Annotated in this window: 58 protein-coding genes and 1 pseudogene (2 of these 59 cut by a window edge); 32 read left to right on the plus strand and 27 right to left on the minus strand. The window is 42.8% G+C overall.

All coding sequences use genetic code 11. From position 1 onward, the window contains the following. Window positions 1–49: the final stretch of a hypothetical protein gene (locus V7K15_RS14600; protein WP_334906198.1), read on the plus strand. Its footprint begins 314 nt before the window's first position; only the last 49 of its 363 coding nucleotides appear in the window; its start codon lies off the left edge, out of view; it ends in the stop codon at window positions 47–49. A 201-nt stretch (window positions 50–250) separates the two neighbouring features. Here V7K15_RS14600 and gltB read toward each other — a convergent pair whose 3' ends face one another. Beyond that, entirely contained in the window at window positions 251–5,014 is a 4,764-nt protein-coding gene (gene gltB, locus V7K15_RS14605; RefSeq protein WP_334906199.1) for a glutamate synthase large subunit, read from the minus strand. Window positions 5,015–5,788: 774 nt separating this feature from the next. Here gltB and V7K15_RS14610 point away from each other — a divergent pair. The 9 genes from V7K15_RS14610 (at window position 5,789) to V7K15_RS14650 (ending at window position 15,500) form a co-directional block, all read left to right on the plus strand. Next, the gene (locus V7K15_RS14610; RefSeq protein WP_442949676.1) at window positions 5,789–7,849 is read left to right on the plus strand and encodes a phosphodiester glycosidase family protein; all 2,061 of its coding nucleotides are present in this window, start codon (window positions 5,789–5,791) and stop codon (window positions 7,847–7,849) included. Between the two features lie 290 nt (window positions 7,850–8,139). Beyond that, window positions 8,140–8,559, plus strand: coding sequence for a cupin domain-containing protein (locus tag V7K15_RS14615; RefSeq protein WP_292796943.1), 420 nt, complete (start codon window positions 8,140–8,142; stop codon window positions 8,557–8,559). Window positions 8,560–8,813: 254 nt separating this feature from the next. Beyond that, window positions 8,814–9,140 carry a HesB/IscA family protein gene (locus tag V7K15_RS14620; protein WP_292796981.1) on the plus strand — a complete coding sequence of 109 codons (327 nt, stop codon included), beginning with the start codon at window positions 8,814–8,816 and terminating at the stop codon, window positions 9,138–9,140. A gap of 125 nt (window positions 9,141–9,265) precedes the next feature. Next, complete coding sequence (gene rpsL / locus V7K15_RS14625; protein WP_292796945.1) at window positions 9,266–9,649, plus strand: 30S ribosomal protein S12; 384 nt, start codon at window positions 9,266–9,268, stop codon at window positions 9,647–9,649. Between the two features lie 567 nt (window positions 9,650–10,216). Further along, the gene (rpsG, locus tag V7K15_RS14630; RefSeq protein ID WP_334906201.1) at window positions 10,217–10,687 is read left to right on the plus strand and encodes a 30S ribosomal protein S7; all 471 of its coding nucleotides are present in this window, start codon (window positions 10,217–10,219) and stop codon (window positions 10,685–10,687) included. Window positions 10,688–10,822: 135 nt separating this feature from the next. Continuing rightward, complete coding sequence (gene fusA, locus V7K15_RS14635; RefSeq protein WP_334906202.1) at window positions 10,823–12,901, plus strand: elongation factor G; 2,079 nt, start codon at window positions 10,823–10,825, stop codon at window positions 12,899–12,901. A gap of 23 nt (window positions 12,902–12,924) precedes the next feature. Then, window positions 12,925–14,154 (plus strand): elongation factor Tu, encoded by a 1,230-nt coding sequence (gene tuf / locus V7K15_RS14640; protein WP_334906203.1) that lies wholly within the window; start codon window positions 12,925–12,927, stop codon window positions 14,152–14,154. Window positions 14,155–14,337: 183 nt separating this feature from the next. Next, a complete protein-coding gene (gene rpsJ, locus V7K15_RS14645) occupies window positions 14,338–14,655 on the plus strand; it encodes a 30S ribosomal protein S10 (RefSeq protein ID WP_008232935.1) in 318 nt (105 codons plus the stop codon). 197 nt (window positions 14,656–14,852) lie between these two features. Next, on the plus strand, window positions 14,853–15,500 hold the full coding sequence (locus V7K15_RS14650) for an LON peptidase substrate-binding domain-containing protein (protein WP_334906204.1): 648 nt from the start codon (window positions 14,853–14,855) through the stop codon (window positions 15,498–15,500). 113 nt (window positions 15,501–15,613) lie between these two features. Here the strand turns inward: V7K15_RS14650 and pheA are convergent, their stop codons facing one another. Then, window positions 15,614–16,489, minus strand: coding sequence for a prephenate dehydratase (gene pheA / locus V7K15_RS14655; protein WP_334906205.1), 876 nt, complete (start codon window positions 16,487–16,489; stop codon window positions 15,614–15,616). Window positions 16,490–16,714: 225 nt separating this feature from the next. On the opposite strand from pheA, the gene V7K15_RS14660 reads away from it, so the two are divergent. Continuing rightward, the gene (locus V7K15_RS14660) at window positions 16,715–17,101 is read left to right on the plus strand and encodes a VOC family protein (protein WP_334906206.1); all 387 of its coding nucleotides are present in this window, start codon (window positions 16,715–16,717) and stop codon (window positions 17,099–17,101) included. Window positions 17,102–17,172: 71 nt separating this feature from the next. Further along, entirely contained in the window at window positions 17,173–17,760 is a 588-nt protein-coding gene (locus V7K15_RS14665; RefSeq protein ID WP_334906207.1) for a DUF1997 domain-containing protein, read from the plus strand. Window positions 17,761–17,769: 9 nt separating this feature from the next. On the opposite strand, the gene V7K15_RS14670 is transcribed toward V7K15_RS14665, so the two are convergent. The 4 genes from V7K15_RS14670 to V7K15_RS14685 form a co-directional block, all read right to left on the minus strand. After that, entirely contained in the window at window positions 17,770–18,426 is a 657-nt protein-coding gene (locus V7K15_RS14670) for a ribonuclease HII (protein ID WP_334906208.1), read from the minus strand. 8 nt (window positions 18,427–18,434) lie between these two features. Further along, window positions 18,435–20,585 carry an Rne/Rng family ribonuclease gene (locus tag V7K15_RS14675; RefSeq protein WP_334906209.1) on the minus strand — a complete coding sequence of 717 codons (2,151 nt, stop codon included), beginning with the start codon at window positions 20,583–20,585 and terminating at the stop codon, window positions 18,435–18,437. Window positions 20,586–21,415: 830 nt separating this feature from the next. Further along, window positions 21,416–24,118 carry a TIGR03960 family B12-binding radical SAM protein gene (locus tag V7K15_RS14680; protein ID WP_334906210.1) on the minus strand — a complete coding sequence of 901 codons (2,703 nt, stop codon included), beginning with the start codon at window positions 24,116–24,118 and terminating at the stop codon, window positions 21,416–21,418. A gap of 429 nt (window positions 24,119–24,547) precedes the next feature. Next, complete coding sequence (locus V7K15_RS14685) at window positions 24,548–24,877, minus strand: STAS domain-containing protein (RefSeq protein WP_334906211.1); 330 nt, start codon at window positions 24,875–24,877, stop codon at window positions 24,548–24,550. A 469-nt stretch (window positions 24,878–25,346) separates the two neighbouring features. On the opposite strand from V7K15_RS14685, the gene V7K15_RS14690 reads away from it, so the two are divergent. Then, a complete protein-coding gene (locus V7K15_RS14690) occupies window positions 25,347–25,550 on the plus strand; it encodes a hypothetical protein (RefSeq protein ID WP_334906212.1) in 204 nt (67 codons plus the stop codon). A gap of 287 nt (window positions 25,551–25,837) precedes the next feature. Here the strand turns inward: V7K15_RS14690 and V7K15_RS14695 are convergent, their stop codons facing one another. Next, window positions 25,838–26,182, minus strand: coding sequence for a hypothetical protein (locus V7K15_RS14695; protein ID WP_334906252.1), 345 nt, complete (start codon window positions 26,180–26,182; stop codon window positions 25,838–25,840). Window positions 26,183–26,484: 302 nt separating this feature from the next. Between V7K15_RS14695 and clpS the strand changes: the two genes are divergently transcribed. From clpS to V7K15_RS14715, 4 genes are all read left to right on the plus strand, one after another. Further along, complete coding sequence (gene clpS / locus V7K15_RS14700; RefSeq protein WP_334906213.1) at window positions 26,485–26,766, plus strand: ATP-dependent Clp protease adapter ClpS; 282 nt, start codon at window positions 26,485–26,487, stop codon at window positions 26,764–26,766. A gap of 78 nt (window positions 26,767–26,844) precedes the next feature. Beyond that, window positions 26,845–27,669 carry a CPBP family intramembrane glutamic endopeptidase gene (locus V7K15_RS14705; protein WP_334906214.1) on the plus strand — a complete coding sequence of 275 codons (825 nt, stop codon included), beginning with the start codon at window positions 26,845–26,847 and terminating at the stop codon, window positions 27,667–27,669. A gap of 74 nt (window positions 27,670–27,743) precedes the next feature. After that, window positions 27,744–28,280 carry a hypothetical protein gene (locus tag V7K15_RS14710; protein WP_334906215.1) on the plus strand — a complete coding sequence of 179 codons (537 nt, stop codon included), beginning with the start codon at window positions 27,744–27,746 and terminating at the stop codon, window positions 28,278–28,280. Window positions 28,281–28,283: 3 nt separating this feature from the next. Beyond that, window positions 28,284–28,517, plus strand: a complete 234-nt coding sequence (locus tag V7K15_RS14715) for a hypothetical protein (RefSeq protein ID WP_334906216.1) — start codon at window positions 28,284–28,286, stop codon at window positions 28,515–28,517. Between the two features lie 96 nt (window positions 28,518–28,613). Here the strand turns inward: V7K15_RS14715 and V7K15_RS14720 are convergent, their stop codons facing one another. The 4 genes from V7K15_RS14720 to V7K15_RS14735 form a co-directional block, all read right to left on the minus strand. Next, on the minus strand, window positions 28,614–28,790 hold the full coding sequence (locus V7K15_RS14720; RefSeq protein WP_334906217.1) for a hypothetical protein: 177 nt from the start codon (window positions 28,788–28,790) through the stop codon (window positions 28,614–28,616). Window positions 28,791–28,847: 57 nt separating this feature from the next. Next, on the minus strand, window positions 28,848–29,486 hold the full coding sequence (locus tag V7K15_RS14725; RefSeq protein WP_334906218.1) for a pentapeptide repeat-containing protein: 639 nt from the start codon (window positions 29,484–29,486) through the stop codon (window positions 28,848–28,850). Further along, the gene (locus tag V7K15_RS14730; RefSeq protein WP_334906219.1) at window positions 29,483–30,880 is read right to left on the minus strand and encodes a DICT sensory domain-containing protein; all 1,398 of its coding nucleotides are present in this window, start codon (window positions 30,878–30,880) and stop codon (window positions 29,483–29,485) included. The genes V7K15_RS14725 and V7K15_RS14730 overlap by 4 nt, the downstream gene beginning before the upstream one ends. 76 nt (window positions 30,881–30,956) lie before the next feature. After that, the gene (locus tag V7K15_RS14735) at window positions 30,957–32,549 is read right to left on the minus strand and encodes a photosystem II high light acclimation radical SAM protein (RefSeq protein ID WP_334906253.1); all 1,593 of its coding nucleotides are present in this window, start codon (window positions 32,547–32,549) and stop codon (window positions 30,957–30,959) included. A gap of 588 nt (window positions 32,550–33,137) precedes the next feature. Between V7K15_RS14735 and V7K15_RS14740 the strand changes: the two genes are divergently transcribed. The 4 genes from V7K15_RS14740 to V7K15_RS14755 all read left to right on the plus strand — a co-directional run bounded on the left by V7K15_RS14740 (window position 33,138) and on the right by V7K15_RS14755 (window position 35,621). Beyond that, the gene (locus V7K15_RS14740; protein ID WP_334906220.1) at window positions 33,138–33,533 is read left to right on the plus strand and encodes a DUF1830 domain-containing protein; all 396 of its coding nucleotides are present in this window, start codon (window positions 33,138–33,140) and stop codon (window positions 33,531–33,533) included. A gap of 144 nt (window positions 33,534–33,677) precedes the next feature. Next, on the plus strand, window positions 33,678–34,139 hold the full coding sequence (locus V7K15_RS14745; protein ID WP_334906221.1) for a DUF4079 domain-containing protein: 462 nt from the start codon (window positions 33,678–33,680) through the stop codon (window positions 34,137–34,139). Window positions 34,140–34,238: 99 nt separating this feature from the next. Further along, entirely contained in the window at window positions 34,239–34,805 is a 567-nt protein-coding gene (locus tag V7K15_RS14750) for a hypothetical protein (RefSeq protein WP_334906222.1), read from the plus strand. Window positions 34,806–34,814: 9 nt separating this feature from the next. Beyond that, on the plus strand, window positions 34,815–35,621 hold the full coding sequence (locus V7K15_RS14755; protein ID WP_334906223.1) for an ABC transporter ATP-binding protein: 807 nt from the start codon (window positions 34,815–34,817) through the stop codon (window positions 35,619–35,621). Between the two features lie 90 nt (window positions 35,622–35,711). Here V7K15_RS14755 and V7K15_RS14760 read toward each other — a convergent pair whose 3' ends face one another. Next, the gene (locus V7K15_RS14760; protein ID WP_334906224.1) at window positions 35,712–36,485 is read right to left on the minus strand and encodes a response regulator transcription factor; all 774 of its coding nucleotides are present in this window, start codon (window positions 36,483–36,485) and stop codon (window positions 35,712–35,714) included. A gap of 583 nt (window positions 36,486–37,068) precedes the next feature. Here V7K15_RS14760 and V7K15_RS14765 point away from each other — a divergent pair. After that, entirely contained in the window at window positions 37,069–37,317 is a 249-nt protein-coding gene (locus tag V7K15_RS14765) for a DUF6761 family protein (RefSeq protein WP_292837705.1), read from the plus strand. A gap of 287 nt (window positions 37,318–37,604) precedes the next feature. Here the strand turns inward: V7K15_RS14765 and grxD are convergent, their stop codons facing one another. The 7 genes from grxD to V7K15_RS14800 all read right to left on the minus strand — a co-directional run bounded on the left by grxD (window position 37,605) and on the right by V7K15_RS14800 (window position 41,732). Next, the gene (grxD, locus tag V7K15_RS14770; protein WP_334906225.1) at window positions 37,605–37,928 is read right to left on the minus strand and encodes a Grx4 family monothiol glutaredoxin; all 324 of its coding nucleotides are present in this window, start codon (window positions 37,926–37,928) and stop codon (window positions 37,605–37,607) included. A 75-nt stretch (window positions 37,929–38,003) separates the two neighbouring features. Then, on the minus strand, window positions 38,004–38,261 hold the full coding sequence (locus tag V7K15_RS14775) for a BolA family protein (RefSeq protein ID WP_292791149.1): 258 nt from the start codon (window positions 38,259–38,261) through the stop codon (window positions 38,004–38,006). 234 nt (window positions 38,262–38,495) lie between these two features. Then, window positions 38,496–39,104, minus strand: a complete 609-nt coding sequence (locus tag V7K15_RS14780; RefSeq protein WP_334906226.1) for a hypothetical protein — start codon at window positions 39,102–39,104, stop codon at window positions 38,496–38,498. Window positions 39,105–39,301: 197 nt separating this feature from the next. Continuing rightward, a complete protein-coding gene (locus tag V7K15_RS14785) occupies window positions 39,302–40,060 on the minus strand; it encodes a lysophospholipid acyltransferase family protein (RefSeq protein WP_334906227.1) in 759 nt (252 codons plus the stop codon). Between the two features lie 112 nt (window positions 40,061–40,172). After that, a complete protein-coding gene (gene tadA, locus V7K15_RS14790; RefSeq protein ID WP_334906228.1) occupies window positions 40,173–40,658 on the minus strand; it encodes a tRNA adenosine(34) deaminase TadA in 486 nt (161 codons plus the stop codon). A 139-nt stretch (window positions 40,659–40,797) separates the two neighbouring features. After that, window positions 40,798–41,112: a glutaredoxin 3 gene (gene grxC, locus V7K15_RS14795; protein ID WP_334906229.1), complete on the minus strand. Its 315-nt coding sequence runs from the start codon at window positions 41,110–41,112 to the stop codon at window positions 40,798–40,800. Between the two features lie 47 nt (window positions 41,113–41,159). Then, window positions 41,160–41,732 carry a DUF981 family protein gene (locus V7K15_RS14800; protein WP_334906230.1) on the minus strand — a complete coding sequence of 191 codons (573 nt, stop codon included), beginning with the start codon at window positions 41,730–41,732 and terminating at the stop codon, window positions 41,160–41,162. Window positions 41,733–42,099: 367 nt separating this feature from the next. Between V7K15_RS14800 and glpX the strand changes: the two genes are divergently transcribed. Then, entirely contained in the window at window positions 42,100–43,137 is a 1,038-nt protein-coding gene (gene glpX / locus V7K15_RS14805; RefSeq protein ID WP_334906231.1) for a class II fructose-bisphosphatase, read from the plus strand. 240 nt (window positions 43,138–43,377) lie between these two features. Continuing rightward, window positions 43,378–44,664, plus strand: coding sequence for a glutamyl-tRNA reductase (locus V7K15_RS14810; RefSeq protein ID WP_334906232.1), 1,287 nt, complete (start codon window positions 43,378–43,380; stop codon window positions 44,662–44,664). A gap of 58 nt (window positions 44,665–44,722) precedes the next feature. On the opposite strand, the gene V7K15_RS14815 is transcribed toward V7K15_RS14810, so the two are convergent. Continuing rightward, window positions 44,723–45,415, minus strand: coding sequence for a Uma2 family endonuclease (locus V7K15_RS14815; protein ID WP_334906233.1), 693 nt, complete (start codon window positions 45,413–45,415; stop codon window positions 44,723–44,725). 142 nt (window positions 45,416–45,557) lie between these two features. Next, a complete protein-coding gene (locus V7K15_RS14820; protein WP_334906234.1) occupies window positions 45,558–46,136 on the minus strand; it encodes a Uma2 family endonuclease in 579 nt (192 codons plus the stop codon). Between the two features lie 203 nt (window positions 46,137–46,339). On the opposite strand from V7K15_RS14820, the gene V7K15_RS14825 reads away from it, so the two are divergent. Continuing rightward, entirely contained in the window at window positions 46,340–46,942 is a 603-nt protein-coding gene (locus V7K15_RS14825; RefSeq protein WP_334906235.1) for a Uma2 family endonuclease, read from the plus strand. Window positions 46,943–47,151: 209 nt separating this feature from the next. On the opposite strand, the gene V7K15_RS14830 is transcribed toward V7K15_RS14825, so the two are convergent. From V7K15_RS14830 to V7K15_RS14840, 3 genes are read right to left on the minus strand one after another with little or no spacing between them, the layout of a single operon-like run. Then, window positions 47,152–47,934, minus strand: a complete 783-nt coding sequence (locus V7K15_RS14830; RefSeq protein ID WP_334906236.1) for an ABC transporter ATP-binding protein — start codon at window positions 47,932–47,934, stop codon at window positions 47,152–47,154. Continuing rightward, entirely contained in the window at window positions 47,924–49,057 is a 1,134-nt protein-coding gene (locus tag V7K15_RS14835) for a branched-chain amino acid ABC transporter permease (protein ID WP_334906237.1), read from the minus strand. Before V7K15_RS14835 ends, V7K15_RS14830 begins: the two co-directional genes overlap by 11 nt. Next, window positions 49,050–49,373, minus strand: a complete 324-nt coding sequence (locus tag V7K15_RS14840) for a hypothetical protein (protein ID WP_334906238.1) — start codon at window positions 49,371–49,373, stop codon at window positions 49,050–49,052. Before V7K15_RS14840 ends, V7K15_RS14835 begins: the two co-directional genes overlap by 8 nt. Window positions 49,374–49,883: 510 nt before the next feature. Here V7K15_RS14840 and V7K15_RS14845 point away from each other — a divergent pair. The 7 genes and pseudogenes from V7K15_RS14845 to V7K15_RS14875 all read left to right on the plus strand — a co-directional run bounded on the left by V7K15_RS14845 (window position 49,884) and on the right by V7K15_RS14875 (window position 53,787). Next, a complete protein-coding gene (locus tag V7K15_RS14845; protein WP_334906239.1) occupies window positions 49,884–50,081 on the plus strand; it encodes a hypothetical protein in 198 nt (65 codons plus the stop codon). 73 nt (window positions 50,082–50,154) lie between these two features. Continuing rightward, window positions 50,155–50,400 carry a cytotoxic translational repressor of toxin-antitoxin stability system gene (locus V7K15_RS14850; RefSeq protein ID WP_176727132.1) on the plus strand — a complete coding sequence of 82 codons (246 nt, stop codon included), beginning with the start codon at window positions 50,155–50,157 and terminating at the stop codon, window positions 50,398–50,400. Between the two features lie 113 nt (window positions 50,401–50,513). Then, on the plus strand, window positions 50,514–52,100 hold the full coding sequence (locus V7K15_RS14855; RefSeq protein ID WP_334906240.1) for a glucose-6-phosphate isomerase: 1,587 nt from the start codon (window positions 50,514–50,516) through the stop codon (window positions 52,098–52,100). Between the two features lie 207 nt (window positions 52,101–52,307). Next, on the plus strand, window positions 52,308–52,625 hold the full coding sequence (locus V7K15_RS14860) for a hypothetical protein (RefSeq protein ID WP_334906241.1): 318 nt from the start codon (window positions 52,308–52,310) through the stop codon (window positions 52,623–52,625). Further along, window positions 52,622–52,984, plus strand: a pseudogene (locus tag V7K15_RS14865) (aspartyl protease). The gene V7K15_RS14860 and the pseudogene V7K15_RS14865 overlap by 4 nt, the downstream one beginning before the upstream one ends. Window positions 52,985–53,221: 237 nt before the next feature. Continuing rightward, the gene (locus V7K15_RS14870) at window positions 53,222–53,488 is read left to right on the plus strand and encodes a ribbon-helix-helix domain-containing protein (protein ID WP_334906242.1); all 267 of its coding nucleotides are present in this window, start codon (window positions 53,222–53,224) and stop codon (window positions 53,486–53,488) included. Next, window positions 53,485–53,787, plus strand: a complete 303-nt coding sequence (locus tag V7K15_RS14875) for a type II toxin-antitoxin system RelE/ParE family toxin (RefSeq protein ID WP_334906243.1) — start codon at window positions 53,485–53,487, stop codon at window positions 53,785–53,787. The genes V7K15_RS14870 and V7K15_RS14875 overlap by 4 nt, the downstream gene beginning before the upstream one ends. A 38-nt stretch (window positions 53,788–53,825) precedes the next feature. Here the strand turns inward: V7K15_RS14875 and V7K15_RS14880 are convergent, their stop codons facing one another. The 3 genes from V7K15_RS14880 to V7K15_RS14890 all read right to left on the minus strand — a co-directional run. Beyond that, the gene (locus tag V7K15_RS14880; protein WP_334906244.1) at window positions 53,826–55,346 is read right to left on the minus strand and encodes a DUF1802 family protein; all 1,521 of its coding nucleotides are present in this window, start codon (window positions 55,344–55,346) and stop codon (window positions 53,826–53,828) included. Next, a complete protein-coding gene (locus V7K15_RS14885; RefSeq protein ID WP_334906245.1) occupies window positions 55,346–57,217 on the minus strand; it encodes a hypothetical protein in 1,872 nt (623 codons plus the stop codon). Before V7K15_RS14885 ends, V7K15_RS14880 begins: the two co-directional genes overlap by 1 nt. Before the next feature lie 64 nt (window positions 57,218–57,281). Then, window positions 57,282–57,671 carry the 3' portion of a hypothetical protein gene (locus V7K15_RS14890; protein WP_334906246.1) on the minus strand. 264 nt of this gene lie beyond the right edge of the window, so 390 of the gene's 654 nt are visible here — the last part of the coding sequence; the start codon falls outside the window, past its right edge; it ends in the stop codon at window positions 57,282–57,284.

The following is a 57,671-nucleotide window of genomic DNA, read 5'->3' on the forward strand; positions in this document are numbered from 1 at the left end:
AAGTATAGCTATATTTATGATGAGAAAGGTATTTCGCTGGCGTTCATAAATTCCTAAACTATAATACAATAAATACAGTGTAAGTTAAGCATTTCTTTCTTCTCTTTCTTCTCTTCCTTCGCGTCCTTTGCGTCCTTCGCGGTTCGTTAAAAAAATTAATTTTGCAAGTTGAATGAGGTAGAAAAACCCCACCCCCAACCCCCTGCCCGCAAGCGAGGAGGGGACTATGATGTACCTCATCTGATTCTGTCTAATGACTAGTTACTAAACTGAACTCAGTTGTTTTTTTTTCAGGATCAGCTTCTGGACTATCAGCTTCAGAAGGCGGAACTAACTGCCAGAATTTCGGCAAGAATTCTTGCCAGTTTTGCAGAATTTTCTTCGCCTTTGGTGAACCAGTGCGTTCCGCATGAATTTGGATTAACTCTTGCAACTGCTTTGCACCTACTTCTGTAATCACTCGCTGCATTTTGACAATTTCCGGGTTGACTAACTCACGAAATAAGTCGTCTTCATCTAAGAAGTATGCTAGTCCACCAGTCATTCCGGCTGCTACGTTACGCCCTACTTTGCCCAGGACGACAATTACACCACCAGTCATATATTCGCAGCAGTGATCCCCAGCGCCTTCAATTACTGCTATGCCTTTGGAATTTCTCACAGCAAAGCGTTCTCCTGCTAGTCCGTTGGCAAATAATATGCCACCAGTCGCACCATAGAGGCACGTATTGCCAACTATCACGTTTTGTGATGCGTTATAAGTAGCATCAGTTGGAGGTTTGATGATGATTTCACCACCATGCATACCTTTACCTACGTAGTCGTTTGCCTCTCCTTGTAGGGTCAGAATTATACCAGGAAGGTTGAACGCACCAAAGCTTTGCCCAACACTGCCTGTAAAGTTGAGATTAATTTTTCCTTCAAAGCCTCTGTCACCATATTGAGAAGCGATCGCACCCGCTAATCTTGTACCTACTGTTCTGTCAGTATTGACAATAGGATAAGTCTTGGTGACAGTAGATTGGTTGCGAATGGCAGCTTGAATGTCGGGATCAGCAAGAAATTTGTCATCTAAAACTACGCCGTTGCTGTGGACTTCTTCATGCAGCAACCAGCTACGATTTTCTCTGGTATCTGGTAGCTGAAGTAAACAGTCCAGGTTTAATGATTGCGTTTTGGTGAGTTTTGCCTCTGGGCGCAGTTTCAACAAATCTGCACGTCCAATGATTTCTGATAAAGAACGGTAGCCAAGTCGGGCTAACAAACTACGCACTTCTTCGGCGATGAAGTAGAAGAAGTTGACAACTTGTTCCGGCATACCTGTAAACCGCTTGCGGAGTTCTTCTTTCTGAGTAGCAACACCTACAGGGCAGGTGTTCATGTGGCAAACTCGCGCCATAATACAACCTTCAGCAATCATGGCGATGGAACCGAAACCGAATTCTTCACCGCCCATCAATGCACCTATTACCACATCCCAGCCACTCTTCAGACCGCCATCTACGCGTAAAATCACGCGATCGCGCAGGCTATTTTCCATCAAGACGCGATGCACTTCACTTAAACCCAATTCCCACGGTGAACCAGCGTGTTTAATCGAACTTAGTGGTGATGCACCTGTACCACCATCATGACCAGAAATCTGGATGATATCAGCGTTTGCCTTAGCTACACCAGCCGCGATCGTGCCAATGCCAACTTCGGCAACTAGCTTCACCGATACCTTTGCTTTGGGGTTAATTTGGTGGAGATCAAAAATCAGTTGTGCTAGGTCTTCAATAGAATAAATATCGTGGTGCGGTGGCGGCGAAATCAGCGTTACACCTGGCTTTGAGCGCCTTAACATCGCAATGTATTGGCTCACCTTCGGACCTGGTAGTTGTCCACCTTCCCCAGGCTTGGCACCTTGGGCAATTTTGATTTCAATTTGTTTGGCGTTGACTAGATACTCTGGCGTGACTCCAAAGCGTCCCGATGCAATTTGCTTGATGGCACTATAAGCTTTATCACCATTTCGCAATCCTTTTAAATGAGGTAGGGTTGGCGAGTGACCAGACTCGTCTACATCATCTAAAACTGTATACCGCACTGGGTCTTCGCCACCTTCTCCAGAATTTGATTTACCGCCAATCCGGTTCATGGCGATCGCTAAAGTTTCATGGGCTTCTCTTGACAAAGCGCCTAAAGACATCCCACCTGTACAGAAGCGTTTGACAATTTCAGCTACTGACTCCACTTCTTCTAGAGGAATTGGTGTGGAATCACCTTGGAAGTCCAGCAAGTCCCGCAAAGCTGTTACTGGTCTACCTTGGAGATGCTTTTTATAAACTTCGTAGTGGTCGTAGTTTTTGCCATCTAGAGCCTTATGCAGCGCCTTGACCATTTCGGGGCTATTCATGTGGTACTCGCCGCCGGGACGGTACTGCACAAAGCCCAGGTTTTCTAACTTATTGGTCGTGAGTTCTGGGAAAGCCTTGCTGTGGAAAGAAAGTACTTCATCAGCAAGTTCAGTAACACTCAAACCCCCGATGCGGGAAGTCGTACCACGAAATCCTAGTTCTATTAAATCCCCACCGATGCCAATAGCTTCAAATATTTGGGCTGCTTGATAGCTGGAGAGCAGAGAAATTCCCATTTTGGAGAGAATTTTTAGTAAACCTGACTCTACTGCTTGGCGATAGTTTCCTAAAGCTTTTTCTAGGGTGAGGGCTGGAATTTTTTTCACACCCATTAACTTTTGAGTTTTGGGATCAGACCACCAATCGCGCACCGTATCTAAAGCCATATACGGGCAAACTGCACCAGCACCGTAGCCAATCAGACAAGCAAAGTGATGAGTACTCCAGCATTGGGCAGTATTGACGATCAGGGATGTTTTCATTCGCAACCCTTCACGAATCAGGTGGTGATGCACGGCACCCACTGCTAACAGAGGAGGAATGTAGGTGTATTCTGTACTGATACTGTCATTCACCTGTTGGCGTAACCCACCGTAGGCATCGCTTAATATTAAAATCTTTGCACCTGCGCGTACAGATTCGGCTGCTTGTGCTTGTAAAGACTCGACTGCGGCTTTCAATCCTTTTGGGCCAGTAGCGATCGCAAATAGGGTTGACAACTGGGCTGTGGCAAATCCTGACAGCTTAATTGCCTCTAACTCTACCTCTGTCAACAGTGGCGACTCAAGTTTCAATCTCCGCGCATATTCTGGCTTTGGTTCTAATAAGTTACCCCGTTCACCCAGTTCGACTTTCAGAGACATCACTAGCTTTTCCCGGAGGGGATCGATCGCTGGGTTTGTCACTTGAGCAAAGCGCTGTTTGAAATAGTCATAAAGCAGGTGGGGCTTTTGTGACAGAACTGCTAAAGGAATATCATCCCCCATGCAGAAAGTCGGCTCTGAACCTGCGATCGCCATTGGATGAATCACCATTTCTACATCTTCTGTGGTGTAGCCAAAGGCAGTTTGCAGCTGAAGCAAGGTTTGTTTGTCAATTTTCTCAGTTATACTATGCCCGTTACCATTTTCAGCAGGCAGATGACCATTTCCATTAACATCTGAGGGCTGACTACTGATAATTTGTTTGAGTTCTTGACGGTACTCTTGCAGCCATTCACCATAAGGGTGCTGCTTGGCAATGCGCTGTTTAATTTCCCAATTCTTCAGCACTTCATGATTTTCTAAATCCACGGCAATCATTTGCCCTGGGCCAAGTCTACCTTTCTCGACAATATTGGCTTCTGGAAAGTCTACTACACCAGCTTCCGAAGCTACAACAATGTAATCATCTTTGGTGATCAGGTAACGAGCTGGTCTTAAACCATTACGATCTAGTGTTGCGCCAACTTTTTTGCCATCACTGAATACTAAAAGTGCTGGTCCATCCCACGCTTCTTGCAAACCACTGTAATATTCGTAGAAATCAACAATTTCTGGGAAATCACGTAAAGAAGGCTGATTTTGATAAGCCTCTGGAACCATAATCATTAAAGCTTCCAAGGGGCTACGTCCAGAACACACCAGCAATTCCAGTACGTTGTCTAGGGTAGCTGAGTCGCTGTTATCAATATGAACTAATGGCTTAAGTTCGTTGATGCGAGTCTCCTGCACAGAGGCTGCGCCGTTTTCATGCACGGAGGGCTGTACGCCCCATACAGGATGATTCAGGCTAGCTTCTCGTGCCATCATCCAGTTGATGTTACCCAATAAAGTATTAATTTCGCCGTTGTGGCCTAAAAACCGCATTGGTTGAGCTAGAGGCCACTTGGGCATCGTGTTGGTACTAAAGCGGCGGTGATAGACAGCAAAGGCGCTTTTGTAAGCTGGATTTTTTAAATCGTGATAAAAGTTCCCCAAGACGGCAGAACGCACCATGCCTTTATAGACAATTGTGCGATTTGACAAGGAGCAGATATAAAATTCTTCTGAGATGTTGGTTGCAACTTTACTAATTCGGCGGCGGGTAATGTACAACTGTCGTTCCAATTCATCGCCGCTTTTGTCAACAGAAGCTAACAAAACTTGTTCAATCTGGGGTTGATTTTCTTTTGCTTGTACCCCCAGTAAATCAGGTTGCACTGGCACTACTCGCCAACCCAGTACAATCAATTTTTCTTCGACAGCTATTTGCTCAACTATCGTCCTAGTTTTTTGTGCTGCTTCCTGGTTTTGTGGTAGAAAGATCATCCCCACAGCGATCTTATTGGTGGATGGAAATTCCTTCCCCCTTTCGGCAAAGTCTTGTTGGAACAATTCCCAAGGGATAGCTGTCAATACTCCAGCACCATCACCAGAGTCTTGATCAGCGCTACAACCTCCTCGGTGTTCTAAGCAGGTTAAAGCAGCTAAGGCTTTTTCGACAATTTCATGGCTGGTATGATTTTGGCGATGAGCAATAAAACCGACACCACAGGCATCTCGTTCCTCTACTAACCACTTTTGCCCCTGATAGGTATCTCTTGAGTTGATCTTGGCTGTGATATTCTGGTCTTGATTCATCGGTTTATTATTCATACCCTGTTCCTGAAGTATTGAGTTACCAATTTTGCCACTACTTATCGGAAAAAATTTCTACATTTAGCGATGGAGAAATGTATAAGCACCGAAATTTAGGGAAAAAAATTTTAACTTCGGTTTTACTTTATTAGTTCACCCATGTTAAAATACTTACTTATTTCTTCTGTCTTTATGCGGTGTTAGAAAAATTAAATCAGCCAAGACATTATTTTTGCCCTGACAGTTTTCTTTTTATATTGTGAAGCTAAGTATTTTCTCAATCCCCTGTTTCCAGATGCACGCTAGCTACTCATAGAGCCTATTTCGGCTCACCTGAAACAAAATTAAAACTGAATGCTCCACTATGTTTCAAAGCCAATATCATCCTGATCCGGCAATAAAATCAGCGTATTACAATATATACCCATTTGACAATTCCCAAATATTTTTGTTGTTGTCTAAAGTTTTGCTGCTTACCAGTTGCCACCTGTCTTACTATTAACTAGACCTGACTGAAGTAGCAACAATAGCAACCTTGAGTCAGGATTGAATATCTTAATCCAGTTTTGACAACCAAGACTACCGTATATAGTGTGCTGAGAATGAGTGCCAGTTCAAACACTTGGTTGCAGTGGAGTTAGCACCTAAATGGTTATTTATGTTTAAAAGAGACAACAATCCAATATATATAGTATCATGTTTTTTCAAAAGAAAGTCATGTTTTTTTGATATTTTCAAATAATTAGTTAGTTTATATTTTGGGCGATAGTTTTCAAAAGTACCTAATAAATTATGGTAAAAATGCCGAATTGTTGCCAATCCCTTATTGGCGATCGCTCCGCCCCCCGCAGGCATCGCAGATTTTTCCAGGCTACTGTGTCATCAATACTTTTGACAGCACTGTGCTTAACTACTACCTGTGCTACCAACGCCCAGGAGTCCCCGAAAACTACTAAATCAAGCCCAAGGTTAACCTCACAGTTACTTGCACCTCCTTTAACAAGTGTGCCATCCTCTGGTAATCAAATTTCCCTCAATGGACGTACCTTACCAGGAACTTGGTTGCAGCGACCCAGAAAAGCTGGTCAGATTACAACTGATCTCAGTGACGGGGCATTCAGGCAATTAATTGGAGTAAATTTCTTAAACAGTAGTGATTGGGCGAGGCAACCAATACAGTGGTTTTCATCGTTGACAAAGCCAGTAGTTTTAACCACTAGATTACTAGGAGCATATCGCTATCTGGATATTACTAATTTTGCTCAAACATCTGGATGGCAAATTCAAGCCAATGGCAACACCTTGGTAATTGCTACCCCAAAAGCACAAGTCACAAATATTATTCAGAGCCAGCAACCTTCAGATGCGAGTGTTACTCTTTTGCAACAGGCTCGGATTCTTGTCGATTTAGATCGTCCAACTCCCTGGCAAGTTACACAAGGGTCAACTGTTAAAAAAATTCCAACTCTATTTTCTGATCCAGACACACTAACCCCAAAATCCACTGTACCGCCAAATCGAGAGTGGACAATTACCTTGGATGCAATAGCCGATCCTGTTTTGATAGAACGCTATACTCCGCAGCCACCAGCAGCACCACCAACATTGCTGCCAAACCTGCTTAAACAATTATTACCAGCTACACCAACACAACTAATACCACCAGCATTAGCCCCTGAACCACTGATTCAACAAGTGGAGGTGGTGAAAAACCAAACGATTATTAGTCTGAGCGTTCCCTTTGGTCTATCGCCTCAAGTTAGTACACTTGCTAACCCCAATCGCCTGATTATCGATATTCGACCAGATGCTTTAGAAGAGCGGGATATTATTTGGGCCCCAGGATTGCGCTGGCGACAGCATTATGTCAACTTAGGCACAGATCGCTTTCCGGTGGTCTGGTTAGAAGTTAATCCCCGTAAATTTGGGCTAACGTTAAAACCCATGTGGGCTAGTGCTGATGGGGTTGCGGGTACTGCTCCCTTAATTCAAACAGCACAACGTTACTTAGCAGTAGCTGGGATTAACGGTGGTTATTTTAACCGCAATAACAGATTGCCATTGGGTGCGATTCGTCGGGATAGTCAGTGGTTATCAGGCCCGATTCTCAACCGGGGTGCGATCGCTTGGAATGATTCTGGCCAATTTTACTTCGGTCGTCTCACCTTGGAAGAAACTTTAACTACGGCAAATGACCAGCGTCTACCAATTCTATTTCTCAACAGTGGTTACGTTCAGAGCGGCATTGCTCGTTACACTCCAGCTTGGGGAGCAACTTACACACCCCTGACAGATAACGAAATTATCCTAGTGGTACAGAAAGACCAAATTACTGAACAGTTACCAGGCGGCAAAGTTGGTGGTATGGCGGTTCCCATTCCCCAGGACGGCTACCTACTAACCTTACGCGCCAACGCTGCTAGTGCTGCATCACAGTTACCTATTGGAAGTACAGTACGCATTTCCAGCACTACTGCTCCCATTGATTTTAGTCGTTATCCCTACATAATCGGAGCAGGTCCGCTATTAGTCCAAAATCGTCAAATTGTCCTTGATGCCAAAAGCGAAAAATTCAGCAATGCCTTTATTGCCGAAAAGGCTATTCGTAGCGGTATTTGCACAACAGCAACAGGCACACTAATGATTACTGCCATACATAATCGTGCCGGTGGTTATGGTCCTACGTTGGCAGAACATGCTCAATTGATGCAAGTGATCGGCTGTGTGGATGCCCTAAATTTAGACGGTGGTAGTTCGACCAGCCTTTACTTAGGAGGACAATTACTCAACCGATCGCCTACTACAGCTGCTCGTGTTCATAACGGAATTGGTATTTTCCTAAAACCACGATAATCAGGAAATAGGGAAGTCTCATAATCACCAATGCCCAATGCCCAATGCCCAATGCCCAATGCCCAATCTATCCTTTTTTAAAGTTTAGAACAAGCTGCCCTTCTGCTTGATGAAGAGTTAGTGTAGACCTCAAAGTTTTAGTAGTGATGGTTTACACCATAACCTCTGATTTTGCTATGTTTATCAAGGTGCGACAAAATTGCTAATTTTTAATGTTGCAAGATAGCACCAGAATTTTTATCAATAGTTAAGAGTACCAACGGTTTGTTATGTCTCAAAATGAGGTAACTATGGCTCGATATCAAGAAACTACACAGACTGAAACTCTACACCTCGCTCCAGCCATTACTTCCAGAGGCGTTGCTGCAACAGAGTTACGTCCTTGGGGTGCTTTTACAGTTTTGGAAGAAGGGCGCGGATACAAAATCAAGCGCATCGAAGTTAAGCCCGGACACCGCCTCAGTCTACAAATGCACCACCACCGCAGCGAACATTGGATTGTCGTCTCTGGTACAGCTAGGGTAACTTGTGGTGAGCTAGAAGTACTACTGAGCAATAATGAGTCAACTTATGTACCCCAATGTACATCTCATCGTTTAGAAAATCCTGGCGTGATCCCCTTAGTTTTGATTGAAGTGCAAAATGGCGAATACTTGGGAGAAGATGATATTATTCGCTACCAAGATGACTATGCCCGTACCAAGGATTAAAACTAAAATAACGCTATTAAAGCCTTTAGAGCTTTAATCTAAAAACTGAATATATTTTTGTGCAAATCCTCTTTGGGAACCACTGCACACCAGAAGTCCCTACCTAGTTAAGGTGGGGACTAAAGTATGTTAGTGCTATAAATGTAGTAATAGCGATCGCGCTCATGGGTTCGGTGATTTGGCGCAGGGAGATTGCGATGGTCAACCCATCTGTAAAATGAAGATGGGGTACTCAATTGCAAAAAACGATTTCCATGATTCATCTGAGTCAAGCAGCCGTGAGTGAGATTGGGCGAATAAAGTCCAAGCAGCAAGCAAATGTCTTGTTTAGATTGGCAGTAAAACCAGGTGGTTGTTCTGGGTTATTTTATGATATGTCCTTCGATAAAGTAATAAAAGTTGGCGACCAGGTTTTCGACTTGGACGAGATTCAAGTCGTCATAGATGCCGCCAGCTTAAATTACCTCAACGGTACGAGGGTAGATTATTCAGAAGACTTAATGGGTGGTGGTTTTCGCTTCCACAACCCCCAGGCGATCGCTACCTGTGGCTGTGGCAATTCCTTCTCCTTGAGTGATTAGTCATTTGCCAAAAAACAAATGGCCAATTACCAAGGAAAAATAACAATTGACATAAAACCGTAAAAAACGATATAATCAGGATTTGTTAAAACTTAGACCATAAGCAGCTTTATGCGCTGTAACTCATGCCAACAATACAGCAGCTAATACGTAATGAACGCGAACTATCGCGTCAGAAAACCAAGTCCCCGGCTCTGAAAGAATGTCCCCAACGTCGGGGCGTTTGCACCAGAGTTTACACGACCACACCGAAAAAGCCTAACTCAGCTCTACGCAAAGTAGCAAGAGTAAGACTTACCTCTGGATTTGAAGTCACCGCTTACATTCCAGGCATTGGTCACAACTTACAAGAACACTCAGTTGTGATGATTCGTGGTGGTCGGGTTAAGGATCTACCAGGCGTGAGATACCACATTATCCGTGGCACCCTAGATACAGCCGGAGTCAAAGACCGCAAGCAAGGCCGTTCCAAGTATGGAACTAAGCGTCCCAAAGAAGCGAAAAAATAGGATTAGGCGATTAATCGCATCCAACACGATTAATCGTCTAGCTAAGAAGCGCTGAAGGACAAAAAAACCGCTCATCGTCTGTGTTCTAAGAGCAGTGATTAAGGCTACTAAAGTCTATTTCAAAAAATCAAGCAAGGTACACCTTACACTAAGCGAGCAAGTGTATAGGATCTGAGGAGAACGCTGTAACCGACAGCATAATTCTCATCTGGACATTCAGGTTTACAATCTTGTCACCTTGAGTATTTAGTTGCAGGTAGCAAGTCAAGCAATTTTAGATTTACGATAGCGTAGCGTTAGCGAGTTATCGAGCGTCTTTTGGATTGGTCGAACCCACAAGGGGATAAGGCTTACAGATTTTTGATTTTTTTCGCCCCGTCAGGGCGGTAAGATATACCGAAAACTTTTAATCCAAAATCCCCAATCCCAAATTGGCAGTCAATAACTCAGGCTCGCTGCAACCGTCGAAAAAATTTCAGGAAGTCTGAGAGTTGGGTTCCACCGCTTTTAGTTTCCGGTGTCTGATAGCATATAATTTCGTTGCCAATTCCGAATTAAAGGTGAAGTATGTCTCGTCGTGGTGTTATTCAAAGGCGCCCAGTTCCGTCTGATTCCGTATATAACAGTCGCCTTGTGAGCATGATTATCAGACGGATCATGCGTCACGGCAAGAAATCACTTGCTGCACGGATTGTTTATGAAGCATTGAAAACTATTGAGGAACGCACTGGTAGCGCTGCCTTAGAAACCTTTGAAAGAGCAGTGCGAAATGCCACGCCTTTAGTAGAAGTAAAAGCTCGGCGAGTTGGTGGCGCAACCTACCAAGTACCAATGGAAGTGCGTACAGAACGCGGCACTACTCTAGCACTGCGTTGGTTAGTGCAATATTCCCGCTCAAGACCAGGCCGGACAATGGCAAGCAAACTGGCAAATGAGTTAATGGATGCTGCCAACGAAACTGGAAATGCTATTCGCAAACGGGAAGAAACGCACCGGATGGCAGAAGCTAACAAAGCATTTGCACATTATCGTTACTAAGTAAAAAAGCGATATATCGCCCTGCCGAAGCGTTATATCGTAGATTTACAAAAAGGCGGTTTTCCCTAAAAGTATAGAATCTTAACAAAGAGTAATATACAAGATATCATGAGGCAAAAACTATAGGAGGTAGCTGTGGCACGTAAGATCCCGCTAGAGAAAGTACGCAACATTGGTATTGCGGCGCATATAGATGCGGGCAAAACAACAACAACAGAGAGAATATTGTTTTACTCTGGGATAATTCATAAAATTGGCGAAGTTCATGAAGGAACTGCCGTCACAGACTGGATGGAGCAGGAGCGGGAGCGGGGAATCACGATTACTGCTGCTGCGATCACTACCAGTTGGAATGATCATCAAATTAACATTATCGATACTCCGGGTCACGTAGACTTCACAATTGAAGTTGAGCGTTCCATGCGCGTTTTGGATGGTGTAATCGCAGTATTTTGTTCTGTGGGCGGCGTGCAACCGCAGTCGGAGACAGTGTGGCGACAAGCAGATCGCTACAAAGTTCCTCGGATCGCCTTTATTAACAAGATGGATCGGACTGGAGCGAACTTCTATAAAGTTCACGAGCAGATGCGCGATCGCCTCCGGGCAAATGCGATCGCCATTCAATTACCAATTGGTAGTGAAACCGAATTCCAAGGGATTGTTGACTTGGTACGGCAACGTGCGTATATTTACGCAAATGACCAAGGAACCGATATCCAGGAAACTGATATACCCGCCGAATTGCAAGCGCAGGTAGACGAATACCGCGTCAAGCTAATCGAAGCAGTGGCAGAAACTGATGACACTCTGATGGCTAAGTACTTCGAGGGCGAAGAACTGACAGATGACGAAATCGCTCTGGGACTGCGTAAAGGCACAGTTGCTGGCACAATCGTACCAGTACTTTGTGGCTCGGCATTCAAAAACAAAGGCGTGCAATTGATGCTGGATGCCGTTGTCGATTACCTGCCAGCGCCAAGTGAAGTACCGCCAATTCAAGGCTTACTGCCGAATGGCGACACTGTTGAGCGGCGAGCTGATGACAACGAACCCCTAGCGGCTCTGGCATTTAAGATTATGGCTGACCCTTACGGTCGCCTGACATTTGTCCGTGTTTATTCTGGTGTGTTGAAAAAGGGTAGCTATGTCCTCAACGCTAGTAAGAATAAAAAAGAACGGATTTCCCGCTTAGTTCTGATGAAGGCAGATGACCGACAAGATGTCGATGAACTGCGAGCGGGTGATTTGGGAGCAGCTCTGGGATTAAAAGACACCTTGACAGGTGACACGATCTGTGATGAAGGATCGCCAGTAATTCTGGAATCTCTATTCATTCCTGAGCCTGTAATCTCGGTGGCGGTTGAACCCAAAACCAAGAACGACATGGATAAACTATCCAAGGCTCTGCAATCTCTTTCCGAAGAAGACCCCACCTTCCGTGTGCGCGTCGATCCGGAAACAAACCAAACCGTGATCGCGGGGATGGGAGAGCTACACCTAGAAATTCTAGTAGACCGGATGTTACGAGAATTTAAGGTGGAAGCGAATGTTGGTGCGCCGCAAGTAGCTTACCGGGAAACGATTCGGAAAGCTGTGAACAAAGTTGAGGGCAAATTCATCCGCCAAAGTGGTGGTAAAGGTCAATACGGTCACGTTGTGATCAATTTGGAGCCTGGAGAACCCGGTAGTGGTTTTGAATTCGTCTCCAAAATTGTCGGCGGTACAGTACCTAAAGAGTACATCAACCCAGCCGAACAAGGAATGAAAGAAAGCTGCGAATCCGGTGTTGTAGCTGGATATCCGCTGATTGACGTGAAAGCGACGCTAATTGATGGCTCATATCACGATGTAGACTCTTCAGAAATGGCTTTCAAAATCGCTGGCTCAATGGCGATGAAAGAGGCTGTGCTGAAAGCTTCACCCGTGCTGTTAGAGCCGATGATGAAAGTTGAGGTTGAAGTTCCCGAAGACTATATCGGGAATGTGATTGGCGACTTGATTGCCCGACGAGGGCAGATTGAAAGCCAAAGCACTGACCAGGGACTCGCTAAGGTGACATCGAAAGTCCCACTGGCGACCATGTTTGGCTATGCTACTGATATCCGGTCGAAGACCCAAGGTCGGGGCATCTTCTCAATGGAGTTTAGCCGCTACGAAGAAGTACCTCGCAACGTGGCTGAGGCAATCATTGCTAAAGGCAAAGGGAACGCTTAATTAAAATAAGGAAATGAGCATTCATGGCACGCGCAAAGTTTGAAAGGAATAAACCCCACATCAATATCGGTACGATTGGCCACGTTGACCACGGTAAAACTACGTTAACAGCAGCTATCACTATGACCTTGGCAGCTATGGGTCAGGCGATCGCTAAGGGCTACGACCAAATCGATAACGCGCCAGAAGAAAAGGCACGGGGCATTACGATCAATACGTCTCACGTTGAGTATGAAACCGCAAATCGGCACTATGCTCACGTAGACTGTCCAGGACACGCTGACTATGTGAAGAACATGATCACCGGCGCGGCTCAGATGGATGGTGGCATCCTGGTAGTAGCTGCTACCGATGGACCGATGCCCCAAACTCGTGAACACATCCTGTTGGCAAAACAGGTGGGTGTTCCCAGTCTGGTTGTCTTCTTGAATAAGGAAGACTTGATGGATGATCCAGAACTCCTGGAACTAGTAGAACTAGAACTGAGAGAATTGCTTTCCAGTTATGATTTCCCTGGTGATGATATCCCGATCATCAAAGGATCTGGTTTGCAAGCTCTGGAAGTAATGGTCAAGAATCCTAAGACCCAACGGGGTGAAAATCCTTGGGTAGACAAAATCTACGAATTGATGGATGCTGTAGATTCTTTCATCCCCACCCCTGAGCGGGATGTTGATAAGCCCTTCCTGATGGCTGTAGAAGACGTATTCTCAATTACAGGTCGTGGTACTGTCGCCACCGGTCGGATTGAGCGGGGTATTGTGAAAGTTGGCGATAACGTTGAACTAGTGGGTATCAGAGATACTCGCGCCACTACCGTAACTGGTATTGAAATGTTCAAGAAGAGTCTTGACCAAGGTATGGCTGGGGACAACGCTGGCGTACTCCTCCGGGGTATCCAGAAAGCTGATATTGAACGCGGTATGGTAATCGCCAAACCAGGTTCAATTAAACCTCATATTCAATTTGAAGGTGAAGTTTACGTTTTAACAGAAAAAGAAGGTGGTCGTAAAACTCCATTTTTCTCCGGCTATCGCCCCCAGTTCTACGTGCGGACAACTGATGTAACTGGTACTATTAGAGCCTTTACCTCCGATGATGGTAGTGAAGCCGAAATGGTAATGCCAGGCGATCGCATCAAGATGACAGTAGAATTGATCAACGCGATCGCTATTGAACAAGGAATGCGCTTCGCTATCCGCGAAGGTGGTCGCACCATCGGTGCTGGTGTCGTCTCCAAAATTTTGAAGTAGCACCTTTTTGCTCACAAAGAAGGAGCAGAGATGGTATTTATTATGCCTCTCTGCTCCTTTCTCTTCCCTCTATAAATAAGGTAATAGGTTACAGGGGACAGGTGATAGTTTTCTATAACCTCTAACTTGTAACCTTTATCCTGTAAATACTCCCCTAATTACGCAGAACCTGGAAAATTAAAGATGGCAACTCTACAGCAGCAGAAAATTAGAATTCGCTTACAGGCTTTTGACCGCCGCCTATTAGATACATCTTGCGAGAAGATTGTAGACACCGCTAACCGCACCAATGCTACAGCCATAGGCCCAATTCCTTTACCAACAAAACGCCGAATCTATTGTGTGCTGCGATCGCCTCACGTAGATAAAGATTCACGGGAACACTTTGAAACCCGTACTCATCGCCGGATTATTGACATTTATCAGCCTTCTTCTAAGACTATCGATGCCCTGATGAAATTGGATCTACCATCGGGTGTAGATATCGAAGTTAAACTTTAATTGGTTATTAGTCATTAGTCATTAGTCATTAGCAAAGAACAAATGACTAAGGACATTAGTATGAATATTTACATAGCCCTGAAGAAATATATCTCAGGGCTTTTATTTAGCTAGAAAACAAATGATAGAATGTAGAGAAAGTACGGGAAAAGCAGAGAAGAATTATTTTTTAAGATTAAGTTTATACCAAGGTAACAATGACATCATCTTCTAAAATTGCAGTTCGTGAACTACCTCTGTTCCCGTTACCCGAAGTAGTTCTGTTTCCTACTAGGCCATTACCCCTGCACATTTTTGAATTTCGCTACCGAATCATGATGAACACGATTTTGGAGAGCGATCGCAGGTTCGGTGTTTTGATGTTCGATCCTGTAAAAGGCACAATTGCAAACACTGGTTGTTGTGCGGAAATTGTTCATCACCAGCGTCTGCCAGATGATCGGATCAAGATGTTGACTTTAGGGCAGCAAAGATTTCGTGTATTAGAGTATGTTCGTGAAAAACCATACCGCGTTGGCTTGGTGGAGTGGATTGAAGACCAAGCGCCAACTAAAGATTTGCGACCTTTGTCAACTGAAGTAGAACAACTACTTCGAGATGTTGTGCGTCTGTCAGCCAAATTAACCGAACAAAATATCGAGTTGCCAGAAGATTTGCCTGACCTACCAACAGAGTTATCTTATTGGGTAGCCAGTAATCTTTATGGTGTCGCCGCAGAGCAACAGTTATTGCTAGAAATGCAAGATACTTCAACTCGTCTAGAGCGGGAAGCAGAAATTTTAACTTCTACTCGGAATCACTTGGCAGCTCGCGCTGTTCTCAAAGATACATTTAATCAAAAGTAAGGAGTTGGGAGTTGGGAGGGAGGAGTTAGGAGTGAGGAGTTAAGAAAAAATAACAAAAAATAAAAGATTGACAACTTATAATTTATATTCCCTAACTGATAACTCTTAACTTCTTAAGTAACAGCGCTGATCGGCAAAACATTGTAAGCGCCAAGAATTTTTAAAATCTCTGTGTGGATAGCTAATTCTGCTAAAGCAGATTGCATTTGTGCTTCCTTGGCATCCGCTTCTAAATCCATGAAAAACAGGTATTCGCCTAGCGATCGCTTCGTCGGACGAGATTCAATCCGGCTGAGGTTAATCCCTAACTGAGCAAATATTTGCAAAGGTTTGACTAATGCTCCGGGTGTGTTGGTAGGCATACTAAAAGCCAGCGATGTATGACTGGTAGGCACTTTTGATGTCTGGTATTCAGCGATCGCTTCACCGTGACTTACTACCCAAAAACGAGTAAAGTTTTCTGGATAGTCGTTAATGCCACTAGCAAGTATGGGCAGGTTGTAGAGTTGAGCTGCTCTACTAGAAGCGATCGCTGCTGTTGTTGTATCTTGCTCTAATCCCTGTAGTGCTTCGCTTGTGGAATTGCTGGGAATAATTTGTACAGTCGGGAGAAACCGCTCTAACCATCCCTGACATTGTGCCAAAGCTTGGGGATGAGAGTAAACAGTTTCAATCCTATTTAAATTAGACGCGCAGGAAATTAACATATGGGCAATGGGTAATACCAAAGCCAACTGAATTCGCAAACTGTCGAACTGCCACAGGGTATCCAGTGTTATGGTAACACTCCCTTCAATAGAATTTTCCACTGGCACCACAGCCAACTGGGCTTCACCATCAGCAACGGCGTGTAGTGATTGAGAAATGGTGGGATAAGGGCATAATATAGCTTCAACTCCCGTACTTTTGTTCAACAAGTTGACATAAAAAACAGCTGCTTGTTCTGTGTAAGTGCCGGGAGGCCCTAAATGTGCAATCAGTAAAGTCATGTGTTTTTTAGTTATCTGTTCAATTTATAGACTATATCGTGCGTAAACCCAGCCTTTTTTTATTGACCGAGAATATTACTTTAATTTGATTCATTTAATTACGTAGCGCTCTTTTTAGTAGTGTAATTATACAGTTTGTATTTGTACAACAATGTAGGTGCTTGACCAAGTAGAGCAAATGTACTAACTTAATTTCAGTGGTTATTTCAGTGAGAAATAAAGATTATGAAGTTCTCGTACACAATTCTCTATGTAAAGGATGTTGCCCAATCGGTCGCTTTTTATGAAAAGGCGTTTGGACTGAAACAGCAGTTTATTCACCAGAGCAAACAATACGCCGAGATGGAAACGGGTGGAACAACTCTCGCTTTCGCCTCAAACGAACTTGCAAAGTCTAACCTTGCCCAAGGATTCCAAGAAAACAGTCTGTCAAATCTACCTGCTGGTATTGAAGTTGGTTTTGTAACAGACGATATAACAGCAGCTTTATCGCGTGCCATAGAAGCTGGTGCTGTGATTGTTGTAAATGCCAAAGTTAAGCCTTGGGGACAAACAGTGGCTTATGTTCGTGATTTGGATGGAATTCTTGTTGAAATTGCTAGCCCAATGTAAACTAAATTAAAAAAATAAACATCATAAATTAATCAATAATAGAAGTATCAAACAATTACTTCCTTCAATTCATGGCTACCAAGTTTACTGCCTCCCAATCAGTGGAAATCGCTGTTCCAGAGCAGCCTATTCCCATTCAGCACTACTTGCGTCAGCCTCAACGTTTGGTTAAGGCTTTGGCTGACAATAGCCGGATTCAGCAGCTTTCTGAGGAAGTATTTCGCTTGAAAATGCGTCCGCTAACTTTTATGTCACTAAGTATTCAACCGACTGTGGACATGAGAGTTTGGGCAGAATCAAATGGAATAATTTATTTGCGATCGCTAGGCTGTGAAATCCTGGGTTTCGAGTATATTAACCAGCGCTTTACTCTCAATTTAAAAGGGTATTTATCTCCTCAAGAGTTTAGCACTGGCACTCGCCTGCAAGGAATAGCTGATTTAGAAGTGCAGGTGGATTTTCCACCGCCATTTTCCTTTACTCCTAAGCCAATTTTAGAAGCCACTGGCAATGCTTTGCTCAAAAGTGTGCTGTTGTCAGTCAAGCAACGGTTATTAAATCAACTTCTGGCGGATTATCGCTACTGGGTGATATCACAAACCAAAGATAGAGGACTTGACAGTGGCAGTACTGAATTGCCAATCCTGAATGCTGAGTAATATATTTAATCACTCAACATTCAGACGTTTGACTTGGCAAGGACGAAAAGATTGACGATGTAGGGGCGAAATCCCGTATTCTTGCAAAGCCAGCAAATGTCGCTGGCTACCATAACCCTTGTTACACTCCAGGTTGTACATCGGGTATTTTAATGCTAAACGTAGTATCAGTTCGTCACGCCAGACCTTGGCAACAATACTAGCAGAGGCAATAGTGAGCGATCGCTCGTCCCCTTTAACTATTGTTTGTTGCGGCAGTAGCAAGTCTTTGATTGACTGATTGCCATCAATCAGACAGAGTGCGGGTTGTACCTTTAATTTCAGCACAGCCCGCTTCATTGCTAACAGCGTCGCTTGCAAAATATTTATCTTGTCAATTTCGGCAGTAGAAGCAAACCCAATTTTCCAGTCTATAGCCAGCGCCGAAATTTGCTGCGCTAGCTGAGTTCTACGAGAACTAGACAACTTTTTACTGTCTTTAATTTTAGCTGCCATCAGTATTGGCAAAGCATGATCTGGTAGGATCACTGCTGCCGCCACCACAGGGCCAAATAGAGCGCCTCGCCCTACTTCATCCACACCTGCAACCAATCCTGGAATCCCTGACAAGGTAGAAAACTCCAGCCAATTGGATTGTTTTAAGGGTGCTGGCAACTTTTCTACCATAAAGCAAATTAATTATCCTCGATCGCGGAGGAACGACGGCGACGGCGACGGCTAGCAGTGGCGCTGTTATTGGCTTCACTTTCACTTTCATCTGCGATCGCTTCCGGGGGGAAGGCTGTTGCAGACAAAGATCCCGAAGGATTCGCAGTCAACTCCAATGCTTCAGTTGTCTCTTCTATCAAAGATTTTTGTTCTGGTTCAATAACTTTTGGTGTCAGTATTTTGCTTGGGGTTATTTCCGGTGTTGCTTTTTGAGCAATAGTGGTTATTTCAGGTGTTGCTTTTTGAGCAATAGTTGGTTCTGGGGTTGATTCAGTTGCGATCGTTGGCAGTTGCCCGGGCTGAATCACGTTAATAATCACAGACTTGGTATTTTTAACCTCTTGCTCCAACTTCACCAAGGGAGAGATTCCCATCAAGGCAAACATATCCTGTTCTTGGAGGCTCATTTCTACAGTCCTAATTTCCGGTGGCTCTACCACTGGTTTTATTGGCTCTGCCTTGATAACTTTAATCCGCTCTACTCTTTCAGTCCAACCTGGTTTACCAAGGGTGGGTGAGGGAATCTCTGGTGCAACTCCTATTTCTGGTTCCACATCAAGGTCTAAGTCTGGCTCGTTGACAAATGCCAGGGGATTGGGAACAAGCCGAGCTTCATCTTTCCCATTTAACCCATTAATGCCAATTCGACTTTTACGAGTGCGGGTACGACGCTTATTATCATTAAGTTCTTGATAACTCGGATGATTGATCAGATTTAGGTTACTCAATTCCGAGTCGCCGTCAAATGCTTCCCCAAATCCATCATAGGTTTCTCGTGGTTCCGGGATGCGGGCAGATGGCTGACGTGGTTCTCGGTGAGGCAAGGATACTAAGCGCTCACGCTCTGCTGTCTCTGTTAGTATTGGCAATCGGTTTTCGATTTCTCCAGGCAGACGCACGGTATGCCCTAAACCGCCACAGGTCGGACAAGTTTCACCAAACAATTCGTAAATGTTTTGACCCTGACGCTTGCGGGTCAGTTCTACTAAACCCAGTTCGGTGAGCTGGGCAATCTGGGGACGAGCTTTGTCTGCTTTGAGTGCTTTATTAAAGTGTTCGAGAACTTGCAGCTGATCACGTCGCAATTCCATATCAATGAAATCAATCACGATCACCCCAGCAATATTCCGCAGACGCAACTGGCGAGCAATTTCTGTTGCAGATTCGCAGTTTGTCCACAAAACCGTTTCTCTAGCTGTTGCCGATCGCGTGAAGGAACCTGAGTTAACATCGATTACGGTTAATGCCTCAGTCGGCTCAATGATAATGTAGCCTCCAGAAGGTAGGTCTACTCTCGGTTTTAGGGCTTCTCGAATCGCTGCTGTAATGCGGAAGTATTCTAAAATTGGGGAGCGATCGCGATGATGGTCTATTAACAATCCCTGCGGTGTTTGACCTCCACTCCAGTTCTGCAAGTACTGTTTCACGCGCTTCAAACCAGTACTGGAATCTACGACAATCCGATTTACATCCGCGCCGTACATATCCCGCAACACGCGTTGAATAAAGTCATCGTCCCGGTTGAGCAGTGCTGGAGCACGGGTGGACTGTGCTTCTACCTGGATGGACTCCCATTGCTTTTGCAGCACCTCCAAATCTTCCATAATCGCTTCTTCGGGTTTGCCTTCGGCTTCTGTACGCACAAGCAAACCCATTCCCGCCGGTTTGACCAAAATCGCCAGCGCCCGCAAGCGGTTGCGCTCACTTTCACTTTTAATCCGTCGGGATAAATTTACGCCCCTACCATAGGGCATTAGTACTACGTAGCGTCCGGGTAAGGTGATATTACCCGTGAGCCTGGGACCTTTTGTCCCCGTTGGCTCTTTCATTACTTGCACCAAAACTTTCTGCTGTGGTACTAGTAATTCTGTAATTGCGGCTGCGGTACGCTTTAACTTCAATGGCCCCAAATCGGTGACGTGAATAAAACCGTTGCGCTCGGGGTCGCCAATATTGACAAAAGCCGCATCTATCCCAGGCAATACGTTTTCTACTACTCCTAAGTAGATATCACCTATTTGATGATGACCGGTAGCAACAACGAGTTCCTGTATTTGATCTTCAGAAAAAACCGCAGCAATTTGGTGCTGCTCCGCGATGATAATTTGTTTTGGCATTCAATTTCCTCAAAAACTGGCAGCACCTATAGGTATGGAGGTTTGTTATACCTTTGTTGTCCCTACAACCCTCTAAAGGTGCTACTGCTAATAAAAATCGTAAACCTGATCTTCTAAGTTAAATAGCTATTGGCGCTCTTAAGAGCGTTCACACGGCTGCATATTGTTGTCAGCAATTTAAATCAACCGTCCGTAGTTGATTCGTAATGCAATACCCTCAATCAAGAGAGTTCTGAGTTGAAAGTTCTAAATCCTGAGTCAGCTTTTAACTCAGGATGCTTGATTTGAGAGTAACCTACTGAAGTCGTTAAGAAAAAGAAACTATTTCTATTTTCCATTCCCCGGATTTATCCTTAGGGTTATACTCAGCAACGCCAGCTGCTACCTGCCTTAAAGCTGCCCTAGCCTATGGCAAGTTGCCCTTTGCGCGTCTATTGAACGTCTACAATTCGGCATAACCGACGGCCGTTGCTTCAACTCTAGAAAAGTAATGCACTAGCTCTTGGGAACTACTGTAGATTAGACATTCAGCAGTTGTTTAAAAAGCATGAATTTAGAGAAGCTAACCGAGCCTGCTGTTACTTACTGATTCACAAGGTAGCTATAGAAAGAGTGTTCTTTAATCTGCCTTTTGTTTATCTGGGATAAAATCCTAGAAGTTACACTCTAGTATGTATGCTTTTGCCCCCTGAATACCAGGGTAGTGAACCAGCTAATTCAATGCAGCGCCAGAAAATTTCTCTTCACACTATTCTAACGCAACCTTGCTAAAAATCAATTCCGACGATTTGCAATGTTAGGACAACTACGAGCAAGCTGCCCTACAGGGATTATACTCCTAAAATTAGCCGATTGCGGTGGATGTGCAGGAGTTGAAATTCTACACTAGCCACTGTCTGTAGCATAAACAGGATTTGTTCGGGACGCAACACTAAACCGTCCTGGCGATAGCTACCTAAATAACGGATCACAGATGACATAGATTCTGCTGTGCTATTGTGGGTTTCGACTAATTCCAGTTCAAATAAGCGATCGCGCAGATTTATTAACTGGCTTTTGCCTGACTTAGTTGTTTGCTCGTACCAAAGTTCCTTTTTCGCTTTGATTGTATCAATCCAGTCTTGCCATTGTATAGGTGTTGTTTCTTCAAGCGCTGCGACAGTAATCAAATACTCGGCGGCTTCCAGGAGTTGGGTAGCGGCACTAGTTTTTAAATCTATCTGCTCCACATTATATATAGGTATGTCTGTGGGCATTTCACGAGCCAACTGTTCTCGGAAAGTATCAACTTCCACTGGCACAGTTAACTCAAAATCTACTATTTCACCACTACTAGTAGCCCCTAAAGCCAAAGCAGTTGCTACAGAAATTCGCGGCATGGGATGAAATCCACCAGTGAAAGCGATTGGCAAGCTTGCTCGTCGCACAACTCGGTCAAATAGACGGATTAAATCTAGGTGGCTGAGCAAAGCCATATTACCCTGTTTCCCAAACCAAACTCTCAGTCTTTGTGCCTTAGTTTTGTTGGGGACAAACTCCCCAGCGAATTTTGGGATAGCGGGTGATTCAATCACGATGTTATGGCCAAAGTCGGTGCCACAAACGCCACAGTGAGAACAACCTTCAAAAGAGCAGTCGGGTACAATTGCAGCTTCCAAGGCGCGTTGCAAGTCTTCTTGGAGCCACTTTTTGTCAATCCCGGTATCAATATGATCCCAAGGTAGGGGAGTATCGAGGGAGTGGGGAGTGGGGAGAGACGCGATTAATCGCGTCTGTACAATTAGGAGTGGGATATTTTCTGCATCTGGCGATCTCTTGTGATCTTGTGCGTGAAACAAATTCCATTCGCCATTTTCTACTTGGCGGTATTTCCAATCTAGACCGGCTTGAGCGATCGCAGATGCCCAAGCACTAAAAGCCTGATCTAAATTTTCATACCAGGAATCCATTCCTGCGCCCAATTCCCAGGCACGCCGCACTACTTTTCCCAAACTGCGATCGCCTCGTCCCACAAAATCTTCCATTGCCGAAATGCGGACATCGGTAAAATTTACCTTCAATCCCTTGATCCGGCGGAATTCTTGCCGCAACAGGTTTTGTTTACGCTTAAATTCAGTAGTCGAAACTGAGTGCCACTGGAATGGTGTATGGGGCTTGGGTGTAAAGTTAGAAATCGTCAGGTTAAAGTTTAGGGGTTTTCTACCTTTGCCCCGACATTCTCGCTGTAACCAGCTTACTGTTTCCGCAATGCCCAAAACGTCAACATCCGTCTCCCCCGGCAAGCCAATCATAAAATACAACTTTATTTTATCCCAGCCTTGCTCCCAAGCCGTTTTCACCCCCCGCAACAATTCTTCATTGGTCAAACCCTTATTTACGATGTCTCGCATCCGCTGAGTTCCAGCTTCTGGAGCAAAAGTCAATCCCCCTTGGCGCGTACCTCCAAGGATGTTAGCAATATTCTCATCAAATCTGTCTACCCGTTGGCTTGGTAGAGTCAGAGAAATGTTTTCATTTTTTAAACGATTTTTGATTTCCATCCCCACTGCTGGTAGGGACAAATAATCAGAACAACTCAGAGATAGTAGGGAAAACTCATTGTAACCAGTTGCCCGCATCCCTTGTTCAATTGCTTCTACAACCTGATCGGGTTCTACATCCCGTGCTGGTCGAGTCAGCATTCCTGGTTGACAGAAGCGACAGCCACGAGTGCAACCCCGCCGAATCTCAATGGTCAAGCGGTCATGCACCGTTTCTACATAGGGAACTAACCCAATGGAATATGCTGGTATGGGAGTTGCAACCCGCCGCAAAATTCGTTTTGGCACCTCTGGGCGACGCGGATGAACTGAGCCATCCTCTGCCATGTCGTAAAACTGGGGGACATATACACCTGGTATCTGTGCCAAATCCAGTAATAAATTTTCCCGACTGAATCCTGCTTGTTTGCCTTCTTCCAATACCAAACCAATTTCTGGCAGTAGTTCTTCACCATCTCCAAGGGCGAAAAAGTCGAAGAAGTCGGCGTAAGGCTCAGGATTCGATGTTGCTGTTTGCCCACCAGCAAAAATCAACGGAAACTGGGATTGGAGATTAGTAAATTCTCCCCCGACTTCCCCTGCTTTTTGCCTCTCTCGCCACGTCAAGGGAATTCCAGCCAAATCCAACATTTCCAGGATATTAGTTGCACCCAGTTCGTAACTGAGGCTAAAGCCTAAAATGTCGAATTCTGTGAGCGATCGCTTTGACTCTACCGCAAACAACGGCGTATTAGTTTCGCGTAGTTTGGCTGCCAAGTCTTTTCCTGGGAGGTAGGTGCGATCGCATAATTGACGCGGTTGGGCATTCAAAATGTTGTATAGGATAATGTGTCCTAAATTGGATGCACCGACTTCATAGACTTCTGGGTAGGTTAAAACCCAGCGTATTTCTGTCGTATCCCAACCTTTGTGTACTGCTAAACGCTCATTACCCAGGTAACGCCCTGGTTTTAAAATATCCGATGTTATTAATTTTTCAACTGCAACAGCCACTGTGCTATCTTCTAGCTACCTTAATTACAGCTACTCAAACCCAACTTTAGCATTGAATTAGGTCTTTTAACATAGTTTATCGTTGCAGCTTACAACACCTTTACTTGACATCCTCACCGGACTAAAGCCACGGTGATTCCCAAACATTACTATTTGGGTTCCTGCTTCATAGCAACTGCCTCCACCTCCCGAAGGGTAATAGGTCTTACGTTCGCTCCACAGGCTTTGGTTTTGAGCCTCCCGCAAGAGAAAGCGGTACTCTATATTATACCAAAAGCTGTCCTATAAGCGATGCACTGACTTGTGCCGAGCGCAGTCGAGGTAGCGTGGTCGTTCGCGCAGCGTCTCGTAGAGAAGTGGACGGGATTTTAGACCCAATTTTTCGATAAAGTCTACTTTCTACCAGAACCTTTGTACTTTTACGTAAAATTATGTTGCAGCCACCTCAACTTCAGCATCCAATATTTCAAACACCCTATCGAGTTGCGTTAATTCAAAAATAATTCTAATTGACGGAGTAACAGCGCAAAGTCGGAAACCCCGTCCTAAACTCAGAGCTAGCTTGTGTGTAGATAACAATGCCATCAACCCCGCACTGTCTAACAATTCTACTGCTACTAAGTCTACTACCAAGATAGAAATACCATTTTGTACCAACGCTGTAGTCATATCTCGTTCAAATTCCAAGGCGTTTGCAGCATTCAAACACCCTTGGGGGCGAATAACTGTAATCTTGGGATAGTTAAGCACTGCCTGCATAGTTACATCCTATTGAGAATTGTTGAAGCGTCAAGCTAAGAGTTATTTGAACATAAACTCTATTTTGTTGCATCGACCATATGTCTTAGCTCTCTTTGCTGAATCTTTATTGCTTTCCTCTCTCTGTTTAAAGATTGTCATAATTCCAGCTTGAAATGTGTTTATGTATACTTTTTTTTTATCTCAGTTCAAAAACAATCAACATAGACAGCCATAGAACAGACAAATTATCAGTAACTATCCTGATAAAACTTGCTTAATCTAGAACTAAAGCTAATTTAAGCAAGCCTTAACGGTAAGTTAAATCTCCCACTTTAGCGTTGCTGATGGCATCCGAGAGAGTCATCACACATTATCTATTTAACTAATTAGGATGTGATCTATATCACTAGAAGTTAGTATTTGGATTACTCTATATACTTAGGCTAATCTGGGATAATTAATATCATATACAGTTAGGTTATTACTTATGAGAACTCAGTACGCTATTCGTAAATTGGTAGAAAAAGCTCTTGACATTAAAAAACTAACTCCTGAGATAGAAAATCAAATCAACTCAGAACTGACGGAACTGGGTTATATTTCTGATGTTGATTACGAAGCCCTAGAATTATTAATGGCAGAGATGGATGCTGGTAGAATCCAGTTGGTTCCTAGTCTGGGATATTTCTAATTGCTTGGCATAGAGGCTTCTTGGCTATCAAAATTTCAAGTAAGTAAAACAAGTTTTATTGACATCCTCCCACGGGTAAAGCCGATGGAATTCAAAGAATGACTTTTGAGGTTTTCTCTTTTTGCAACTCGACTTACTTGGAGGGATTTCTCAACCCACGCAGATGTCGATGTCTCCAGAGACGATTAACATTTCCGTGTGCCCCACGCTACGGAGTCTTATCTTAAGTATATTTATAGCAGCAGACTCTCAAATTCAAAAAAGATTTCAGAGCCAATGACTAATGACTAATGATATGCTTGCCAAAGTTGGTGAATAAACTGATTGAGTTGCTGCTTGGCGGCTGAGTCAGGTTCAATTTTCGGTTCTTTTGCTAAAACTTGGCTCAAAAAGGTAATTACTTCTGTGTCTAAAGCTGGCCGAAATAAATTTGCAGGCCAAAGCAAGTCAGACGCATCTCGCAAATCGGTAATTAGCGGCGATTCTGGAATCAAAGTAACCATTAATAAAGGACGCACCCAGCACAAGTCGCGGGATACTACAAATTGAATGACTTCTGCATACAGATTCCTGTCGCCATGCTCTAAAGACACAATTTGTCCTGGTTGAAGAAAATCTAAGCTCATGTCCATCATTATGCAGTTCGGGCAGGGGCAAGGATTATTTTGCAACTTGCTTAATCTTAAAAGTGAAAATGCGCTACGTTTAAAGAAAGCTTCTGTTAAGATTAGGGTAGCATTCTTACGGCAACTATGTCTAAGATGTATACCTCATTAAGTGGGTATACAAAACTCATACGATCAATTTTTGGCAGCAAAGGGTTTTTCTAGGATAGTATCTGGATAGAAATACTATAGAATAGGTAAATAACTGTTAAGCGATCGCTAGACAGAGATTTTGTTGTAGTGAAGTAACGAGAAAAGAGCAAAGAGCCGTGTCAGTTGAAACCATTGAAAAGCCTTCCACAACCCGCAAGCTCGCGCCTCGGTATCGCGTTTTGCTCCATAACGACGACTACAACTCGATGGAGCATGTTGTGCAGTCATTAATAGCCAGTGTGCCAAGCCTTAGCCAACCCCAGGCTGTTAGCATCATGATGGAAGCCCACACTAACGGGTTAGCTTTAGTCATTACTTGCGCTCTGGAACACGCTGAGTTCTATTGCGAAACATTGATAAGTCACGGTTTAAGTAGCACGATTGAACCTGATGAATAGTCATTGGTCATTGGTCATTAGTCATTGGTCATTAGTCGAAATTTAGAGTATTGGCTGGTGATTGGTGACTTACTTGATATGAACAAAAACTTTGTCCGTTTAGCCGAACGCCCTGCCCCTATCAGGCTGGGTGCTTTTATTTTGACTTTATTGTTGCTATGGTTGCCCTTAGCTGCACCAATATACTTACTAGTGGATGATTCAAACTTAGAAAGTATATTGACATTGGTGTTGTTATATGCAGTATTTATTTTTATCTTGAGATTATGGGGCAAATATGTCTACCAGCAGCCCCAAATTCTGCGGCATTATGGCTTAGAATTGACGCGGCAAAATGGTGTGGATTTATTGCGTGGTTTGGCTATGGGGATAATTAATATTCTGATCCTTTTTGGGGTAGAAAGTTTATTAGGTTGGTTGGTGTGGCAACAATCGAAAGTTTTTTTGGTGAAAGTAATTTTAGAGGGTTTACTTGTTGGCTTGGGCATCGGTTTTGCTGAGGAATTGTTATTCCGAGGCTGGTTGCTAGATGAATTACAACGAGATTACAGTCCGCGTGTGGCACTGTGGACAGATGCAACTGCATTTGCTACATTGCACTTTATTAAACCCTTAGAGGCAATTATTCATACACTGCCGCAATTTCCAGCTTTAGTACTGCTAGGGTTAACGCAAGTATGGGGAAAGCGTTGGCGGAGGGGACGCTTGGGTTTACCAATTGGTCTGCATGGTGGTTTAGTAGGGGGCTACTACATTATTAATGTTGGGGAATTAGTGAAATATTCTGGTCAAGTTCCTGATTGGGTAACTGGTGTGAATAATAATCCCCTGCAAGGAGTGATGGGGGTGTTGTTAATGAGTGTACTAGCTTTGTGGATGCGGGGGCGAACAGTGAAAAGTTAAAAATGGATAATGAACTTGTAGAAAAATAAAATATCGGCTAAAAAGGAACTACATTAATATTCTATTTAGGCAAAGTGTCAGAGTGCAGCCAAAAGGCTTTTATAGATTCAACATCAAACAACTATTTATGGTTGAAAATAATGGATTGTAGTCGTCTGGAATATATCAAAAATGTCAATGATGATAATAAGGTTTGGGCGTATAAATTGCATCTTATTGGAGATGACTTTCGGTTGAACTTTAAAAAAAGTAAAAATACAAGTGTAGACACTCATGCCTTTAACTTATCAAAAGGATCTCTTATCATCCTTTCTCAAAAACGACCTGGATACGACGAGCGATATTTGACGCACGTAGTTGAACTGGTTAATGAGGGAAGTAAAGATAAGCTTGATTGGGAAACAGGTACATGGGATATTTTCCGATTGGTTAAGGTTCATTGGATTGCTGATTTCAAGTATCCTAACCGTATTCCTCTTGATAAGGAGATAATGATAGCCAAGTGGGGTTGGTATGACACTAAAGCTAAATTGTTGTCTAGTCGAAACTTGATGTCTCAGTGGAGTAGTATCGATCAATTAAGAACGCACTTAGGAGAAGTCTTTAATTAAACGATGACGCAATCTAACACCATTAAACAGCAGCGATCGCAAAGAATATTGGAATTATTTGCGATCGCACGTCAGCGATATTTAGATGCGGGAGGAAATCCTCGACGCCCCCCAAAGGGACTCAAGAAAGATGATTATATGACAGACGAGGAGAGGCAAGAAGCGCTGGTATTAGGAAAACAAATTTTCCCACAAGAATATGTTGATAACTTTTTACAACAGCGTCAAAACAGTTAGTCAGTTTCTTCCCAAAATTATCGCACCTACGCCACATTTTTGACTGATATAATTCCTTCACCACACCACTGAATCAGTAGCCATCTGTCAGAATTTTTATCTCGTGCTGGCTGGCTTGAGACGGAAATTAAAAACCTCTTGCCATACCTCTACTCCATACTGGGATACAAAATCTGCCTCCAGTTCTTTGAACTGTTCCCATTGCCGATTTGCGATCGCGGTTAACAAGGAAATAATTGCAGTAATTGAAACTTGTGCAGCGACGGGTGTCATTCTGGGTAGTCCTGAAAAATACAAATAATCGGCATAGGTGGTTTTTTGGTACAATCTTTACGGAACCGTCTCAACCACTGTACCCACCAAACACGCTTTATTGAAATTAACGCCGCTCAAATTTGCACCTTCTAACTCTGCACAGAGTAAATTCGCCCCTGTCAAATTTGCCCCCGCCAAATTCGCCCCCCGTAAGTCAGCTTCTTCGAGGTTTGCTTCACTCAACAACGCCCCTTGCAAATCAGCGCGACTCAAGTCTGCACCTTTGAGATTTGCCCCAGTCAGGTTTGCACCGCGCAAGTCAGCACCGCGCATATCAACGCCTTGCAAATTCACATTCATTAAATTGGCACCACTCACGAAAGCACCCGCCAATGACACATCACTGAGTCTCGCTCCCATCAAGTTAGCGCCACGCAAATTGCTACCCCGCAAGTCAGCACCTGTTAAATCTGCTTGCATCAAGTTTGCTCCCATCAAATTCGCCCGTAAGTCAGTTTCTTGGAGGTTGGCTCCCATCAAATTTGCCCCCTCCAAATGCCCACCTTCGAGTTTAGAACCAGCGAAATTAGTGCCGACAAGGGTAGCACCAGCAAGATTAATCCGGCTTAAATCCAGTCGGGAGAGTTCCTCGTCTTCTAAATTTGCCCCTGGAAGTTGTTTGAGTTTTCCTAATCTAATCGCTTCAATATTCATGTAAAGTAACTACTAATCTCCTCACTTATCTTGCTGTGCCGATCCCATTGGGAATCAAGTATCCAGATGCCGGCGCTGAGTTTGGGTGTCATCAAGGGTAAGTCGAGTCCCTGTTGTAAACCCATAACTAACAAAGCTAGGGTATCTACAAGTTTAGGATCAAAGCGGGTAGATTGTTGCTGTTTGCACTCATCTAAAGCTTGAGTAAATATCTGTTCCCGGCTCAGATTTGATGACTTTCGCTGATTTAACCGCCACTGAAAATCTGCCAATAATGCCAAAATTCTCGACTCTAGGGGAATTTCATCTCCAGCTAAACCTGCTGGTTCCCCTGAACCATTCCACCACTCACTTTGGTGAGTGATAATTTGGGCAACTGCTCGCAGTCGTGGCATGGTTCGCAATACTTGCGCCCCCGGTACTAAGGGACAAGTTAAGGGACAACTGGGGGCATCTTCTTGGTAGCGTGCTGATATACCGTCAGCGAGAAGGCTTTCGGCATTTTGTAATGGATCTATGCGATGTAACAAAGCCGCTAGCCGCAACCTCTTAATTTGCCATGCGGGAAGATCCAACAGCTGCGCGATCGCCTCAGCAAGTACCACCACTTCCGCAGCTGCCATTTGATTGTTCACATCTGCCACATCCATCAATTGCGCCATCCGCAAAAAGGCTTGGATTTCGTTAGAAACCAAGTTACGATCTAACGTTTGTTGCTGAAGCGCTATTGGGATAGATAAATTATCTTGCTCAGTCTGGAGATAATCTACGACACGGGAGACAACTGCACCCAAATTTTCTAATCTGGCAGTAGATGGGATGATTTGCTGTTTATCGGCTGTGAGTTTTTGGGCTAGTTCTGGGTTGTATTTTTTGATGTGAGCGATCGCTATTTCTGCTGTTTCTTGCACTAACTCTGGCTCAAATGTCCACAAACCATAGAATTTCCGCTCTAAGTCTGATGTCGGTATTCCAGTGCTGCCATAATCTGCTTCTGATAATTCTTGACAAATTACCATTGCTGTGTATCTAGGCGATAAAATAATTAAGTGCCACTCTTGAGCTACTGAATCACTTGCATCTAATCCTACTAAGTCTACATTGGGTAAAAGGCTGGTAGGATGTTCAGCAAAGCCAGATTCGGCGGCAGCCATAATCACAATTTCGCGGCTGTGCTGGGCGATATCTGCATATCGTTGAGCTTCTTGCAAATACCATTTACCCTGTTGGAAGGCTGAGATGACCAGAGGTCTACTGTCGTCGGTTAAAATATGGTCTTCTAGAGCGTGGCACAGGGCAACTAGGGTATTTTTGTAGTAAACACCGAATCGAATTGGCCTGGTAGTATGGCGATGGGCTGTTTCTAGCTGTTGTAGGATTGAACCTTCTAACATGGGTTTGGGATTTTATGAAAACGAACCGCAGAGGACACAGAGGAAGAAAGGGGGAGAAATTCCGAATTCGTGTTTTCTAGGATACACCTGCTAACTGTTTCTCTTTCGTCTCTATTGGTGCTGTAAGTGCTGCTTCTAAGTCGGCACAACCCAGCTTTTCTTCTAAAATTTTCATGACTTCGCGTCCGAAATCGTTGGGGTTTTGTTGCCAAGCTTGCAAACAGACTTCTCCAAAGAATGAACCAAGGGGTTCGGGATTCCAGAGGAGTTTTTTGGCTGTCCACGGCATCAAACTCATTGGATCATACCCTGGTTTGAGGATGCCTTCTTTAAAAGCATATTCTTCTAAATGGGTATGGGGTTGCAGTCCAATAAAGAAAATGGCCGGTTCGACTTTATCAGCACCAAAAATCCGTTCTAGTTCACGGTGGTAAGCGATGGTTTGGCGGATGGTTTCGGGGCGTTCGTCAATCACGTTAAAGGAGTAGTTGACGGAAACTAAGTCGTTGAAACCAGCTGCTTTTAAATCGCGGCAGTTTTGCAAGACGGTTCGCAGGTTATACCCCATCCGCATTTTCCGCACGAGTTCTTGAGAACCACTGGTAATCCCGATTTCAAAGTAGTTCATCCCAGTTTTCGCCATCAAGTCGCACAACTGTGGTGTCAAATTGTCGGCTCTAATGTAAGCTGCCCAATGGATGTCTGTCATACCAGAATCGACGATTTTTTGCAATAGTTCTATGGCATCGTCGATAAATTTTTTCGCTGGGATGAATTGAGCATCAGTAAACCAGAAGTTGCGAATGCCGCGATTATACAATTGGCGCATCTCAGCAACTACTTCATCGGCTGGGTTGATGCGTACTTGTTTGCCTTCGACAACAGTGTAGACGCAATAGCAGCAGTTGTGAGGACAACCGCGCTTAGTTTGGACACCTATGTAAAAATCTTGCTCTTGCAGGTAATAGTTAAATTCCGGCCAGATGCTTTCGATATAGTCGTAGTTACAAGCTGTTTTTTCTACTGGGGTGGGTTGTTCGTGAATTAGCCCTTTCCGTGGTTGAGTTTCTCCCGCAACGTAACAGCGTTCATCTCGAAAATCTTTGCCACTTAAAAGTTTTTCCAGCAGGGTTTCGCCTTCACCGACAGAAATAATTGCTCCTTTAGGTAAGCTTTTACCCAACTGTTCATAAAATACACTAACTGCACCACCACCTACAACTACACGGGCATCAGAATTATATTTTTGGGCACGCTTTAAGCCGCGTTTGATTAAGCCCTGATTCTGCCACAATTCTACATAGTAAGCGATGAAGATTCGTAAACCGCCCAATCCCCCGCGTAGTTTCAATAAAGGATTCTTAGCATAGTAAAATTCAAAGGCGTTTTGTAGTGGGTTGCCACCACGTCCGCCAACTGGGGCATAGATTTGAATATCGCGCCAAGAAAATACTAGGAGTGTCGGTTTAAATTCATCAATACAGCGATCTAAGGCGGTAGCGTAATCTAAAGGTGGCACTGTTCCCAAATCAAAGATACGCTGTTCGATATTCGGAAACTGTTTGTGAACGTGATCGCTCAGGTAGACAACCCCAATGGGAAAGATAGGGTTACAAGGAAGGCGAACGTAAAGAATTCGATTTTCCATCATAGGTATTTTGACTTCCATCTTGCCAATCTTTGGGGAAAGCGAGATAAATTCCACTTTTAAGGGGTATTTTTCTTCTTGGAGTATTAAATCTCTGAAAATCTTGCTTGACACGGAAGCCGATTATTGATAAGCGTGAAACTTTTGTTCCCAGATTTAGGAATCAATAAAATTGCTTTGCATACCAAACGCAGGGTATCAAGAGAGGCTTTATGAAGACATTTTTCATATAGCTTTACGATAACATTGAGTTTATTCATTAAGCGATGATCCCAGGCTTTTAATCCTGGAATCGATGAAACACAAAAATACACTCCTGAACTAGGCTCAAGCTAAGGCGCTCTTCACCATATCTACCCTGTAATTATCTGCCCTAAAGAAGTTAAAGCTTTTTTGCCAGAAATTAAAAATTAAAAGATGTTTACATATTGTAAAATTGCAGATAAAGCATAAATATTTACAAAATTTTTATAACCGACGATACATCTTTAGGTAGAAAAAATCTACAAAGAGTTGAGTTGGTAGTCGGAGCTACAACAATTGGGGATCGGGCAATGTTAGGCTTGGCTAGTGTAATGTAAAATTGTGGCGTAAAGCTCCTCAGCAGTTATGGCTCAAATATTAGATCCTCTACCACCTGAGCAATCGGGAAAAATTCTCTGCTGCTATATTAATGCCACGAGCAAAATACAGATAGTTCGCATCTCCAATATTCCGAACTGGTACTTTGAAAGGGTTGTTTTCCCTGGACAACGTTTAATCTTTGAAGCTCCGCGAAAAGGTCAGATGGAGATTCATACAGGGATGATGGCAAGTGCAATTTTATCCGATAAGATTCCGTGCGATCGCCTGATACTCCACGAACCCAACAGTTATGAGTTTGATACAGACTCATCAGATGGAAAAGACCCTATTAATACTAAACCAATGGTGCAGCAAATTAATACAAAAATTGGAGATACTACAAAACCTTTACAAATCGTTGGTTTAGCGTCGGTTGATTAAAAAAAACAATTTTAATAAATTTAAGGGTTGCTAATTCAGCAGCCCTTTTTGTTTATTATTTATGGGGCATTGGGCATTGGGCATGGTTATTTTCCTTGTCTCTCTTATCTCCCTTATCCCCCACTCTCCATTACAATCATTGTTATGAATCTGCCTTCATTTATTTGGTTGTGGAAAATAGCCGCCTGGTCTATGGGGTTGTCCCTGCTGGCATATCTGATGTTAGCATTCACCGGCGTTTTGATGTTTCGGGCGAGAACTTCGCAGCAATTCCCTTTTATTACTTCATTTGTGGGCGGAAATAGAGAAGTGCGATCGCTCCACTATACAATGGGCATCAGCATGGTAAGTTTAGTGCTACTACTGCTAACGATCGGCATTGTTGGCACTTTCGGTCACTTTGGTTCCTTGGGACACTCGTCACACCTAATCGCTGGATTGATAGTGGTAGCATTAGTTTTACTATCTGCTTTCAGTGCCACACAAATTAGTGCTAGACGACCTTGGGCTAGACCTTTACACATCGGCGTAAATATTATTCTCTCTATAGGATTTGCCTGGGTATCCTTTACTGGTTGGATTGTAGTCCAAAAGTATTTACCTTAAAGGATAATTTACCCTTTCAAAGTGGCACAACTTCTGTGCGACAGGCGAGGTAGGACATAGACCTACCCTACAATAAAATAAAAGCATTGTAATTGAGCCGTGACAGCAAACTCAGCCAATATCTCAGCTTCTGTTTTTCGTCTGTCTCCTTTGATTCGGATAACATTGCTGAGTCTATACATAGCACTCACAGTCCCATTACCCTTTTTATCGCAGGTAACAGCTGCACCCGTATCCCCAGGATTATTGTGGCTAGGGATTAGCATCGGCTTACTTGCCTTGTATGCTGTATTGACTGAACAAGTAATGGTAGATGACGAGGGAATTCAGGTTACTTACCCCGCCTGGGTGCCTCGCTTTTTTCGTAAAGGCTGGTTATTACCTTGGTCACAAGTGAAAGAGTTAAAACCCCGCACCACTGGTCAAGGAGGGCTAGTTTATTATTTCCTCAGCCAGGATGGGAAAGCTTATTTACTACCGATGCGTATAGCCGGATTTGCCCGTTTCGTCCAAATTGTCCAAGTAAAGACAGGTATTGACACCACAAATGTTCGCCCTTTAGCGCAACCGTGGATGTACCTAATTTTACTAGGATTTACGCTACTATTATTGTTGGTCGATGGCTGGGCGATCGCTACAGCCTTAACCAGCAGACAATTAACTTAAAATAGGGCATTGGTTATTTGTCCCCTATCTCCCTACTCCCCACTCCCCTTGAATAATGCCACACTCAAGCTAGAGCAAGTTAATCTATTTACAAAGCTGAAAACCCAACTTCCAGGCAATCAGCAAGGATACCCCATATTGCAAGATATTTCCTTGGAGGTATTCCAGGGCGAACGCATTGCCATTTTGGGACCAGTTGGCGCTGGTAAAACTTCGTCATTATACCTCCTCAACCGCCTAATTGAACCCACAAGTGGCAAGATATATCTAGAAAATCAAGAATATCACCAAATTCCTGTCATCCAGCTACGCCAGATAGTGACACTTGTATTGCAAGAATCAAAACTGTTGGGGATGACAGTTGGGCAAGCCTTGGCTTATCCTTTAGTTTTGCGTGGGTTGCCCAAACAGACAATTCAGCAACGAGTTAGTCACTGGACAGAACAACTGCACATTCCTAGTGAATGGTTAGGGCGAACAGAGGTGCAACTTTCTGCCGGACAACGACAATTAGTAGCGATCGCTCGTGCCTTAGTCATCCAGCCTAAAATATTATTATTGGACGAGCCAACCTCTGCCCTAGATGCTGGTACGGCGTCTCATCTAATGCAAGTCTTAATCCAGTTAAGTGAAACTCATCAAACTACGATTCTGATGGTAAATCATCAACTGGAACTAGCCCAAATGTTTTGCACTCGGTTATTACACCTACAACAAGGTCGTTTATTCGCAAATCAAAGAGTCTCTGAAATAGACTGGGTTAAATTACGAGAAACCTTGATTAAAGCAGAAGCTCAAGACGATTTTGGATTTTAAATTTTGGATGAGTCAGGAGAGAGGAATTAGGAGTCGTTTTCTTCCTCACCCCAATGCCCAATGCCCAATGCCCAATGCCCAATGCCACATTCACACTTGACTACTACTAAGTGTTGAACGTTGATTACTAAATCTCTCTCTAGCTAACTTTGTTGTTTGTGACTGTGAAATATTGGTATTCAAAATTTCCATATTAAAACGGTATCCTACATTGCGGATAGTTTGAATCAAATTGGGTTGCCGGGGGTCAAGTTCCACCTTTTTTCGCAGCGACAAAACGTGAGTATCAATAGTACGAGGATTGTCGATAGCGTCAGGCCAAGCCCGACGTAGCAATTCCGACCTACTCAGAGGCACTCCCCCAGCTTGTGCCAAAACGTACAGCAAACTGAATTCTTGGGGTGTTAAGTCGATAAACTCCCCCTGGAAGCGGACACGACGCTGAACTAAATCGATTTGCAAAGTGCCATAATCCAAATAAGCTGGTGCAGTAGGTGTGCGCCTCCGACGAATCAGTGCCTCTACCCGTGCCAAAAACTCTTGCATCCCAAAAGGTTTGCTCAAATAATCATCTGCACCCGCCTTTAAACCTGCGACAATATCACCTTCAGTATTCCGGGCAGATAGCATTAAAATTAGAGGCTGCTGCTGACGATGTAACCACCGACAAAACTCAATGCCATCACCATCAGGCAAGTCTGCATCTAAAACGACCAGTGTTGGTTGATGGCTTAAAAATACTTCCCTTGCTTGATAAATACTGGCAGCTTGATGCACACGGTATTCCAGTTGTTGCAAGTGCCAACCCAGCAACGATCTCAGATGGGGATTCCCCTCAATGATTTCTATACAAACGGAACCCACAGTGGCAAGACCCCTTAGCGTCAATGACTCTCAAAATAACAAGCCCATCTCTAAGGTTTTGTAGCCTTTGTTACTTCAATTACTATTAGCTTTACATTTCCTCATAAAAAGAGTGGCAATATCTTTAATTTATGCCTTGCCGAAAGGGGATGAGAAATATTCTTAAATTTTTATTAAATTTATCAAAAGTCTTGTTAGAATTATTAAGAGTTCTTTAAGATTAACATTTTGCTTTTAGATAGGTGCCATGTGGAAAATATTTATAATCCAACCACCTAACCGTTGCTACAACAGCTTTTAAACCTGATGGTGAAAGTGGATTTTTTAGCAAAAATTAGTACCCACATCCATCAATATAACCCCAATACAATTGGGCTGTTGATTATGAAAATTATAAAAATAACTTAGCAGATAACTAGAATCGATGTTTTCTGGAATAGGATTAAAGTAGCTTGTAGCTGTCAGGAGGGTATTGCCCAAAGTAGATGTATTGACTTTGAGTTGATGCCAAAGTGAAATTACAGTTCACATTTGAGCGTGAATCATTTACAATTCTCATTCCAAAGAGATTAATACAGCAGTTATGCTCCAAGACACACAAACCATCCGCTATTACCAAAGACTCACCGACGCCTTCGCCGAGTTATGGAATCGTGGTTATCGCACGGATGATATGCGGATGTATTTGGATGGATATCTAGCCGCACTGCGACATGGCAACATCATTGAACCTTTTCTGATTCATCGTTTAGAAGAGGAAGCCAGCCGCTACTTGTACGATGGATCAAATTTTGCAGTGCCGCAACCACAGCCACAGCCCGATTACTACTAAGTACCATTTACCTAGTGATTGATAGTGACTGTTAATTACCACAGATAATTATACCATATTATCTGTATTTGTCAACGGTTTGCCGTGGTGTTAAATTTGGGAGATATTGTATTGATAAAATGCATCCCCTCAGTCGTATATTGGTCTTGCCAATGCGACTGAGGGGATTGTTGGCTAGGTATGAAATCAAGCCCAACATAGGCACAAGTATTTTTGCCAGAAACCGATTAAGATAATTCGTAATTCGTAATTTAATTTTTAACTAAGAATTACGAATTAGTAATTAGTTATGAGGCTAATGCTACTTCTACTTGTTGCTGCAATTCACCTTTTTGGTACAGTTCAATCAAGATGTCAGAACCGCCCAGGAATTCACCATTGATATACACCTGGGGAATTGTGGGCCAGTTAGAGTATTCTTTAATTCCTTGACGGATTTCAGAATCTGATAGAACATCAACCGTCTCGAAGGGAACTCCCAAGGTATTGAGAATCTGCACCACGTTGTTAGAAAAACCACATTGGGGCATTAACTTGTTTCCCTTCATGAAAACTAAAATCTTGTTCTGTTGTAGCAAGTTATCAATTTTCTGTTTGAGTTCTGGCGTCATGATATTTGTGTTTCCTGTGTTGCATTCAACGATAACCAATTAGGAGTTAAAAATTTATAACTCCTAACTTTATGTTTACGAAGCTGTTGTTGCTTGCCAAACTTCGGGAGTATATGTTTTTACTGCCAAGGCATGAATCGCTTCAGTTGACATAGCTTGGCCCAAAGCACCATAAATTAACTGGTGCTGTTGCACTAGTCCCTTACCTGCAAAGTGCGATGAAACAACTGTCACCTGATAGTGATCACCGCCACCAGTCAAGTCTTGTACCTGAATCTGGGCGTCTGGGAGTTCCGCCTTGATCATTTCCTCAATCTGCTGCGGACTAATCATCGCAATTCCTGAAAAAACTTACTTTTCTATTATTAACAGATATAGAGCAAATACCTGTGCCAACTTCAGGTTTTGACAAGGCTGGGGAGAAATCCGCCTCTGAGCTATATTTTTCAGAACGCTGGATCAAAGTCTACGGCAGATAATCCTATCCTAGCACTGGGGCGTTGCAAGGTGCTGCTCAGGGAGAGAAGGATGTGAAAGATGGGGAAAAACAGGTAACAAAAATTTAATTTATTTTTTTTGGGGCGAGGAAGATGAACTACCACCTTCTTTGGGATAGGGAGAATCAACAAAACCCAATTCAAACAACTGTTTATAGGCTTTCTTGCCTAAATCTCGCGTCGGGTTTTGACTCTTAATTATTTGAATCAATAACGGCACAGCTAATTCTGGCTGATTTTGCGCTCGATGTACTAATGCTAGCTGAAAGGTTGCTTCATCTCGCTTTTGGGCTGTTGATAGAGCTTTTTGACGCTGAGAATCTGAAACTCTATTGTCAATTCCCGAAAAGCTAGAATTTAACTCTTGATAAAAATTAGATAGCTGATTATAAACCTGACGCGCTTCTTCCAGTTTTTTAACAGCTAAGGGGTAATTTTGAGCAGAAATGGCTTGTTCTGCATCTTTCACTAAGCGATCGCCTCCATCAATGCTCAAAAGGCTGTTACTTTGGGTTATGGGGCGAAGGTTATTGGGAGCGTTGGGATCAATTGGTTGTGGTTGGCTGGTAGTGCCTGGTAACTGTGATACCTGAGCATTCACAGGTGATAGCAGATTGAGGACTGCTATGACTGATAAAACAGTACGGTGCATCAAGGTAACAGCGACAGCAGTGTTCATGGGATCAATTAGTGCGACAACTATATAAAAAAGTTATGGAAACTTCGGGTATCTTAACTCTGTTTTGGTCTTGGACAAAGCAAAGCTACATCCTAAGTATCTCTGATTTAGACTAAAAATCGGTTTAATCGAGTTCCCATTACCTTTGTATAGTAGCTAACTAAAATCCTCCTGATCAGCGATACCTACGGACTAGATTAAGAATTAGTAATTTCTGCAAATGCGTGATTAGTAATTTTTGTTTCTTGATGGCTTAATTGTTGCAGTGCCTTTGCTAAATCAGCTGTGATGCTTTTGGCATCTTGTTTTATACAGCCACTCATGTAATCCGTGACTCTGATTGGCGAACCAATGTGAATACTTACATCTGTACCCCAATTTGGATAAGGTTGGCTGTAATTAATGCCTATGGGTATAATTTTCACTCCCAGTCGGGAATGACTAGATTCAGCACTTAAAGCCAAACGAGCAATTCCCGGCTTCAACTGGTGAACTTGGCCATCACGAAAAATGTTACCTTCTGGAAAGATCACCAGGGTTTTATTCTGCTGAAGTAACTCAACTCCATGTCGCAACGTGCGGATTGACGGATGCTTAGAATCTACAGGAAACCCCCCCAAACGTCGGACAAACCAGCCTTGCAAACCTTGGCATTCGTCAATAGTCACCATAAACCGCAAGTCTTGTTCTCTCAGACAATCAGCTGTAGCGTAGGGTACGAGCAATGCATCCCAACGCGCCCGATGGGTAGGCGCGAGAATTACAGGGCCAGTTGTGGGGATATTTTTTTGTCCGGTTATTCTAATTTGCCCAAAGAATAATGGTAATAGGCAGTGACGCCCAAATAAATGTGCCAGAGGACTTAGCCAAGGAGAAACCCTTGAGGTAGTACCAGCTACCTGAGGATTTCCTGCTGTGTGCTGGCAGGTATCGGATGAAGAATAAAATTCCATCATGACGGATGCAGCTGATTGACGGATAAAATTTAACGTAAAGCCTGACTAGTTACACCGTAGATTCTCTTGCGTGACTTGTGTCCTACTAGATGGACAGTTTTACCTCTGTCCGTTAGTTTACTCTATGGCGCTTAGTGGCAAACCAAGCCTGTAATTGTTGACGACAAGCTGACTCTAGAATGCCTCCGATTACCTGGAGACGGTGATTAGAAGCAGCGCTATCGGGTATGTTAATAACTGTACGAATTGCGCCAGTTTTTGTATCGTCTACTCCATATACAAGTAGTCCTAGACGCGCTTGCACAATCGCACCTGCACACATCGGGCAAGGTTCGAGAGTTACGTAGAGGCTGCACTCATTAAGATGCCAATTTTGTAAAGTTGTTGCAGCTCTCTTGAGAGCGAGAATTTCCGCATGAGCGGTAGGGTCTTTGTCACGCTCTTTTCTATTTTCTCCTTGTGCCAGCAATTTGCCGGTTGAATCAATGATAACAGCACCTACAGGGACTTCACCTGCATCACCTGCTGCTTTTGCTAATTCTAAGGCATAACTCATCCATTGTTGATGTATAAGATATTCTGTATACTTAGTTAGCATATTCTGATAAATAGGCGATGTACAACTTAATATTCTCACCTCTCTCCTAAAAGGAGAGAGGCTTTGAATTTTGCCCTTTCCGTTTAATTCGATTATGCAAATTAGAGGTTTTTCAGCTTATTGAGGGCTAATCTTATTGTTAAATAGCGGCTTGGGCTAAAAGGGGATCTAGTTGACTTTGGGTGTCTAGCTGATAGAGGTCATCGCAGCCGCCAATGTGCTGGTTATTAATAAAAATTTGCGGTACACTACGGCGCCCGTTAGCGCGTTCTGCCATTTTAGCTCTGGCTGCTTCGTTGCCGTCGATTTTATATTCAGTAAAATTTACACCTTTCCACCACAGCAGGATTTTGGCACGAATGCAGTAAGGACAAGTTTGCCATGTGTAAAGTTCGACGTTGGCTTTGACTCGCTCTGGATGGCGATTTAAAAGGGGATTAAGAAAGTCTAGCATATTTTCTTAAGCAAGGTTTAAACTATGTCTCTAGCCTAGATCATTGCTTACCGCATTGGGGCTGGAACCCACTTTTGGAAACTCTCTAAATGATTCCAGTAAGACAAATATCCAGTCAATGCCCAAATTAGAGCGGCTATTATTAGCACTGCTACACCAATTAACCGCCAAGTTCGGTTGGCTTTCCAATAGAGGGTTGGCGCTGCAAAAATACCACCTAATCCAGTTAAAATAAAGCCGATTCCCGATAAAAGCGGTTGTTTTGTCAAATTCAAGTTGATGATGCGGATGCCTACTGCGATCGCAACTACACCAGCAAAGAAGCCGTAAATCGCTATTGTAAATAAATCCCAACCTTGAGCCAGGGCAATCGCAGCCGCAATAAACAAGATTCCAAATAAGACAGTTGTTTCACCGAAGGCAATGTTAAAGCTACCGATTACTGGCCAGGTGAAGCTCATGTGTAAACCAGTTGTTAGTGCGATCGCGCCTGTAATTCCAAAACCCGGAATCCACTGTCTTTGATTAGAACTATCTATACCACGATACACATAGTCAGCCAGTAGAAATAATCCAGCTACCATATTGATCAACATTAGTGTGATGTAGTCAATAAACACGATTAACCTCTTAATTTAACGAGCTATTTACTCTGCACCTCGTTTCTTGCTTATTTTTGAGTTTTTAGTGAATTTACCAGCTTTTTTCTTTATTATTTTATACCTCAAGATAGATACTAAAGAAAAGCAATGTTCTAGATATGCACTGCTACCGATTTGTGCCATTTCTTAACTTAGTTACTTTTGAACACGCTTTATACTGGAGTAGTTATAGAGTAAAAAATAAGAATATGTTAACTGGCACTTTTTTAACCAGTTAGCAGTAAAACTTAACTTTCTTCCAGGTGTATCCGCCCTTTGGTAGACTTGAATACTGAAATAGCCGGATAAGACGACGGAAATTCAAGCAATTGAAAGGGTGGATTCTATGGAAAATACACTTGGGTTAGAGATTATTGAAGTAGTAGAGCAAGCGGCGATCGCTTCCTCGAAATGGATGGGGAAAGGCGAAAAAGACATTGCTGACCAAGTAGCAGTGGAAGCTATGCGGGAGCGGATGAATAAAATCTATATGCGGGGTCGCATTGTGATTGGCGAAGGCGAACGCGACAACGCACCTATGTTATACATCGGGGAAGAAGTTGGTATCTGTACCCAACCAAATGCCAGTAGTTTGTGTAACCCTGATGAATTAATCGAAATTGATATTGCTGTTGACCCCTGTGAAGGTACAAACTTGGTAGCTTATGGACAACCTGGTTCGATGGCTGTCTTGGCAATTTCTGAAAAGGGTGGATTATTTGCTGCTCCCGACTTTTACATGAAGAAGTTAGCAGCACCTCCCGCAGCTAAGGGCAAGGTAGACATCAACAAGTCAGCAACAGAAAACCTGAAGATTCTCGCTGAGTGTCTAGATCGCTCTATTGAAGAACTTGTGATCGTAGTCATGAAGCGCGAACGCCACAACGATTTAATTAAAGAAATCCGTGAGGCTGGAGCGAGAGTCGCCCTAATTTCAGACGGTGATGTGGGTGCAGCTATAAGCTGCGGTTTTGCTGGAACTAATATCCACGCTCTGATGGGTATTGGTGCGGCTCCTGAAGGTGTAATCTCGGCAGCTGCAATGCGTGCTTTAGGTGGACACTTCCAAGGTCAACTGATTTACGATCCAGCAGTCGTAAAAACTGGTCTGATTGGAGAAAGCAGAGAAGCCAACATCGATCGCTTAAAGTCTATGAATATCAATGACCCCGATAAGGTCTATGATGCTCATGAACTGGCATCTGGTAAAACTGTTCTGTTCGCTGCTTGCGGTATTACCAGTGGCAATCTCATGGAAGGTGTACGTTTCTTCCACGGCGGAGCCAGAACTCAAAGCTTGGTAATTTCTAACCAGTCGAAAACTGCTCGATTTGTTGATACAATTCACATGTTTGATGAACCCAAGACTCTGCAACTGAGATAATTTTTAGGGAATAGGGAATTGTAAAAGTAAGGGCAAAGCATTTGGAAAGGAATCTTTCTATAAAACGGAAAAATAGTCGCCAAAATGCTTTACCCTTAGAGTAGTTAGTAGTTAGTAGTTAGTGATTATTTGTTGTTTGTTGCTGAGAAAAACTATCAACCAATAAATAAAAATTCCCTATTCCCTATTCTCACTCATTACCCTATTTCCAACTACCAACTAGTAACTACGATTTAGCAAATGAATATAGCAGTTGTGGGGTTAAGTCATAAAACAGCCCCAGTAGAAGTTCGGGAAAAACTGAGCATTCCAGAACCACAAATTGAAAGCGCGATCGCTCAACTGGCCAGCTATCCCCATATTGACGAAGTTGCAATTCTTAGCACTTGTAACCGCCTGGAAATCTACATTGTTACCAGTGAAACAGACCAAGGTATCCGAGAAATAACTCAGTTTCTTGCAGAATACAGTAAATTGCCCGTTATTTCTCTGCGACAACACTTATTTATGCTGCTACATGATGATGCAGTGATGCATGTTATGCGGGTAGCAGGTGGTTTAGATAGTCTGGTACTCGGAGAAGGTCAAATTCTGGCTCAGGTGAAGACTACTCACAAACTGGGGCAGCAATATAACGGTATAAAAACCATTTTGAATCGATTATTTAAACAAGCGCTAACTGCTGGTAAGCGGGTTCGCACTGAAACTAGTATTGGTACTGGCGCTGTCTCGATTAGTTCGGCAGCTGTGGAGTTAGCACAGATTAAAGTGGCAAATTTAGCTGCTTGCCGAGTGGTAATTCTGGGTGCTGGTAAAATGTCGCGGTTGCTGGTGCAACACCTACTTTCTAAAGGTGCTGTGCAAATCAGTATTGTAAATCGCTCTGGCGAACGCGCCCAAGAATTAGCGAAGCAGTTCCCTCAACAACCGATCCAAACTCATCCGCTATCGGAAATGATGGCAGTAATTGCCGATAGTGATTTGGTGTTTACAAGTACTTCGGCAACAGAGCCAATACTTGACCGTGCCAAGTTGGAAATGGTTTTAGAAGTTCAGCGCTCTCTGATGTTATTTGATATTTCTGTGCCGCGTAATGTTCACCCAGATGTGAATGAACTGGCAAATGTACAGGCGTTTAATGTGGATGATTTGAAGGCAGTAGTAGCGCAAAACTACGAAAGCCGTCGGAAAATTGCACAGGAAGCCGAGCGACTTTTAGAGGAAGAAGTAGAAGCTTTCGATATTTGGTGGCGCAGTTTAGAAACTGTCTCTACTATTAGCTGTCTGCGAAATAAAGTCGAAACTATTCGGGAACAAGAGTTAGAAAAAGCTTTGTCGAGATTAGGTTCAGAATTTGCTGAAAAACATCAAGAGGTGATTGAAGCATTAACACGGGGAATTGTCAATAAAATTTTACATGACCCGATGGTGCAATTGCGATCGCAGCAAGATGTTGAAGCTAGACGGCGGTGTATGCAAACTCTGCAAATGTTATTTAATCTAGATGCAGAGGAACAGTTTAGCTAAACTCAACAACAAGATCCCGGACTTCTCAAAGAAGTCCAGGATCTGAACTTTTGAATTTTCACAAAAGTTGTTCTGGATCAATTCCCCGTTCTTGTAGTCGTGTCAATAAATCTTGATATCGTTGCCGTTCTTCTTCCAGTTGTTGGAGAGCTGCTTCTTTGGCTTGACGTTCTTGTATACGTACTTGGTCAAGCTCAACGGGTGTAAGAAATTTATATCCATCAAGCCGATATATTTCTAGAGTTTCTGGGGTCAGCTCAAAACGGATTCCCAAACGCGGACTTATCCACCCATGAATTTGGTTAATCTCTTCTAACCAATCTTCTGAGCGCACAAATCCTGTTAATTCATTTCGGTCTGGGTCGTAAATATAATATTCTTCAACTCCGTAGCGTTGATAAAACAGGAGTTTATGCGCCATCTCTTTAGTTGTATTACCAGGAGATAAAATTTCAAATACCACCTGTGGCGGAATGTTTTCTTCTTGCCATTGCTTGTAAGAACCTCTATCTCCCTTGGGTCTACCAAACACTACCAGAGTATCAGGTGCTTTTTTGATGTTAGGATTGCCTTCAACTGGATACCAAAGTAAATCTCCAGCGATGAATACATCTGATTGCGATGCAAATAAAATTTCTAAATTTTCTTTAATAGTTACTATCCAGCGAAATTGCTTGGTATTATCCGCCATTGGTTGTCCGTCGTTTTCAGGGTAAATGACCTCAGATGCGGTATTAGGAGTGATTACCATAACGCTACGCCTCCACTCTTGGGCTTTCTTATAGTTTAGAACGATTCCAAGTGATAATGCGATCGCAAATATCATTAATCAGTATCCGATTCATCCAACAAAATTCACTTGGCATTATTTAGCGAGTCGCTACCAAAGTTCTTCACTGAATTTGTGTTTCTTCCTCGGTAAAGATCGGAGGCCATAATTCAGTAATTGGTAATTCCCAACCGGGAAAAAGTTCTGGTATAGTTAAAATATCGCCATTTTCTAAAACTGTCGGTTCGCCTGTAGAGCGATAAATTGTCACTGTTTCTTCATCAGGATCAATCAGAATCCCGACGATCGCTCCTAGTTCTATAAATTTCAGAATTTTGGCTACTATAAGTTTAATTTTATCGCTCTGAGATTTAATTTCTACCACCAAGTCAGGGACAAGTTCTCCAAAGTAACGAGGACTTTGCAGAAGTCGGGAAGCGCGAACAAAGGAAACATCGGGTGCTTTAAGGTTTGTATCTGGCATGATGAAACCACCTGCGGAGTCAAATACTCTTCCCCAACGACGAGGACTTACCCAAGCAAAGAGAAAGGCGATGAGACGACTACTGATTTCGCTGGATACAATATCTGATGGACCCGTAATTGAAATTTTCCCATTTTCGAGTTCAAGTTGGTAATCTAAACCTGCTTCGGTAAAAGCGGTTTGAACTTGCTCTAAATCTTTGATTGTCATCATTGGCATAAAAAGCTTTTCCCACTAGAATATTCGATTTTAACACGAGCCAAATTTCTGAAGATTTGACCCCGTGTGTAACTTTCTCTCAAGCTTAATCCCAACCCGCTCCCTACCAAACATGAAACTTGTAGCTGACTAACTTCAGACACCAATTTAAAATGATAATATAATCAAAAAGTTTTAGCCACACAATCATAGGTTGTATCTTTATGCAGTTAGAAACACAAAAATTTTATTACACACCTGAAGAGTATTTAGAAATTGAAGAAAAAGCGGAATATAAAAGCGAATACTGTGATGGAAAAATTATACCAATGAGGGGTGGCACTACAAATCATAATAAAATTGCTTTGAATTTAGCTGCATCCTTAAAAATTACTTTAAGACGTAAAAATTATGATGTTTATATTGGTGATGTGCGTTTGTGGATACCCCGTTATCGGCAGCATACGTATCCCGATGTGATGGTGATTGAGGGACAACCTATTTATACAGGAACCAGCACAACAACGGTGATGAACCCGATGTTAATTGCTGAAGTTTTATCTAAATCGACTAAAAATTATGACCAAGGCGATAAGTTTCTTTATTATCGCTCTATTCCAGAATTCAAGGAATATATTTTAATTGACCAATATCAGTATCATGTGATGCAGTATGTAAAAACTGCGGAAAATCAATGGTCATTTACTGAACTGGAACATGAATCTGCAATTTTATCACTGCAAACAGTTGATTTTCAAATTGAATTGGGCGACCTTTACGAGCAAGTCAATTTTGGCGAAAATAACGAAGATAAAAATAATTTGTAATTCGTAATACTTCTCTACGAGAGGCTACGCCCGAAGCGTAGCTATGCCGCAGGCTTTACGGCTGCGCTCAGTACAAGTTCGTAATTCGTAATTATGTTAACTTGGGATTATTTAGCGAATAGCTGCCAAATTGAGGGGTGGATTCGTAGTTTGCCCTGTCTTCGCTAAAGCGCAAACTACGCACCGAGCAAATGAAATTTGATAAACTTCTATTTTCCCAAATACGCCTCTAAAACTTTGGGATTAGTTTGAATTTCTGCGGGCGTACCATCAGCCAAATTCTGCCCTTCAGCAAGTACCCAAACGCGATCGCACAATGACATAATCACATCCATATTGTGTTCGATAATCAAAAAGGTCATCCCGTCTTGACGGTTCCAAGTGATAATGCGATCGCAAATATCATCAATTAATCTCGGATTCACCCCAGCTGCTGGTTCATCCAACAAAATTAACTTGGGATTCGTCATCAGCGCCCGTCCCATTTCCAGCAGCTTGCGTTGTCCCCCAGACAAGCTACCAGCATAATCCTGTGCCTTTTCTACCAAACCCACTGATTCTAATAGGAACATTGCCCGCTCTTGCAGTTGCTTTTCTTCCTTAGCTATCAAGTGCGGTTGCAACTGCACCTGCCAAAAATTTTCACCCGTTTGTTTTTGCGCCGCCAGCAGCATATTTTCTAACACCGACAACCGCGAGAGAGTCCGTGCAACCTGAAAGGTGCGTATCACTCCCTGCTGGGCGATTTGATATGGTTGCAAGTTGTGAATCGGTTCGCCGTCAAAAATCACTCGTCCCTTATCTGGGCGAATAAAGTTTGAGAGTAAGTTAAATAAAGTAGTTTTACCAGCACCATTGGGGCCAATCAAGCCTGTGATGCTGCCTTTAGGAACTTCGATTTTCGCCTCATTAACTGCTTTGACACCACCAAAGCTTTTAGAAAGTCCAGTGGCTACCAAAAGAGGAAGTGGCGATGACTGGTTATTTACCAAGAGTGAGTTCCTCCTTTTTCCCTAGAATACCTTGAGGTCGCCAAATCATCAGTACCATCAAAATTAGTCCGATTACCATGATCCGAAATGCAGCCAAACGTGCCTCATCAAGGGGAACGATTCTGGGTAAGACTTCCCGCGTCAGTGCATCGTAAGCAAAGAAAATTACCGCGCCTAAGATTGTGCCAACATTATTCCCAGAACCGCCTAAAATTACTATGATCCAAGTATCAAATGTTAGTTGCGGTTGGAAATTATCCGGGTAAATGGCGCTAAGTTGCCAAGCGAAGAAAGCACCAGCCATACCCGCGATCGCACCTCCAAGCATGAGAGACTGTAATTTATACCAAAAGACATTTTTTCCTAGCGCCTTGGGAATTTCTTCATCTTCGCGGATCGCTTTGAGAATTCTACCCCAAGGCGATCGCACCAAAATTTCTAAGCGCCAGTATACAAATGCTAAAACCAGCAGCAAGACTAGCATTAAACCTGCTTTTGGGTTGTAATTATACAGTCCGATTACCCCAGAAATATAAATCGCTGCTGCCAAAACTGCTAACACAATTCCCACACCCAAGCGTGATGCGAATTCTTCCTTGCTAGTCATCCTTTGGCCTAAATCAGTAGTCCGAGATATTTGGGTGGTACGAATCCATCGCCACAACATAAAAAAAGTTACAGCAGCTAGTAGCGTTAACAACCCAATCATCAGAAATCTGACGAACAAATTCGGCTCTGTGGATAGCGGTATACGATAACTTTGCACACCAAACGCCCCAGAAATCCAGGTATCACCCACAGGTAATTCCTGGTTATTTACCACCAAACGAATTAATTCCCCTGTACCAATAGTGACAATTGACAGATAATCTTCCCGCAAGCGTAAAGTCGCAAAACCAATTATCAAACCCAACAAGGCGGCGACAATTGCCCCAGCGATTGCCGATATCACTAAGGGAACACCCTTCAAGCTTAACAACACAGTTGTATATGCTCCCAGCGTCATGAAAGCAATATGACCAAAGTTAATTAACCCTGTAAAGCCCCATTGCAAATTTAGTCCGAGTCCGAATAGAGCGAAAATTGCTGTAGAAATTGCTAAGAAAATGAGATATTCAACCATGTTTAGGAGTGGGGAGTGGGGAGACGCGATGAATCGCGTCTGTACAAGAGTGGGGAGTAGAGACGCGATGAATCGCGTCTGTTAAGCTCAGAGGTTCAAGCGCCAAGCTCAGAAGTTCAATCGTCAAGCTTAGAAGTTCAATCGCCAAGCTCAGAGGTTCAATCGCCAAGCTCAGAGGTTCAATCGCCAAGCTCAGAGGTTCAAGCGTCAAGCTCAGAGGTTCAATCGCCAAGCTCAGAGGTTCAAGCGTCAAGCTCAGAGGTTCAAGCGTCAAGCTCAGAGGTTCAAGCGTCAAGCTCAGAGGTTTAATCGTCATGTTCTCAGAAACTTACTAGCTCTCTCCTCTGGTACTAGAACAGCAATTCAGTAATCCTGGAAGAACCTCTCCCCCAAACCCTCTCCGAAGCGGCTACCGTGTACACATAAGTCTGAAATAGTTGATTAACCAAGGTTTTACCCCACCCTAACCCTCCCCGATGGATTGGGGAGGGAACTGGATTTCCTGTTTCCCACCTTTCCAAGGGGGGATTAAGGGGGGTAAATCCGACTTGTGTGTATACCATAGCCTTGGTAAGGAGAGGGATTAAAGTCAGGACAGGGTGATGTTTTTGTTTTGGGCAATTCGATGAATTGTGTGTACACCGTAGCTCGAAAGCAAAGAGGGAAGTCAAACTCCCCCTTCCCTTGTAGGGAAGGGGGCTGGGGGGTTAGGTTTTTGATTACTGAATCGATGCTCTAGGCAATAAATTTTAGCGTAGCTTGAGTGGAGCTAATTTTTTGGGAATACTATTTATTGTTGGTGTTTCCAGTAGGGAATGATTAAGGTATGAATTTGCTACGACTTAGAATGCATCACTTAATCGAACAGTTAGGCGATGACGATTTGCAAGACATTTGGGACGTTCTCGAAGCTTTACATTATGACTTTTATATGCTCAAAGCGATACAAAAAGTCAAGCGATCGCAGCAACCGTGGGATATATTAACGCATGAAGAAGCGGTAAGACTGTTGATGTTTTTCTGATTCAGCAGCGCTTTTTCGCTAATGCCAGTGGACCCTCAAGTTTTGGTTAAGGTAACGTCTAGTGACTCTGGAAATGCGCTATGCAAGGTCTTTTTTGCTAGACCTAAAGAACTTAGAACCTGCCGCCTACGAGCGGGTGCATGATTTTGTCTTTATTGAGTTAGCCCAAAAGTGGCAGCTGACTGATTTAAAAGAACTACGACAGCTTGATGGTGAAGGCATTTTTCACCGCTTCACCCTCGATAATTATCTGATTGGTATAGAAATCAGGGGTGAAATTGTGAAATTTCTGCGTGTCATCCCTATGCCAGATGTTTAAGGAGAAGAGTTAAGCCAATACTTAAAACTGTAAACAGTATAAGGCTAGGCAGGGATTGCCGTAACCTTCCATTAAACTAGTTTTTGAAATAACACTTTATTTGAGATTTCCCTATGGATGCTAGGGCACTTTGGCAACGATACCAAAACTGGTTATATTTCCACGAGGGATTGGGACTGTACTTAGACGTGAGTCGGATACGGTTCGATGATGCCTTTGTGGATTCGTTGCAGCCGAAGTTTGACAAGGCGTTTGCGGATATGGCTCAACTGGAAAAGGGTGCGATCGCAAATCCCGATGAGAACCGCATGGTTGGACACTACTGGCTGCGAAATCCTGATTTAGCGCCAACTCCAGAACTTACACAAGAAATTGTCCAAACCCTAGAACAAATTGAAGCCTTTGCGGAAAAAGTCCAAACAGGTGCGATTCATCCTCCCAGAGCCAGCCGCTTCACCGATATTATCTCCATTGGGATTGGTGGTTCCGCGCTCGGTCCCCAATTCGTCGCCGAAGCCCTCGCTCCTGATTTCCCGCCCCTGAAACTTCACTTTATCGATAACAACGATCCGGCAGGAATCGATCGCGTTCTCAATCATGTCCGAAACAGCCTTGCCAGCACTTTGGTATTGGTAATCTCCAAATCTGGGGGGACGCCAGAACCTCGCAACGGCATGATTGAAGTTAAAAAAGCCTACGCCGGACACAATTTGGAATTTGCCCAGTATGCGGTAGCTATTACTAGCGTTGATAGCAATCTCGACAAGCTCGCCAAAGATGAAGGCTGGCTGGCCAGATTTCCCATGTATGACTGGGTAGGAGGACGCACTTCAGAAATGTCTGCTGTGGGGCTAGTACCAGCAGCATTGCAGGGCATTGATGTTCGTGCCATGCTAGATGGCGCCAAAGAGATGGATGACGCTACCCGCGTCTGTGATGTGAAAAACAACCCAGCAGCCTTACTCGCTTTATCTTGGTACTTTACTGGCAATGGACGGGGTGAAAAAGATATGGTTGTTCTACCTTACAAGGACAGCTTATTTTTATTCAGTCGCTATTTGCAACAGCTAGTGATGGAATCCTTGGGTAAGGAAAAAGACTTAGACGGTAACGTTGTCCATCAAGGCATCGCCGTTTATGGTAACAAAGGCTCAACAGATCAACACGCTTATGTCCAGCAGTTGCGTGAGGGTGTAGCGAATTTGTTTGCTACCTTCATAGAAGTGTTGGAAGATCGTCAAGGGCCATCCACTGAAATAGATCCGGGAGTTACATCAGGCGATTATCTTTCCGGTTTTCTTCAAGGAACCCGAGAAGCGCTTTATGAAAATCACCGCGATTCGATTACAGTCACGATTCCCCAAGTTAACCCCCGAACTGTAGGGGCATTAATTGCTTTGTATGAACGCGCTGTTGGTTTATACGCTAGTTTGATCAACGTCAACGCCTACCATCAACCAGGGGTAGAAGCTGGCAAAAAAGCTGCCGCCACCATTCTCGACTTGCAAACACGAGTCGTAGCAGTGTTACAAAAAGAAAAAACTCCCCTTTCTCTTGACGAACTCGCTTCTAAGGCAGGCGCATCAGAGGAAGTTGAGGCAATTTACAAGATTTTGCGTCATATCCACGCCAATCAGCGAGGTGTGGTTTTGCAAGGTGATCTTCAGAAACCCGGTAGTTTAACTGTTTCTGCTAGCTGATAGCTCTAGTTTGAATATCATATTTTGTCCATAATTGTTGTATGAGCAACAATTTTTTATTGTGAAGCATCCTAGATAGAAAGTATATCTTTTGTTTAGGATGCTTCACTATTCTGTATTCAATACATAATTCATGCCATCTGCGAATCGCCTTGACTTTTCCATAAAATAAAATTAAGCCAGGATTAACAGGTAGGGTTAATTACTATGACTGAATCAACTGCAAAACAACCTGCACGTCGAGGTAGAATCTTTCCAGAACGCACTTTACCACCAGAAGAACTTGCTAGACGCAAAGCTGAACAGGAGATATTTTCTCGGCGTTGTCGGGCAATTTTTGAGCGTGTGCGTCCAGATTTGATTCAGGAACACTATGGCTGGTATATTGCTGTGGAACCGGATAGTGGAGATTATTTCATTGATGAGGATATAGAAGTAACTAGTCAGAAAGCACGCGAGAAACACCCAAATGCTGTACATTGTATGTTTTGTTTGAATGAGACTGGAGCTAGTGGCACAATATGATGCAGGGGTCTTTTGGCAGTAATGGGCAACTATTTTTTGAAATTGATTTCATTACGTCTGATGCATTAAATCTGCCTGTGGATGCTATGTTAGATACTGGTTTTACAGGCTTTTTAGCTATTAATAAACAAGATTTATATGGTCTGGACTGGCAATTTATTCGTGGTCAATAACTACGAATAGCACAGGGTGAAAAAGTTTTTGATTTATATTTAGGTAAGGTGAAATTCAATGGACAGGAGTATGAAATTCCAGTTTTTGCAGGCGACGAAATTAGAGAAATTTTGTTAGGTTCAGAATGGCTAAAAATTCTGCCGTTGGTAGTTAATTATCAAGCTGGTATATTAATTTTAGGATAATTGCGATATTGTGAAACTAACTGCATACTCCTACAGAGAAGCAAGCTACACGCAGCGTCTCGCAGAGAAAGCAAAGAGAAGAAAAGAGATATATTACACTATCTTTAGTTAATTGCTAAATTGCAGAGAAAGTAAAAGCGATGCCTACGGCTGGCTACGCCTACGCTATTAAAATTATTTTATTTTAAATGTTGTTATAACAAGATTAAAGCTGTCAATCAACTGGAACTGGAAATCATGAATATCCAAATTAAACCTGAACTAGAGCAAATTATCCAAGCGCAAATTGCTACAGGTAGATATGCCAATCCCGAAGAAGTGATTAGTAAAGCATTGAAGTTGCTATTAGAGTGGGAAAAAGGTTATCAGCAGTGGGTTGGAGAAACACGCGAAAAAGTTGAGGTTGCTATTGAGCAACTGGATAGAGGGGAAGGTATTGATGGAGAAGTTGTAGTTGAACAACTGCGAGAAAAACTGCGTAAAGCAAAAGAAGTACAAGGATGAAACAACATATTATCTCTCCAAAAGCTAGTCAGGATTTATCAGAAATTATTGATTATTTTGTCAGGATAAATATTGATGCTGGGAATAATTTTGTTGAGAAGTTTGATCAAAAGTGTAAAAATTTAGCTAATTTCCCGAATATGGGACGCAGCTACGGAAATATTAAACCTGATTTGCGCGGTGTTCCTTTGGATAATTACATTATTCTTTATCGAGTTATAGATAGTGGAATTGAAATTGTCCGTGTAGTTAGTGGTTATCAAAATTTGGAATCTTTATTTGCAGAATCAGGTAGCTAAATTAGTCTATTGTATCGTCCTTCCAATTATTTCCTTGCTTATTTTCCGTTTATTGGTAAATCGTGGAGAAAGTAAAAGCGATCGCTATTCAAATTACTGCTTTTTATTCGTCCTAAATAGCCTGTTAATGGTGAAGAAAGTTCTATCAGAATTTCGTGCATTTCTGTTGTTCTTAGTGGCTGTGGCGGATGTGAGCCGAAATACGCACCATGTAGAGATTCAACACCAGCAGATTCTATACCAGAGTTTTGTAGATAATTTTTGACAAGCTGGACAATGTGCGATCGCAACTTAATCTCTCTCTCAACTTTATCAATATATTGATCAATTTTATAGTCAATTTGCCCAGGTTCTAGATATTGCTGTAATTCGACTAAGTTAATAGCACCTGGATATTTTGCTTTCAATTCAACGAGTTTTTGTAGAGTCATTACATTTATAATACTGATTTTAGATATCTGAGCAGATTCTTTCAGATTTTTAGTTGGTTGACCTGGGCCAATAATCAACCGCACAGCTTGAAGATAATTTTCTTTAAGATGCCTTTTACCAATCCTATCTAATTCTTCTACTGCACGATCAGGAATGCTTTTACCTGCTTTACATTCGCAAACAAGAGGATAAGGTTGTGAACAAAATAAATCTAAGCCACCTGCACCACCTTTGTAATTTTCTTCAACTTTGAATCCTAAAAAATCAAGGCTACGGCGTGCAATAATTTCAAAATCTGTACCAGCTTGATAGTTACTTTTACCCTCGTCTTGTTCGATGCTGCGATCGCCCAATTTTGCAATATCATTTATCCAAGCTAAATTTGGATCGGATTGCTTGATTAGCTTGTCACTACTCCAACCCAAAAATACTTTGATATCGTCGTCTAATTGTTTCGCTTCTGGTTGGCTAATGCTTAGGGATGCGATCGCACTCTGCAATTCTTCCAATTCAGGATGCAGCGCGGGTTCTAGTTTTTCTAGTTGATGCTTGCGTTGAGCGAAGGTGCGATCGTTTAATACTGGATTGGCTTCAGAAACATTGAGAGACTGTGGTAATGAAATAAATAGACTATTCGATTTGATCGCAACTTCAATTGATTTAGGCAACTGATATACTCGCAGATATACCAGAAAAATATTATGTCTTTGCGTTAATATTTCCTGTAAACCTTTTTTTGTCCAAATAGTTAGGTGTGATAAAGCAACCAAAGATTCAGCATTGTTTATAATTTGACACAGTTCGCAGTTAGCCCAGGCTTTAACTAAGACTGTTTCATAAGCTAAAAGGGGTAGTTTCAACTGTTCCTCATCTGAAAGCAAGCTCATTTGCTGAGGCTGTATTAAAACACCCTGACTATTTAGTTGTGCGAATGTACTTTGGGCAATAGGTAAGAAATTTGAGCGATAGTACTGTTCAACTGGTAGTAAATTAATTGACGCATCTGCTGGACAAAGGGCAAATTCTCGCCCCGGAGTAATAAATTTATTAGGCATTACTGCAATTATTCTCCCTTGCAACAATGCCTCTATTTCTGGTGCTGGTAAACGTAAAGCTGTATTAATCATTATTCCTGGAATAAATCATCTGAACCAACATTTACTACATCTCCAACCTCTGTTAAGGTGATATTACCACTTTCATTTTCTTCATCAATTGCATCTTCAGGAACTTGTCCTGATGGATCGCTGAGAATTTCACGGATAAGATAATTATCAATTGCTATCCGCTTCGTGCGAATAAAATCTATAATTTGGTCTTCGCTTAACTCATCATTTTCACGACCTTTCATGACAAAATGTAATGCTAAAAGTGGTTTGATGTCTTCAGGTTTTAATAATACCCATTCACCACCTAATTCAGTTGACAAAAGCTCACTTAAATACTTTTGTGCTTTAGCAGCCCCTTTATTAATTTGCTTAGAGCGAATTAAGCACCCACGGGTTAAATCAAATTTTTTGTAGTCGATTAACCGTCTCAATGTAGCTTGGACGAATAAGCCCCCAGACTCTTGCAGAACAGCTACGGCAATTTTGACATCTTTACCGTTTTCCTTGCCAACAATTTTAAAATCCAGATAGCCTCTATCAGCAGATTTTACTTGAACATCGACAACTTTTTCAATTTGTACATTCTCTATAGTTTCACCAATTACTGTACTAAATCCTAATCGGAGTGCTTGAGCAAGAGTTGCTTTATCTTCCATATAATCTTGTATGGTAGTTTCTAAAGCAGATATTTGTTGATTATAAGCAAGTTCTACTATATCTAAGACTATTCCTCCGTTATCACCGGGAAATTTAAAATTGTCAGCACACCATTTCAACACTTTTCTAACTATTGGTCTTTCTTTACCTAATGCTCTTAGCTTCTGTTCATCAAATGGGTAAAGTGCATGAGGAGGTGTTAAAGCATTTTCTTGATAAAACTCTTCAAGCCATCGAGAAACTAAATTAATAACATCATCAGAATTGAGATACTTTAGTTCAATAACTTGCTCCCCAATTCTATCTACAACTGAATCAGCATTTCCTAATCTTTTAACTTCATTAATCCACTGATCAGGAAAGATAGAAGTTAGTAAAACGCCACGCTTAATTTTGTCGTATAAGTCTTTAGCAAAAATGGCAGTTACTTGTCGTCCAGTATATCCTATTTCATTACAGTGGTCAGTTTCCATTTCATCAAAACAAACGACTATTGGTTTGTAATCACCAATTAAGTTGATAATTTGCCGTGCTGTAGTGAAAGATTCAGCCTCTTTATCATCTGCACTCACATTGGCTAAACCCATTGCATCCGCTTTGACCTGTGGTAGGCTTTTACCAGCAAGCCAGTTAATAGCAAAGAGTTCATAAGCTGGATCAGGAGATAGTGTCCATAGAATTGCTGTGATAATATCAGGATTTTCTAGATCACGCTTGATACCAAGTACTTTATCTCGTAAAACTTCAACCACCTTGGGATTTTTAACTAATGCTCCAGGAAATTGATTTATTAGCTGTTGAGGTGTATAGTTTTTGTTGAAAGCTTCATTAATTAAAGCTGTTGCTAAGTACTGCCATTGACTAACACCTTGACTACCTATTTGTTTAAGGCTATTGGCTAGAGTAGTTAAGAATTCTGCTTTGATACGGTTTAGGTTATTGCACTGACTCATGTAAACAAATAAAGCGCTACCATCAACTTGTAACTGATGGCGGATTCGTCCGATAACATGGCTTTTTCCTAAACCTCTTTCTGCTGTAATTGTAATACCAACTACTTTCCTTTGTCCGCTACGAACTTTTTCGACGGCATCATAAACAGCATCAGAAGCATGAGAATTTAAAGATGGTACATCAGGAAAACCTTGTCCCCAAACATTCTGGTCTCTAACTACTAAGCGTCCTTGAAATGGGTTGTTTTTGCTAATAACATTAATTAAATCGTTAGACATAGATTTGAACTAGTTGTGTATGAGGGCTAGGAGAGAATTATCAAAAATTACAAAAATTGCTGGATTAGTTTAAACGTTTAGCATAGCAACGCAGTCCACTGACTTCAGTAGTTACCGAGTCTTCAAGTTTCGCTGGGTCGTTATCTGCTAAACTTCCACCTTGAAGTTGCAAAATATCCTTCTCCTGCATTTCCAGGAGCCATTCATTGAAATCTTCACGACTGATCTGATCGCCTATCTCTCTTCTAATCCGATAAATTGGCACAAGATCATCTAGGTTGTAATTTTGGTTCAACTTGTCGTAGACTTCCAAAGTCACCGACTTAAACTCGTCGTAAGATGCGATCGCACTTTTCCCATTAACTAGTACATCTGCACCAGTTACCGCCACATCAATCTGACTAATCCACCGCACCAACGCATTCGCTGCCCAAGTTCCGACAATCGTCCCTTC

The sequence above is a fragment of the Nostoc sp. genome, assembly GCF_036919815.1.
GTDB lineage: Bacteria > Cyanobacteriota > Cyanobacteriia > Cyanobacteriales > Nostocaceae > Nostoc.

What these genes read in the sequence shown, in the direction of transcription:
- gltB (WP_334906199.1), bottom strand. Translation starts at nt 5,014, where the DNA reads ATGAATAATAAACCGATGAATCAAGACCAGAATATCACAGCCAAGATC.
- V7K15_RS14610 (WP_442949676.1), top strand. Translation starts at nt 5,789, where the DNA reads ATGGTAAAAATGCCGAATTGTTGCCAATCCCTTATTGGCGATCGCTCC.
- V7K15_RS14615 (WP_292796943.1), top strand. Translation starts at nt 8,140, where the DNA reads ATGGCTCGATATCAAGAAACTACACAGACTGAAACTCTACACCTCGCT.
- V7K15_RS14620 (WP_292796981.1), top strand. Translation starts at nt 8,814, where the DNA reads ATGATTCATCTGAGTCAAGCAGCCGTGAGTGAGATTGGGCGAATAAAG.
- rpsL (WP_292796945.1), top strand. Translation starts at nt 9,266, where the DNA reads ATGCCAACAATACAGCAGCTAATACGTAATGAACGCGAACTATCGCGT.
- rpsG (WP_334906201.1), top strand. Translation starts at nt 10,217, where the DNA reads ATGTCTCGTCGTGGTGTTATTCAAAGGCGCCCAGTTCCGTCTGATTCC.
- tuf (WP_334906203.1), top strand. Translation starts at nt 12,925, where the DNA reads ATGGCACGCGCAAAGTTTGAAAGGAATAAACCCCACATCAATATCGGT.
- rpsJ (WP_008232935.1), top strand. Translation starts at nt 14,338, where the DNA reads ATGGCAACTCTACAGCAGCAGAAAATTAGAATTCGCTTACAGGCTTTT.
- V7K15_RS14650 (WP_334906204.1), top strand. Translation starts at nt 14,853, where the DNA reads ATGACATCATCTTCTAAAATTGCAGTTCGTGAACTACCTCTGTTCCCG.
- pheA (WP_334906205.1), bottom strand. Translation starts at nt 16,489, where the DNA reads ATGACTTTACTGATTGCACATTTAGGGCCTCCCGGCACTTACACAGAA.
- V7K15_RS14660 (WP_334906206.1), top strand. Translation starts at nt 16,715, where the DNA reads ATGAAGTTCTCGTACACAATTCTCTATGTAAAGGATGTTGCCCAATCG.
- V7K15_RS14665 (WP_334906207.1), top strand. Translation starts at nt 17,173, where the DNA reads ATGGCTACCAAGTTTACTGCCTCCCAATCAGTGGAAATCGCTGTTCCA.
- V7K15_RS14670 (WP_334906208.1), bottom strand. Translation starts at nt 18,426, where the DNA reads ATGGTAGAAAAGTTGCCAGCACCCTTAAAACAATCCAATTGGCTGGAG.
- V7K15_RS14675 (WP_334906209.1), bottom strand. Translation starts at nt 20,585, where the DNA reads ATGCCAAAACAAATTATCATCGCGGAGCAGCACCAAATTGCTGCGGTT.
- V7K15_RS14685 (WP_334906211.1), bottom strand. Translation starts at nt 24,877, where the DNA reads ATGCAGGCAGTGCTTAACTATCCCAAGATTACAGTTATTCGCCCCCAA.
- V7K15_RS14690 (WP_334906212.1), top strand. Translation starts at nt 25,347, where the DNA reads ATGAGAACTCAGTACGCTATTCGTAAATTGGTAGAAAAAGCTCTTGAC.
- V7K15_RS14695 (WP_334906252.1), bottom strand. Translation starts at nt 26,182, where the DNA reads ATGGACATGAGCTTAGATTTTCTTCAACCAGGACAAATTGTGTCTTTA.
- V7K15_RS14705 (WP_334906214.1), top strand. Translation starts at nt 26,845, where the DNA reads ATGAACAAAAACTTTGTCCGTTTAGCCGAACGCCCTGCCCCTATCAGG.
- V7K15_RS14715 (WP_334906216.1), top strand. Translation starts at nt 28,284, where the DNA reads ATGACGCAATCTAACACCATTAAACAGCAGCGATCGCAAAGAATATTG.
- V7K15_RS14720 (WP_334906217.1), bottom strand. Translation starts at nt 28,790, where the DNA reads ATGACACCCGTCGCTGCACAAGTTTCAATTACTGCAATTATTTCCTTG.
- V7K15_RS14725 (WP_334906218.1), bottom strand. Translation starts at nt 29,486, where the DNA reads ATGAATATTGAAGCGATTAGATTAGGAAAACTCAAACAACTTCCAGGG.
- V7K15_RS14730 (WP_334906219.1), bottom strand. Translation starts at nt 30,880, where the DNA reads ATGTTAGAAGGTTCAATCCTACAACAGCTAGAAACAGCCCATCGCCAT.
- V7K15_RS14735 (WP_334906253.1), bottom strand. Translation starts at nt 32,549, where the DNA reads ATGGAAGTCAAAATACCTATGATGGAAAATCGAATTCTTTACGTTCGC.
- V7K15_RS14740 (WP_334906220.1), top strand. Translation starts at nt 33,138, where the DNA reads ATGGCTCAAATATTAGATCCTCTACCACCTGAGCAATCGGGAAAAATT.
- V7K15_RS14745 (WP_334906221.1), top strand. Translation starts at nt 33,678, where the DNA reads ATGAATCTGCCTTCATTTATTTGGTTGTGGAAAATAGCCGCCTGGTCT.
- V7K15_RS14765 (WP_292837705.1), top strand. Translation starts at nt 37,069, where the DNA reads ATGCTCCAAGACACACAAACCATCCGCTATTACCAAAGACTCACCGAC.
- grxD (WP_334906225.1), bottom strand. Translation starts at nt 37,928, where the DNA reads ATGACGCCAGAACTCAAACAGAAAATTGATAACTTGCTACAACAGAAC.
- V7K15_RS14775 (WP_292791149.1), bottom strand. Translation starts at nt 38,261, where the DNA reads ATGATTAGTCCGCAGCAGATTGAGGAAATGATCAAGGCGGAACTCCCA.
- V7K15_RS14780 (WP_334906226.1), bottom strand. Translation starts at nt 39,104, where the DNA reads ATGAACACTGCTGTCGCTGTTACCTTGATGCACCGTACTGTTTTATCA.
- V7K15_RS14785 (WP_334906227.1), bottom strand. Translation starts at nt 40,060, where the DNA reads ATGATGGAATTTTATTCTTCATCCGATACCTGCCAGCACACAGCAGGA.
- tadA (WP_334906228.1), bottom strand. Translation starts at nt 40,658, where the DNA reads ATGCTAACTAAGTATACAGAATATCTTATACATCAACAATGGATGAGT.
- grxC (WP_334906229.1), bottom strand. Translation starts at nt 41,112, where the DNA reads ATGCTAGACTTTCTTAATCCCCTTTTAAATCGCCATCCAGAGCGAGTC.
- glpX (WP_334906231.1), top strand. Translation starts at nt 42,100, where the DNA reads ATGGAAAATACACTTGGGTTAGAGATTATTGAAGTAGTAGAGCAAGCG.
- V7K15_RS14810 (WP_334906232.1), top strand. Translation starts at nt 43,378, where the DNA reads ATGAATATAGCAGTTGTGGGGTTAAGTCATAAAACAGCCCCAGTAGAA.
- V7K15_RS14815 (WP_334906233.1), bottom strand. Translation starts at nt 45,415, where the DNA reads ATGGTAATCACTCCTAATACCGCATCTGAGGTCATTTACCCTGAAAAC.
- V7K15_RS14820 (WP_334906234.1), bottom strand. Translation starts at nt 46,136, where the DNA reads ATGCCAATGATGACAATCAAAGATTTAGAGCAAGTTCAAACCGCTTTT.
- V7K15_RS14825 (WP_334906235.1), top strand. Translation starts at nt 46,340, where the DNA reads ATGCAGTTAGAAACACAAAAATTTTATTACACACCTGAAGAGTATTTA.
- V7K15_RS14835 (WP_334906237.1), bottom strand. Translation starts at nt 49,057, where the DNA reads ATGGTTGAATATCTCATTTTCTTAGCAATTTCTACAGCAATTTTCGCT.
- V7K15_RS14840 (WP_334906238.1), bottom strand. Translation starts at nt 49,373, where the DNA reads ATGACGATTAAACCTCTGAGCTTGACGCTTGAACCTCTGAGCTTGACG.
- V7K15_RS14845 (WP_334906239.1), top strand. Translation starts at nt 49,884, where the DNA reads ATGAATTTGCTACGACTTAGAATGCATCACTTAATCGAACAGTTAGGC.
- V7K15_RS14850 (WP_176727132.1), top strand. Translation starts at nt 50,155, where the DNA reads ATGCGCTATGCAAGGTCTTTTTTGCTAGACCTAAAGAACTTAGAACCT.
- V7K15_RS14855 (WP_334906240.1), top strand. Translation starts at nt 50,514, where the DNA reads ATGGATGCTAGGGCACTTTGGCAACGATACCAAAACTGGTTATATTTC.
- V7K15_RS14860 (WP_334906241.1), top strand. Translation starts at nt 52,308, where the DNA reads ATGACTGAATCAACTGCAAAACAACCTGCACGTCGAGGTAGAATCTTT.
- V7K15_RS14870 (WP_334906242.1), top strand. Translation starts at nt 53,222, where the DNA reads ATGAATATCCAAATTAAACCTGAACTAGAGCAAATTATCCAAGCGCAA.
- V7K15_RS14875 (WP_334906243.1), top strand. Translation starts at nt 53,485, where the DNA reads ATGAAACAACATATTATCTCTCCAAAAGCTAGTCAGGATTTATCAGAA.
- V7K15_RS14880 (WP_334906244.1), bottom strand. Translation starts at nt 55,346, where the DNA reads ATGATTAATACAGCTTTACGTTTACCAGCACCAGAAATAGAGGCATTG.
- V7K15_RS14885 (WP_334906245.1), bottom strand. Translation starts at nt 57,217, where the DNA reads ATGTCTAACGATTTAATTAATGTTATTAGCAAAAACAACCCATTTCAA.